46 protein-coding genes and 1 tRNA gene (1 of these 47 running past the window's edge) are annotated in these 57,671 nt (G+C 52.3%); 26 read left to right on the top strand and 21 right to left on the bottom strand.

Features of this window, described 5'->3' with window-relative positions:
- Window positions 1–808: the final stretch of a Hint domain-containing protein gene (locus tag IEX74_RS19690; RefSeq protein WP_188815751.1), read on the top strand. 887 nt of this gene lie to the left of the window's left edge; only the last 808 of its 1,695 coding nucleotides appear in the window; the start codon falls outside the window, past its left edge; it ends in the stop codon at window positions 806–808.
- A gap of 211 nt (window positions 809–1,019) precedes the next feature.
- On the opposite strand, the gene hppD is transcribed toward IEX74_RS19690, so the two are convergent.
- Window positions 1,020–2,156 (bottom strand): 4-hydroxyphenylpyruvate dioxygenase, encoded by a 1,137-nt coding sequence (gene hppD / locus IEX74_RS19685; protein WP_188815750.1) that lies wholly within the window; start codon window positions 2,154–2,156, stop codon window positions 1,020–1,022.
- A 171-nt stretch (window positions 2,157–2,327) separates the two neighbouring features.
- Here hppD and IEX74_RS19680 point away from each other — a divergent pair, with 171 nt between their 5' ends.
- Window positions 2,328–2,726, top strand: a complete 399-nt coding sequence (locus IEX74_RS19680) for a hypothetical protein (protein ID WP_188815749.1) — start codon at window positions 2,328–2,330, stop codon at window positions 2,724–2,726.
- Between the two features lie 264 nt (window positions 2,727–2,990).
- On the opposite strand, the gene IEX74_RS19675 is transcribed toward IEX74_RS19680, so the two are convergent.
- A complete protein-coding gene (locus tag IEX74_RS19675; protein WP_188815748.1) occupies window positions 2,991–4,901 on the bottom strand; it encodes an ABC-F family ATP-binding cassette domain-containing protein in 1,911 nt (636 codons plus the stop codon).
- A gap of 185 nt (window positions 4,902–5,086) precedes the next feature.
- Window positions 5,087–5,320 (bottom strand): hypothetical protein, encoded by a 234-nt coding sequence (locus IEX74_RS19670; protein ID WP_188815747.1) that lies wholly within the window; start codon window positions 5,318–5,320, stop codon window positions 5,087–5,089.
- Window positions 5,321–5,509: 189 nt separating this feature from the next.
- On the opposite strand from IEX74_RS19670, the gene murI reads away from it, so the two are divergent.
- The 3 genes from murI (at window position 5,510) to IEX74_RS19655 (ending at window position 12,276) form a co-directional block, all read left to right on the top strand.
- Window positions 5,510–6,343 (top strand): glutamate racemase, encoded by an 834-nt coding sequence (gene murI / locus IEX74_RS19665; protein WP_188815746.1) that lies wholly within the window; start codon window positions 5,510–5,512, stop codon window positions 6,341–6,343.
- Window positions 6,344–6,961: 618 nt separating this feature from the next.
- Window positions 6,962–10,069, top strand: coding sequence for a T9SS type A sorting domain-containing protein (locus IEX74_RS19660; protein ID WP_188815745.1), 3,108 nt, complete (start codon window positions 6,962–6,964; stop codon window positions 10,067–10,069).
- Window positions 10,070–10,185: 116 nt separating this feature from the next.
- A complete protein-coding gene (locus tag IEX74_RS19655) occupies window positions 10,186–12,276 on the top strand; it encodes a T9SS type A sorting domain-containing protein (RefSeq protein ID WP_188815744.1) in 2,091 nt (696 codons plus the stop codon).
- 74 nt (window positions 12,277–12,350) lie between these two features.
- Here the strand turns inward: IEX74_RS19655 and IEX74_RS19650 are convergent, their stop codons facing one another.
- From IEX74_RS19650 to IEX74_RS19640, 3 genes are all read right to left on the bottom strand, one after another.
- Window positions 12,351–12,677 carry a HesB/IscA family protein gene (locus IEX74_RS19650; protein WP_188815743.1) on the bottom strand — a complete coding sequence of 109 codons (327 nt, stop codon included), beginning with the start codon at window positions 12,675–12,677 and terminating at the stop codon, window positions 12,351–12,353.
- A 178-nt stretch (window positions 12,678–12,855) separates the two neighbouring features.
- The gene (gene iscU, locus IEX74_RS19645; RefSeq protein WP_188815742.1) at window positions 12,856–13,272 is read right to left on the bottom strand and encodes a Fe-S cluster assembly scaffold IscU; all 417 of its coding nucleotides are present in this window, start codon (window positions 13,270–13,272) and stop codon (window positions 12,856–12,858) included.
- Window positions 13,273–13,384: 112 nt separating this feature from the next.
- Window positions 13,385–14,599, bottom strand: a complete 1,215-nt coding sequence (locus IEX74_RS19640) for an IscS subfamily cysteine desulfurase (RefSeq protein ID WP_188815741.1) — start codon at window positions 14,597–14,599, stop codon at window positions 13,385–13,387.
- Window positions 14,600–14,733: 134 nt separating this feature from the next.
- Here IEX74_RS19640 and mce point away from each other — a divergent pair, with 134 nt between their 5' ends.
- The 3 genes from mce (at window position 14,734) to IEX74_RS19625 (ending at window position 17,362) form a co-directional block, all read left to right on the top strand.
- Window positions 14,734–15,144 (top strand): methylmalonyl-CoA epimerase, encoded by a 411-nt coding sequence (gene mce, locus IEX74_RS19635; RefSeq protein WP_188815740.1) that lies wholly within the window; start codon window positions 14,734–14,736, stop codon window positions 15,142–15,144.
- Between the two features lie 67 nt (window positions 15,145–15,211).
- Complete coding sequence (locus tag IEX74_RS19630; RefSeq protein ID WP_188815739.1) at window positions 15,212–15,787, top strand: L-threonylcarbamoyladenylate synthase; 576 nt, start codon at window positions 15,212–15,214, stop codon at window positions 15,785–15,787.
- 126 nt (window positions 15,788–15,913) lie between these two features.
- Window positions 15,914–17,362: a CCA tRNA nucleotidyltransferase gene (locus IEX74_RS19625; RefSeq protein WP_188815738.1), complete on the top strand. Its 1,449-nt coding sequence runs from the start codon at window positions 15,914–15,916 to the stop codon at window positions 17,360–17,362.
- A 54-nt stretch (window positions 17,363–17,416) separates the two neighbouring features.
- Here IEX74_RS19625 and IEX74_RS19620 read toward each other — a convergent pair whose 3' ends face one another.
- Both IEX74_RS19620 and IEX74_RS19615 read right to left on the bottom strand, forming a co-directional pair.
- Entirely contained in the window at window positions 17,417–20,050 is a 2,634-nt protein-coding gene (locus IEX74_RS19620) for a PspC domain-containing protein (RefSeq protein WP_188815737.1), read from the bottom strand.
- Between the two features lie 48 nt (window positions 20,051–20,098).
- On the bottom strand, window positions 20,099–20,458 hold the full coding sequence (locus IEX74_RS19615) for a PadR family transcriptional regulator (protein ID WP_188815736.1): 360 nt from the start codon (window positions 20,456–20,458) through the stop codon (window positions 20,099–20,101).
- Window positions 20,459–20,795: 337 nt separating this feature from the next.
- Here IEX74_RS19615 and IEX74_RS19610 point away from each other — a divergent pair, with 337 nt between their 5' ends.
- From IEX74_RS19610 to IEX74_RS19595, 4 genes are all read left to right on the top strand, one after another.
- On the top strand, window positions 20,796–21,899 hold the full coding sequence (locus IEX74_RS19610) for a putative type IX sorting system protein PorV2 (protein WP_188815735.1): 1,104 nt from the start codon (window positions 20,796–20,798) through the stop codon (window positions 21,897–21,899).
- A 90-nt stretch (window positions 21,900–21,989) separates the two neighbouring features.
- Window positions 21,990–27,098: a putative type IX secretion system sortase PorU2 gene (gene porU2, locus IEX74_RS19605; protein WP_188815734.1), complete on the top strand. Its 5,109-nt coding sequence runs from the start codon at window positions 21,990–21,992 to the stop codon at window positions 27,096–27,098.
- A gap of 144 nt (window positions 27,099–27,242) precedes the next feature.
- Window positions 27,243–27,812 carry a Crp/Fnr family transcriptional regulator gene (locus IEX74_RS19600; protein ID WP_188815733.1) on the top strand — a complete coding sequence of 190 codons (570 nt, stop codon included), beginning with the start codon at window positions 27,243–27,245 and terminating at the stop codon, window positions 27,810–27,812.
- Between the two features lie 121 nt (window positions 27,813–27,933).
- Window positions 27,934–28,683 (top strand): SDR family NAD(P)-dependent oxidoreductase, encoded by a 750-nt coding sequence (locus IEX74_RS19595; protein WP_188815732.1) that lies wholly within the window; start codon window positions 27,934–27,936, stop codon window positions 28,681–28,683.
- A 78-nt stretch (window positions 28,684–28,761) separates the two neighbouring features.
- Here IEX74_RS19595 and IEX74_RS19590 read toward each other — a convergent pair whose 3' ends face one another.
- The 3 genes from IEX74_RS19590 to IEX74_RS19580 form a co-directional block, all read right to left on the bottom strand.
- The gene (locus tag IEX74_RS19590) at window positions 28,762–29,247 is read right to left on the bottom strand and encodes a dihydrofolate reductase (RefSeq protein ID WP_188815731.1); all 486 of its coding nucleotides are present in this window, start codon (window positions 29,245–29,247) and stop codon (window positions 28,762–28,764) included.
- A gap of 61 nt (window positions 29,248–29,308) precedes the next feature.
- Window positions 29,309–30,256, bottom strand: coding sequence for a methionyl-tRNA formyltransferase (gene fmt / locus IEX74_RS19585; RefSeq protein ID WP_188815730.1), 948 nt, complete (start codon window positions 30,254–30,256; stop codon window positions 29,309–29,311).
- Between the two features lie 107 nt (window positions 30,257–30,363).
- On the bottom strand, window positions 30,364–31,587 hold the full coding sequence (locus tag IEX74_RS19580; RefSeq protein ID WP_188815729.1) for an exo-beta-N-acetylmuramidase NamZ family protein: 1,224 nt from the start codon (window positions 31,585–31,587) through the stop codon (window positions 30,364–30,366).
- 48 nt (window positions 31,588–31,635) lie between these two features.
- On the opposite strand from IEX74_RS19580, the gene IEX74_RS19575 reads away from it, so the two are divergent.
- On the top strand, window positions 31,636–32,850 hold the full coding sequence (locus IEX74_RS19575; RefSeq protein WP_188815728.1) for an ABC transporter permease: 1,215 nt from the start codon (window positions 31,636–31,638) through the stop codon (window positions 32,848–32,850).
- Between the two features lie 199 nt (window positions 32,851–33,049).
- On the opposite strand, the gene IEX74_RS19570 is transcribed toward IEX74_RS19575, so the two are convergent.
- Entirely contained in the window at window positions 33,050–33,736 is a 687-nt protein-coding gene (locus IEX74_RS19570) for a peptidoglycan DD-metalloendopeptidase family protein (RefSeq protein WP_188815727.1), read from the bottom strand.
- Between the two features lie 180 nt (window positions 33,737–33,916).
- On the opposite strand from IEX74_RS19570, the gene IEX74_RS19565 reads away from it, so the two are divergent.
- Window positions 33,917–35,083 carry a ferredoxin--NADP reductase gene (locus IEX74_RS19565; protein ID WP_188815726.1) on the top strand — a complete coding sequence of 389 codons (1,167 nt, stop codon included), beginning with the start codon at window positions 33,917–33,919 and terminating at the stop codon, window positions 35,081–35,083.
- Between the two features lie 148 nt (window positions 35,084–35,231).
- On the top strand, window positions 35,232–36,977 hold the full coding sequence (locus tag IEX74_RS19560) for a M3 family oligoendopeptidase (protein ID WP_188815725.1): 1,746 nt from the start codon (window positions 35,232–35,234) through the stop codon (window positions 36,975–36,977).
- A 115-nt stretch (window positions 36,978–37,092) separates the two neighbouring features.
- On the opposite strand, the gene IEX74_RS19555 is transcribed toward IEX74_RS19560, so the two are convergent.
- The gene (locus IEX74_RS19555; protein WP_188815724.1) at window positions 37,093–37,401 is read right to left on the bottom strand and encodes a hypothetical protein; all 309 of its coding nucleotides are present in this window, start codon (window positions 37,399–37,401) and stop codon (window positions 37,093–37,095) included.
- A 331-nt stretch (window positions 37,402–37,732) separates the two neighbouring features.
- A complete protein-coding gene (locus tag IEX74_RS19550; protein WP_188815723.1) occupies window positions 37,733–38,326 on the bottom strand; it encodes a hypothetical protein in 594 nt (197 codons plus the stop codon).
- Window positions 38,327–38,530: 204 nt separating this feature from the next.
- On the opposite strand from IEX74_RS19550, the gene thiL reads away from it, so the two are divergent.
- On the top strand, window positions 38,531–39,559 hold the full coding sequence (gene thiL, locus IEX74_RS19545; RefSeq protein ID WP_188815722.1) for a thiamine-phosphate kinase: 1,029 nt from the start codon (window positions 38,531–38,533) through the stop codon (window positions 39,557–39,559).
- Window positions 39,560–39,748: 189 nt separating this feature from the next.
- On the opposite strand, the gene IEX74_RS19540 is transcribed toward thiL, so the two are convergent.
- The 3 genes from IEX74_RS19540 to IEX74_RS19530 form a co-directional block, all read right to left on the bottom strand.
- Window positions 39,749–40,123 (bottom strand): hypothetical protein, encoded by a 375-nt coding sequence (locus IEX74_RS19540; RefSeq protein WP_188815721.1) that lies wholly within the window; start codon window positions 40,121–40,123, stop codon window positions 39,749–39,751.
- A 418-nt stretch (window positions 40,124–40,541) separates the two neighbouring features.
- The gene (gene rlmD / locus IEX74_RS19535; RefSeq protein ID WP_262892047.1) at window positions 40,542–41,951 is read right to left on the bottom strand and encodes a 23S rRNA (uracil(1939)-C(5))-methyltransferase RlmD; all 1,410 of its coding nucleotides are present in this window, start codon (window positions 41,949–41,951) and stop codon (window positions 40,542–40,544) included.
- A 151-nt stretch (window positions 41,952–42,102) separates the two neighbouring features.
- Window positions 42,103–45,078: a T9SS type B sorting domain-containing protein gene (locus IEX74_RS19530; RefSeq protein ID WP_188815720.1), complete on the bottom strand. Its 2,976-nt coding sequence runs from the start codon at window positions 45,076–45,078 to the stop codon at window positions 42,103–42,105.
- 380 nt (window positions 45,079–45,458) lie between these two features.
- On the opposite strand from IEX74_RS19530, the gene IEX74_RS23290 reads away from it, so the two are divergent.
- From IEX74_RS23290 to IEX74_RS19525, 3 genes are all read left to right on the top strand, one after another.
- Window positions 45,459–45,602, top strand: coding sequence for a hypothetical protein (locus IEX74_RS23290; RefSeq protein WP_229755387.1), 144 nt, complete (start codon window positions 45,459–45,461; stop codon window positions 45,600–45,602).
- A gap of 218 nt (window positions 45,603–45,820) precedes the next feature.
- A complete protein-coding gene (locus IEX74_RS23545; protein ID WP_373285590.1) occupies window positions 45,821–45,934 on the top strand; it encodes an aromatic-ring hydroxylase C-terminal domain-containing protein in 114 nt (37 codons plus the stop codon).
- A 200-nt stretch (window positions 45,935–46,134) separates the two neighbouring features.
- Complete coding sequence (locus IEX74_RS19525; RefSeq protein WP_188815719.1) at window positions 46,135–46,941, top strand: SDR family oxidoreductase; 807 nt, start codon at window positions 46,135–46,137, stop codon at window positions 46,939–46,941.
- Between the two features lie 180 nt (window positions 46,942–47,121).
- Here IEX74_RS19525 and IEX74_RS19520 read toward each other — a convergent pair whose 3' ends face one another.
- Window positions 47,122–47,733, bottom strand: a complete 612-nt coding sequence (locus tag IEX74_RS19520; protein ID WP_188815718.1) for a hypothetical protein — start codon at window positions 47,731–47,733, stop codon at window positions 47,122–47,124.
- Between the two features lie 181 nt (window positions 47,734–47,914).
- On the opposite strand from IEX74_RS19520, the gene IEX74_RS19515 reads away from it, so the two are divergent.
- Window positions 47,915–47,990: transfer RNA gene (locus IEX74_RS19515), tRNA-Lys, on the top strand.
- Window positions 47,991–49,130: 1,140 nt separating this feature from the next.
- Here IEX74_RS19515 and IEX74_RS19505 read toward each other — a convergent pair.
- The gene (locus IEX74_RS19505) at window positions 49,131–49,415 is read right to left on the bottom strand and encodes a hypothetical protein (RefSeq protein ID WP_188815716.1); all 285 of its coding nucleotides are present in this window, start codon (window positions 49,413–49,415) and stop codon (window positions 49,131–49,133) included.
- 366 nt (window positions 49,416–49,781) lie between these two features.
- Between IEX74_RS19505 and IEX74_RS19500 the strand changes: the two genes are divergently transcribed.
- Window positions 49,782–50,765 carry a replication initiation protein gene (locus IEX74_RS19500; protein WP_188815715.1) on the top strand — a complete coding sequence of 328 codons (984 nt, stop codon included), beginning with the start codon at window positions 49,782–49,784 and terminating at the stop codon, window positions 50,763–50,765.
- 1 nt (window position 50,766) lies between these two features.
- Here IEX74_RS19500 and IEX74_RS19495 read toward each other — a convergent pair whose 3' ends face one another.
- Together IEX74_RS19495 and IEX74_RS19490 are read right to left on the bottom strand one after the other, a co-directional pair.
- Window positions 50,767–53,403 carry a KAP family P-loop NTPase fold protein gene (locus IEX74_RS19495; RefSeq protein ID WP_188815714.1) on the bottom strand — a complete coding sequence of 879 codons (2,637 nt, stop codon included), beginning with the start codon at window positions 53,401–53,403 and terminating at the stop codon, window positions 50,767–50,769.
- Between the two features lie 42 nt (window positions 53,404–53,445).
- Window positions 53,446–53,700, bottom strand: coding sequence for a hypothetical protein (locus IEX74_RS19490; RefSeq protein ID WP_188815713.1), 255 nt, complete (start codon window positions 53,698–53,700; stop codon window positions 53,446–53,448).
- 79 nt (window positions 53,701–53,779) lie between these two features.
- On the opposite strand from IEX74_RS19490, the gene IEX74_RS19485 reads away from it, so the two are divergent.
- From IEX74_RS19485 to IEX74_RS19465, 5 genes are all read left to right on the top strand, one after another.
- A complete protein-coding gene (locus tag IEX74_RS19485; protein ID WP_188815712.1) occupies window positions 53,780–54,823 on the top strand; it encodes an AlbA family DNA-binding domain-containing protein in 1,044 nt (347 codons plus the stop codon).
- A 19-nt stretch (window positions 54,824–54,842) separates the two neighbouring features.
- On the top strand, window positions 54,843–55,145 hold the full coding sequence (locus IEX74_RS19480; RefSeq protein ID WP_188815711.1) for a hypothetical protein: 303 nt from the start codon (window positions 54,843–54,845) through the stop codon (window positions 55,143–55,145).
- A gap of 156 nt (window positions 55,146–55,301) precedes the next feature.
- A complete protein-coding gene (locus IEX74_RS19475; RefSeq protein ID WP_188815914.1) occupies window positions 55,302–55,778 on the top strand; it encodes an NUMOD4 domain-containing protein in 477 nt (158 codons plus the stop codon).
- Between the two features lie 188 nt (window positions 55,779–55,966).
- Window positions 55,967–56,158 carry a hypothetical protein gene (locus IEX74_RS19470; RefSeq protein WP_188815710.1) on the top strand — a complete coding sequence of 64 codons (192 nt, stop codon included), beginning with the start codon at window positions 55,967–55,969 and terminating at the stop codon, window positions 56,156–56,158.
- 58 nt (window positions 56,159–56,216) lie between these two features.
- The coding region (locus tag IEX74_RS19465) for a BT4734/BF3469 family protein (protein ID WP_188815709.1) at window positions 56,217–57,671 on the top strand (1,455 nt) is incomplete at its 3' end.

Here is a 57,671-nt window from a genome sequence, read left to right as displayed (position 1 = left end):
ACAGCAACGCAACTACGACCAATACCGCAGCTACCAAAAGCAGCGCCTCGACCTGATGGCCAAGTACATGCCGCAGCTAGCCGCCGCCTGGCAGGCCCGGAAAAAGGAGCTGATTGCGCGCAGCACGCCATTTCAGACGGAGCTAGCCAAGATTCACTATGGCGACGACATCAAGCGGCCGCAGGAAAAAGCGTTTGTTTCTTCTCTGGCTGGAGGTCAGCAGCTGATGTTGCAGGAGATAACGCAGTTGGCGGGCTACAGTCAGGCCATTTATGAGCTGAACAGCAAGTATTGCGAACTGACCGCTGATTATAACAAGCCGTTTAAATGCGAGCTGGCTACCTGCTTTCCGCCTTCCGCGCGCGTCAATCTGCCCGATGGCCGTCAGGTGCATATCAGCAGAATTCGTCCCGGTGATGAAGTGTTGGGCTACGATGCCGCTATGGGGCGTTTACGTCCGGTCCGCGTGCAACGCGTTGATATTCACAGCGACCATGACTATGCGCTCGTGCAGCTCACTATTGGTACGCCCGCCGTGTACGCCGACCTAGGTACGGCCGCTGCACTTGCCACCCCCGCGATAAAGTTGCTGATGACACCTAATCACCCCATCATTACTGCGGACCGGCAAGCACTCCGCGCCGACCAGCTGCAACCCTCCGACGAGGTGCTGCGCCTCAACGAAAATGAGGTAGAAACAACGCACCTGGCTGATCGGCAACCCGCCGGCACAGCATGGGAGGTGTACAACTTACGCACTGAAACTGGTAACTACTTTGTAAGTGGCGTGCTGGTCGGCAGCAAGTAAAAGCTAGGTACCTAGGTGCGAAAAGGCGTTGAACGTTGTTCCGACCGACGGGAGAAACCTCGTGTGCTTCGCTAGAACGTCATGTCGACCAGCGGGAGAAATCTCGCGTGCAATAGTAACTCTGATCATTAGGGTTTACTATTGCACGCGAGATTTCTCCCGCTGGTCGAAATGACGTTTTATTAGTTATGACGTTCCAATCTAACTACGCTTAGAGATTACCGCGTAGCGCCTGCTCGCGCTCAATCGATTCGAACAGGGCTTTGAAGTTGCCTTTGCCGAAGCTCTTGGCACCTTTGCGCTGAATGATTTCGTAGAAAACAGTGGGCCGATCTTCTACGGGCTTGGTGAAAATTTGCAGCAGATAGCCTTCTTCATCGCGGTCAACGAGCAAGTTTAGGGCTTTCAGCGAACCTAGGTCCTCGTCGATAGCGCCGACCCGGTCGAGCACGTCTTCGTAATAGGTAGCGGGCACGCTCAGGAACTCCACACCACGCCGGCGAAGCTCCGCGACGGTGGCCCGAATATCGTGGGTGATAACCGCAATGTGCTGAACACCAGCCTCGTGGTAGTAGTCGAGGTACTCTTCAATCTGCGACTTCTTCTTGCCCTCGGCTGGCTCATTAATGGGGAATTTGACGTAGCCGTTGCCGTTGGAAACGACCTTCGACATCAGGGCAGAGTACTCAGTGCTGATGTCGTCGTCGTCGAAGGTGATGAGCAGCTTAAAGCCCATTACATCCTCGTAAAACTTGACCCACTGGTTCATCTGGCCCCAGCCTACGTTGCCCACGCAGTGGTCGATGTAGTGCAGGCCAACGGGGTTGCCCTGCGGCACAGTGCTGGTGCGCGCCACAAAGCCCGGCATGAACGGACCCATGTAGTTGGTGCGCTCTACAAAAGTGTGAATGGTTTCGCCATAGGTGTAAATCCCGGCTAGGGTCACTTCACCGTGCTCATCGAAAATCGTGTAGGGCTCGAAAGCGGCGCGGGCGCCTCGTTTGGTGGTTTCCTCGAAGGACTTGCGGGCATCGTCAACCCACAGCGCCATCACCTTCACGCCGTCGCCGTGGCGGCGCACATGCTCCGAAATCTCCGAATCGGGGAGGAGGGAAGTGGTGAGCACCAGCCGGATTTTATTCTGCTGAAGCACGTAGCTGGCCCGGTCGCGCAGGCCGGTTTCGGGTCCGGCGTAAGCCACCAGCTCGAAGCCAAAGGCTGCTTGGTAGTAGTACGCCGATTGCTTGGCATTGCCGACGTAGAACTCAAGATAATCAGTGCCTTTCAGGGGCAGGAAGTCGGTGGCGGGCTGCGCCGCGGCTGGGGTGGGGGAGGATAGAGTTTCCATGGGTGGGGTGGAAGATTGGGTGGGAATGGTAGAGGAGTAAAAATAGCCTTTTGCCATCGATTAAGTAGCTCTGGCCGTAAGAGACTCCTACTCATGGCACAACTCCATGTCATGTAGTAGATTTGTAGAATAGTACGCACCTTTGCGAACAAACCTTATTGACCTGTGGCTATGAATAAAGAGGACCTCAACCGCGCCCTCGTAACGCTGATCGAAAAGAAGCAGGCGCTGCACAAGCTGCCTTACAACCACGACAGCTACGATGACATCGAGGAGGAGCTACACGACCTCGAAGACGATTTCAACGAAGAATACGGCCCGTATCTGGAAGAAGTGCTGGAGAAAGTACACGAGCAGCTTTGCCCGGATACCGACGTGCTGTTGCCCACCGCCTACCTGCCCAACGACCTAGGTGGCGACACCGACTACGTGCCCTCGCACAAGGAAGGCGTCTGGGTTGACTCCGACGAATTTCCGGGCAAGGAAGCCCGCCTCGTGCTCGTCCCCAATCCTACCCGCCTGATTCTGTCGGTAGGCAAGAAGGTGCGCAAGGAAGTGTGGAAAGCGTAAAGGAAATCTTGAGTGCTGAGTTTTGAATGTTGACTGGTGCAGACGACACACACTGCTTGGTGCGCTTATAGCTCAACAGGTAAAACCTGGCATTGCCCTGGCTTTACGCGTTATCCTGTCATTTAACTGGCAGTAGACGTAACGTGGATTTGCTTGTAGCTGACCAACATAGCAGGCAAAGATTACGCATAACTCAAAACCTAGGTACACAAAAAGAAGCCTCTGCTGGTATCAGCAGAGGCTTCTTTTTGTGCGGCTCGCGTCCTACATTAACTCAGCCAGTTCCAGCCACCGCTCGCCTTTGGCGTCCAGATCCGCGTCGGTGCGCTTAAGCTGCGCCGACCAATCAGCGAGCTGCTGGTGCGTGCCCTGGCCTGCATTCAACTGGTCGATTAGTTGTTGCTTCTGCGCTTCAAGGCGCTCGATGTCTGCCTCTAGCTGCTCATATTCTTTTTTCTCCGCAAAGCTAGCTTTGCGCTTGGGTGCTGCTGGTGCCACCTCCTTCACAACCGGAGCCGCCGAAGGCGCCACGCCAGCGGCGGCTTTGGCCGTGCGGGCGGCTTCCTGCGCGTACTCGGCGGCATTATGCTCCTTCTGCCACTCGCGGTAGTCGGTGTAGTTGCCGGGGAAGTTGCGCAGATTGCCGCCGGGCTCCAGCACAAATACGTGCTCTACCAGGGCATCCATGAAGTAACGGTCGTGCGACACGATGAGCAGACAGCCCGTGAAGTTGAGTAGGAATTCCTCCAGGATATTAAGCGTGATGATATCCAGATCGTTGGTCGGCTCGTCAAGAATGAGGAAGTTCGGGTTCTTGATCAGCACGCGCAGCAGTTGCAAGCGGCGCTTTTCGCCTCCGCTCAGCTTGCTCACGAGCGTGTACTGCTGGGCGGGCGGAAACTGGAAGTGCTGCAAAAACTGCGAAGCCGTAACAACGTCACCATTAGCCATTTCCACTACTTCGGCCACTTCCTTCACGATGTCAATCACGCGCTGCGTTTCGTCGAACTCCAGCTCGTTCTGCGTGTAGTAGCCGAACACGGTGTTCTGACCTTTGTCGATGGCGCCGCTATCCGGACCTAGCTTGCCCGTGAGCATGTTCAATAGCGTCGACTTGCCCGCACCGTTTGGCCCGATCAGACCGATACGGTCCTTTTTCTTGAATACGTAGCTGAAGTCCTGCAGCACCACCTTGTCGCCGAATTGCTTGTGCAGGTGCTCGACCTCAATGATTTTGCCGCCCTGCCGCGTCGTCTTCACCGACAGCTCCAGCTGCGGCCCACCGATTTTGGTTTTGGCTTTCTCCTGCGTTTCGTAGAAAGCATCAATACGCGCCTTCTGCTTGGTGCCGCGCGCCTGCGGCTGGCGACGCATCCACTCCAGTTCTTTGCGCAGCAAGTTGCGGGCCTTCTCTACCTCAGCTACTTCCATCTGCTCCCGCTCGGCTTTCTTCTCCACGAAGTAGGAGTAATTGCCCTGGTAACGATGCACCCGACCTTGGTCCAGTTCCACTATTTCGTTGGCGACTTTATCCAGGAAGTAGCGGTCGTGGGTCACCATTAATAAGGTGAGCGAAGGCGAAGCCAATCGGTTTTCCAGCCACTCAATGGTATCTAGGTCGAGGTGGTTGGTCGGCTCGTCAAGTATCAAGATTTCAGGCTCTTCAATGAGCACGCGAGCCAAAGCTACGCGCTTGCGCTGCCCTCCCGAAAGCATACTTACTTTCCGGTCGAGCAGCTCACCCAGGATGCCCAGCCGACCTAGGATTTGTTTCACCTGCGAGTCGTAGTCCCAGGCGTTTAGCGCGTCCATACGCTCCATTACGCGCTGCAAGTCGTCGGGCTTGTGGTTGGGGTCGTTCACCACGTGCTCATAGTCGCGGATGGCAGCCAGCGTATCATTCTGGCTGGCAAAAATGGTTTGCTCAACCGTCAGCGCTTCATCGAATACCGGTTGCTGACCCAGGAAGGCCACGCGGATGTCTTTGCGCACGCTCACCGAACCAGTGTCGGGTTGCTCCTGACCAGCCAAGATGCGCAGCAGGGTCGTTTTGCCGGCCCCGTTAATGCCTACCAGCGCCACACGCTGCCCTTGGCTCAAGCCAAAAGCTAGGTCACGGAACAGCCAACGGTCGGCGTAATTTTTTGAGATATTTTCAGCAGAAAGAAGATTCATAGGACAAAGGTAATTTCTGAACCACGGATTCCTCCGGATTTTTCGGCTGCCACGAATTCTGTGGGCGCTAAGGTTCAATTCACTACGAAAAGCCGCCTTAGTAAATTCCTAAAGGCCGTTATTTTCAGCCAAAAGAATCGTTCATAGAATCCATGTAATTCGAAAAAGCCGCCAGAATCTGTGGTTCAGATGACTCTTACCTGATCCACATGCACATCATCGCGCAGAATCTCAAGCCCGCGGTAAGCCAACGGTCGGCCCGTGTTGGTGGTTAAATCGCCGCCAGCGGAGTATAAATGGGCTACATCGAGCACAAGCTGTGTGTATTTACGTTCCCCTAGCTCTATGGCTATTGGGCGGCCCTGGCTGGAGTCGTAGGCGGCCAGAGCGTGGTCGATTTCTTCCAGAATTTTGCTCATCTGCGCAAAGAGGATGGATTGGCAGCTAATATATAAGTTGTTATTCGATAGTTGCTATTCGTGAGGCAACCAAGAGGAATATGGCTTGGTAAATGTGGTTTTGATGGCCAACCTAGCTTCGTGCTGTCACCACGATGCTGCTACGCGCTACCGGCAAATTAGCAGCTGATCATTGTACCTTCGCCCCGTATGGCACCCACTTCCTCTTCCGACCTGACTACCCGCCCCATTGGTGTATTCGACAGCGGCATCGGCGGCCTGACGGTCGCTCGGGCTGTCAACCGTGTGCTGCCCCACGAGCGGCTGATCTACTTTGGCGATACTGCTCACCTCCCGTACGGCGACAAGTCGCAGGCTGCTATTCAGGCGTATAGCATCAAGATCTGCGATTTGCTGCTACGCCAGCAGTGCAAGGTTATTCTGATTGCCTGCAACTCCGCTTCGGCTGCCGCCTACGAGTTGGTGCGTGAGTATGTCGGCAGTAAAGCGCGGGTACTTAATGTGATTGATCCTATTGTAGCACACATCGGGGAAGCGTACGCCGGGCGCTCAGTCGGCCTGATTGGTACCAAGCAGACCGTCAACTCCAACGTCTATAAAAAGAAGATTGACGACCTGGATGCCGGAGTAGAACTGCACGCCCTTGCCACTCCGCTGCTGGTCCCGATGATTGAAGAAGGTTTCTTTGAGAATAACATTAGTGATAATATTATCCGCACTTACCTAGCTAATCCTCATCTGGATGGGATTGAGGCGCTGGTTCTGGGCTGCACTCATTATCCTTTGATCCAGGAGGAAATCAAAGCGTATTATCAGGGCAGCGTAGCTGTGCTGGATGCCTCTGATGTCGTTGCTCAGCATGTAAAAGCATATCTGGAAGCGAATCAGCTGAAGGCTCCTGCGACTTCCTCTCTACCGGAGCATCTCTTCTACGTCTCTGATTTCACCCGCTCCTTTGAGGAAAGCACCCGCATTTTCTTCGGGCAGCAAGTGCGTCTCGAGCATTACCCTTTGTGGGAATAAGCCTTCCAGTTTGAGAGTAGATTCGCCTATACCATTCTGGTACGGGCTTAGCTAGGTGTGCTTGGTAGATAGGAACGTCTTCGCTTTGGTAAGATAGCCGGACTGCGCTACTCTTCGAAGGCCTATGCTTATGTGCAGTATATTCTATAATGGTAATCTGTATAAATAACTTGCTGAAAGGTATTTAATAATTCTAAGTTGCTGCTATGAGCCTATAAGATCTTGCTGGTAGGCGGCTTTATGCCTATTGATAAATAAAAGTAGGATGATAGTGAATGTGCCTGCTGAATATTGAGCGATATATTGATATTACCTAGATAGATACATAGCTAGCTTGAAATTGCATAGGATTGGGGGTAAGATGCTTGTGGGCTTTTATTATTGCCTATAAGGCTATTTCGTTTGGCACGAATTATGGTTAGTTCTATCGAATGAGTATACCTTTTGTAAACTGATTTATTGAAAAAGTTATAAATGTAGTTGAAAATATGCAGGTCCGCTTATTGATCTCCTCCGTATTGTTGTCTGCTACTCAATGATGATTCAACTTTTAAAGTGTTGGAGATTCAAATTGGTTTTTTCAAATAATTTATTGTCCCTAATCATCCCCACCATACCATGAAAAACTCTTACCTGAATAGTTTACTACACTACTTGCGACCTCCTCTGTGGGTTCTCTCAATGGTTGTACCATTGTTGTTTGTCTCCCTCGCAAGCAGTGCACAGACATTCACGGAGAATATGGGGGATACCCCCGGCACAGGAGGGTCCTCAACTACCCCCACCTACACGGCAGGAGGTATAGGTTCCCGTGAAAGTATTACCCATGCTAATGACCGGGGAGCTTTCAAGAATACTCAATTTATTTTTTCGGGCACTGCAGTTGGAGCAGGGAGTGCGCCGGCGGTGGGTACGAATCCACCATCATTACCATCTATCTTCTTTGGCCCCCAAGCTGGTGCTCCAACCGCCGCTGGCGAATATACTTTTCAGATAGATAATATTAATACCTCTTACCTGCAAGATCTGAGGCTATATTTCAAGTTGTACAGTGCTTCAACGTCGGGTTCATCTTTTATTGTTGAGTACAATGCAAATAAGGGCGCAGGTTGGATTGAAGCATATAATAGCACATCAGCTAATAGTACCTGGAGTCTTAAAGATGCTACACTTGCGGGTGGGGCAGGCACTTCCAATCTAAGTCTCCGTTTTCGAAAGCCAGCAAATAGTAGTGCCGCTCGCGAGTTTCGGATGGACGATGTGCAATTAACGGGTACGCCCGTCTTGCAAGTAACGCCTGCTAGCTTGAATTTTGGTCCACTACCAACCAGTCAGACAGTAACACAGTCTTTCGTTGTAAAGAGCAGTGAACTAACAAATCCTGTGAACATTACTTTGCCTGCCGATTCTCCTTTCACGATTAGCACCAGCACGACTGGCTTTTCGAATAATGTTACGTTGATACCAACCAGTGGCAATGTCAATACAACTGTATACGTTCAGTTTGCCCCTACGCAACTCGGCGACTTTTCAGAAATAATAACGTTAGATTCGGATGGTGCAAGTGGCACAACAGTCACTGTTAGTGGCACTGGAACTTCCTTTGCACCTACCCTTACTGTAACTCCTCCTAGCTTAGACTTTGGCAATGTTGCGGCCAACGGTTCTGGCAAAACGTTGCCCTTTCAGGTGAAAGGTAATAATCTAACGGGTACGATTACACTCACGGCTAGTACGGCCGTTCAGTTCCGTGACCCTGATGCTGGTGGTGGATTCGTTTCCACTATGTCGTTAACTCCTAGCTCCGCTAATGGAAGTTTGACTAAGACCATTGAAGTAAGAACTACCTCTGGCGCGCCTATAGGGGCCTTTACTGGGGAGATCAGTCTAGTAGATTCCAAGGATAATGTTTCAGCACAAGTAGCAATTAGCGCTATTAACAATGGTGCGGATGCTGAACTGACGCCATCGGGAGCAGCGCCGACCAAATTCTCTACGGTGCCCAATGTAGCCTCTGCTTACCAAACGTATACTGTTGCAGGTACTAACCTGCAAAGTGATATTACGATCACTGCTCCAAGCTTATTTCAAGTATCATTTAAAACAGACTTCTCAGATATTACAGCGGGAGCAACTGGCAATACAATCAAGATTGCAGGTCCACGTGATAGTGAAGGAAATGTGACGAGCTATAATGTTAGCGGGGTGCCAATATATTTCCGGTACTTGCCAACAGATGCCCGTGATGTAAATAACGTTAACATATTCATTACTAGTCAACCAGCTACTACCAAAACTATTCAGGTATCGGGGACTAGTATGCCCTCCGTAGAGTTAGCAAATGCCTTCACACCGGCTGCCAATGTAGTGTTAGGTTCTGGTGCAATGGCAGGTCAAACAATGGCCATCAGCGCTAAACGGGTTCTTAAGCCAATTACATTATCAATCGCAGCTGATGATAATCAGTTTAACCCTTCCAAAACACCTCAATACGAAGTTTCAGAAGACAATACTACTTGGGGCAGTACAGTAGTTATCAACCCGGATGCGAGTACTTACAGCGCGACAAAAACGATTTATGTACGCTATAATCCTACATACTTAGGTAAGTCGACTACTTCGCTGTTGTACCAAACTAATGATTCAAACATCAAGACTCCGCAGACATTCAGCAGCAATACGGATGGTACAAACAATGGTACTCTAACTGGTAATGCCATTGCAAACCAGCCTATTAATGATGTTGCTGCTAGCATTAATGTTCAACGGGACTTAGAAGCTGGAACAGCTGTGGTAAACTTTAACTTGCCAGCAGGTTATAACAGTCAGAGTAATACGCAAGGGTATGGTGAGAATCGATTAATAGTTGTTAGTCTCAATAGTACGCTGCCGGCGGGCTCGCAACCGGTGGATGGGACTTCTTACGACATCAATAGTGGCATTTACGGTGGAACAGCGAGCAGCCAGCAAGTGGCACCCGGCTATTATGTAGTATATGCTGGTTCAGCTTCTTCCGCTACTATTACAGGTTTAGATAAGAATAGAGCCTACTATTTCTACTCTTACGAATTTAATAACCTGTTCACATATGTGAATAGCAGCAATCAACAGGTTACAGTAGGAGTGCAGAATGCAGAGAACTATAAAACGCCTTCCGTTCCAGTCTCGGGAATTGTAGCGCCCGGCATATTTCTTCCCGTTGAGTTAATCTCGTTCGATGCAAAACTGCGGAAAGGGCATGTATATGCAAGCTGGGCTACGGCCTCCGAAGTTAATAACGAAGGTTTCCATGTAGAGCGCAGTCAGGATGGAAAGGCCTTCACGAGCGTTTCCTACCAAAAAGGCCAAGGTACTACGGCTAATAAAACTTCTTACGAAGCAATCGACAATCAGCCACTAGCAGGGTCCTCTTACTACCGTCTCAAGCAAGTAGACCTAGATGGTAAAGTTTCCTACTCACCGGTTGTAACTATTGTAAATACTGCCGCCCTAATTACTGTGTCTGTATATCCTAACCCAACACAGGATATAGCGACGATTAACCTAGGTCAGCTGCCGGTAGCTGGCACGCAGGTGCAACTGACTGACATGATGGGTCGCACTATCCGAACGCAGCAACTAAGCACTACGGGTGAGCTGAACATGCGCGACCTGAAGCCTGGTACGTACTTCATTACAATTCAACTCGGTGATCAGAAGGTCGTGAGCAAAGTTGTGAAGAACTAGCACGCTGTCTGCTTTGTATCAGGAAAAGCCCTCTCACCTGGAGAGGGCTTTTTCATGCCATAAGGCGGATTTTAATTGATAATATTCTAATTGATAGGTAAGGAAATTCTATGTTAATGGTGTCTTCTGGTTTGAAATGTTATCGTGCGTTCGAATTTGCTCGCTATGTATTGCTTGCCTTGTCATTGTTATTGTACTCCATACCTAGCGGAGCGCAAAGCATTGGCCCTCGCAAGTGGGATAAGGGAGCGAATACTGATAATTTCTTTGATCCTGCTAACTGGGATAATGACCAAGTGCCCGCCGACGGTGAGGATGTAGTGCTAGATCATCAATTTTTTCTGGGTGACTATAACGTAGTGTTTCCCGCAGGCTCAGCACCCAAAACGTTAAATTCGCTCACGATAAATCCTGGGTCAGGTGACAGCATCCGGGTAGAGGTGCCTAGTACCAATACTACAGCACTGGCCCTAACGCTAACAGGTGTTGGTGGGAAAGCGCTATCTATTTATGATAAAGGTGTGTTTACCAATGCTTCAGGTGCAAATGGCGGAACCATTGTTGAAATAGCAGGTACTGCAGGAACTCTGTTTATCTACAATGGTGGTACATACCGGCACTATAGCACTAGTACACATGCTAGTGTAGCAGAAAATATTTCAACTGCTGCTGGTACCGAAAACGGAAACTGGGTTTTTCGTAGGAGTAGCACAACATTGTCACTATCAAATCGCAGCTATCCTAATTTAATTCTTCGCTGTCCGTCTAATCAGGCGGCTACTAACTATGGTGGGTCTGGTTCAGGTGTTTTGACCATCCGTGGTAACCTTATTATTGCTTCAAAAGCAACGTTCGCGCCTACAATGACGGGAGAGGTCCGGATCGCCGGAAACGTTGTTATTCAAGGTGGTATGCGCTTCGCTCCTAGTGGAACCCCTGGTACGGGTACTCTGACGCTGAATGGCCAAACCGCTCAGACAATCAGCGGCCCACCCTTTGGGGCCACGGCGACGAGTGCTAGTTATCTTAGTCCAGGTGTTACCTTAAAAGTCAACAACACTGCCGGCGTAACATTGCTTGCGCCGATGATAGTAAATGGCACTCTGGAACTGGTAAACGGCTTGTTGAACACGGATGGGACCAACCTTGTAACACTGGCGAACAACGCCACGGGAGGATCTAGTACCAGTTTCGTGAACGGGCCAGTCGCCCGCGTGGCTACTATAGCTGGTGCTGTTGTTTTTCCGGTTGGCCGGATTGACGCATCGGGAGCAGCTTATCGGCCCTTGACGTTGAACATTGCTACACTAGCTGTGCCTACCACATTCACCGCCGTGCAACAGGAAGGCACTTTCGATGCTACTAATTTGAATGGTGACTTGAAGCGAGTGAGCCAGATTCGCTCGTTTCAAATAACGCCAGCACCTGTGCCAACTGCTGGCCAGTTCCTAGGTTCTATCACGCTGAGCTTCGGTACGGATGACGTAGTGACGAATCCGGAAGCCAACTCATTGGTAATCGCCAAGAATAGTGGCAGTGGCTGGGAGAGCATTGGGCACGCGGCAAGTACAGGTACGTTTAATAAAGGTGAGACCGTAGCCGGTACGCTCACCTCAACGCAGTTTACATCCTTCAGTCAATTTGCACTAGGCAATACAGAAGCGGCTGCTAATCAGAATCCATTACCAATTACCTTAACAAGCTTCACTGCTGTGCGCCGTGATGTCGGCACATTTCTGCGGTGGACTACCGCAACAGAGAAAGACAACAACCGCTTCGAGGTACAACGCAGCATAAATGGTAAGGACTTCAAAGTGATAGATATAGTACCGGGGCAGCGGAAAAGCAGTCAGATGACAGTATACACCAGCTTTGACGTAACAGCCCCTAATACGCTGGCTTACTATCGACTACGCCAAGTAGATGAAGATGGCACAGCCAGCTTTTCGCCAATAGTGGCGGTGCAGCCTGCACTTAGCGAAACCCTTATTTTCCCCAATCCAGCTAGCAGTTACCTCTCTTTTCAGACGCGAGCAACTAAGGTGCATTATCGAATATTCAACTCGATGAGCCAGGTAGTTTTGTCAGGTGAGGCAGCCGGTGGAAGAGAAGTTATAGATGTGCGAAGCTTGCGAGATGGAATCTACTATCTGGAACTCAGGATGGAAGCGGGTTGTACCATCCATCGGTTCGAAAAGCAGCCCTAGGCGGGTATATTGCTATCGTTAATTAACAAAAAAAGCCTCTTCTTGTGGGAAGAGGCTTTTTGTAAAAATAAAATCTATACCGAGAAACTCTCGCCGCAGCCACAGGTGCGCGAAGCGTTTGGGTTGTCAAAAAAGAAGCCCTTGCCGTTCAAGCCGTCGGAGAAGTCGAGCTGCGTACCTGCCAGATATAGGAAGCTCTTCATGTCCACTACCACCCGTACGCCTTTATCCTCAAACTCCTGATCCATTGGCTTTACTTCATTATCGAAGTCTAGCTTATAGGAGAGGCCCGAGCAGCCACCACCCGCTACGGAAGCACGTAAGCGGTACGTATCATCAAGGTGAGCCTCCTGCATGAGGTGCTCTACTTTCACTTTGGCTTTATCAGAAACGGTAATCATGGTTCGCTGGAATGAAGACGACCGTACTTGCCGTCTGGTCGTTGAACAAAGTTATTGAGATTCCTTCTAATTAACTTCGAAGAAGGCAAAATTGTTCAGATCAAGCATTAGAAAATCAGAATAAACGAAGAAGCCGCCCAAACCTAGGTTTGGGCGGCTTCTTCGTTTGTAGGCTAGCTTAGTGGTGGGCTTTGCTTTCTTCCAAAGCGGGCAGGCCGTTCTTTACGCGGTAGTCGCTAATAGCCGATTTGATAGCATCTTCAGCCAGCACCGAGCAGTGAATCTTAACGGGCGGGAGAGCTAGCTCTTCCACAATTTCCATGTTGTCGATGCTTAGCGCTTCGTCAATGGTTTTGCCTTTCAGCCATTCCGTTGCCAGCGACGACGAGGCGATGGCCGAGCCGCAGCCAAACGTCTTGAACTTAGCGTCGGTGATGGTATTAGTGGTTTCGTCTACCTCAATTTGCAGACGCATTACGTCGCCGCACTCAGGTGCACCTACCAGGCCAGTACCTACGTTTCTTTTGCTTTTATCCAGCGTACCTACGTTGCGCGGGTTGCTGTAGTGGTCGATTACTTTATCGGAGTAAGCCATCTTATGAAATGTTGAATTTTAAATGTTGCGTTTTGAATGTCGCTGAATGCTGAGTTGGTGAATGCTAGACTAGGCCGTCACTTAAAACTCAGCATTCAACACTCAAAATTTCCTAGTGTTCTGCCCACTCGATCTTGTCGAGGTCGATACCTTCTTTGAACATCTCCCACAAGGGCGACATTTCGCGGAGCTTGGTTACGGCTTCTTTTACGTGGTTGATGGCGTAATCGATTTGCTCGTCGGTAGTAAAGCGGCTGAGGCCGAAACGCAGCGAAGAGTGCGCCAGGTCGTCGCTCAGACCCAGGGCCTTCAGTACGTACGAAGGCTCCAGCGAAGCCGACGTACAAGCCGAGCCCGACGATACGGCCAAGTCTTTCACACCCATCATCAAACCTTCGCCTTCCACATATTTGAAGGAAATGTTGGTGACGTGCGGCAGGCGGTGCTCACGCGAGCCGTTCACGTAGCTTTCTTCCAGCTCCAGCAGCGAAGCCTCGAGCCGGTCGCGCATGGCGGACAGACGGGCCGTGTCGGCTACCATTTCCAGGCGGGCTAGCTCACAGGCTTTGCCCAAGCCTACAATACCCGGAACATTCAGAGTACCTGAGCGCATACCACGCTCATGGCCGCCGCCGTCCATCTGGGCCGTCACTTTTACCCGTGGGTTTTTGCGACGTACGTACAAAGCGCCAATACCTTTCGGGCCGTACATCTTGTGCGCCGTGAAAGCCATCAGGTCGATGCCATCAGCAATAACATCTACGGGGATTTTGCCTACAGCCTGCGTGCCATCCGTCATGAACAGTGCACCGTGCTTGTGGGCAATAGCTGCGATTTCACGAATCGGCTGAACAGTACCGGTTTCGTTGTTGCCGTACATGATGGTCACCAGAATGGTTTCGGGCGTCATGGCGGCTTCTAGTTCAGCCAGGTTGATGAGGCCTTCGCCATCAACGGGCAGGTACGTAACCCGGCCACCTAGCTTTTCAATGTGTTTGCAGGTATCAAGCACGGCTTTGTGCTCGGTGGTAGCCGTGATGATGTGATTGCCCTTCTGGGAATACATCTCGAATACCCCTTTAATACCTAGGTTGTCCGATTCGGTAGCGCCCGAGGTGAAGATAATTTCCTTGGGGTCGCAGTGGATGAGCTGAGCGATTTGCTCGCGGGCATAGTCTACTGCTTCTTCAGCAGCCCAGCCGAAGGGGTGGTTACGAGAAGCAGCGTTGCCGAAAACCTCGGTCAGGTACGGCATCATGGCCTCCAGAACCCGTGGGTCGAGAGGGGTAGTGGCGTTGTTGTCGAGGTAGATAGGTAGCTTGAGCATGGCTCGGAGTCAGTAAGTCGACGTAAGAATGATTCGAAAGTAGAACACAGAAACAACAGAACTGGTTTTACTTTGCCTCCGCAAAAGTAGATATATTACAAATAAGCTGCACTACCCTTTCCCTTACACCACACATGTTTGTCAACCTCGAGCACCTGGGCCTGGCCGTACAGGATCTGCAATCAGCTACGGAGCTTTACACCAAGTTGTTAGGCGTAGCGCCCTACAAGCACGAGCACGTGCCCAGTGAAGCCGTAGACACGGTGTTCTTTCGGGTTGGAGGCGCCAAAGTAGAACTACTGGCCGGCACCTCGCCCGACAGCGCCATCACGAAGTACCTCAGCAAAAAAGGCGAAGGAATTCATCATGTAGCTTTCGAAGTAGCTGATATTCGGGCCGAAATGCTGCGGCTGCGGGAGGAAGGGTTTGTCTTGCTGAACGACGAGCCGAAACTAGGTGCCGATAACAAGCTCGTGTGCTTTGTTCACCCAAAAAGTGCGGCGGGCGTGTTGGTGGAGTTGTGTCAGGAAATACTGAAGCCCTGATCTGCTCTGGCGCTGCAATGATTCGATTCTAAGTCGTGATTCTCCTTTAAGTAAGTAAAACCTAGGTATGAATTCTTTTTTCCGTCAGGAAGTTGACGCTGCCGTTGATGCCTTGCTGTTGCAGCAAGTGATTTTGTACCCGACAGATACGGTGTGGGGGCTGGGCTGCGATGCCGAAGTGCCGAAAGCGGTAGAGCAGCTTTATAAAATAAAAGGTCGGCCGGAGGGCAAACCTAGCATTGTACTGGTGGCAGATCTGAAGATGCTGGCGCGCTACGTGAGCGAAGTGCCTGAAGCCTTGGAAGCTGCGCTGGCAGCCCAGACCCGGCCGACAACCTACATCATACCGGCTGCTCACCACCTAGCGCCACAATTAATAGGCCCCGATGGCACCGTTGGCCTGCGCATTCCCCAGGATGAGTTTTGCCACAAAGTGGTCCGGCGGCTTGGGCATGGCCTGGTTTCGACGTCGGCCAACGTGAGTGGTGAGCCAACGCCCGCCACCTACGTCGCCGTTGATCCTCGGATCATTCGGCAGGCCGATTACGTGGTGAGCTGGCGGCAGAATGACGTCACGACCGTCGCGCCGTCGCGCGTGGTGCGCTTCACACCCGATGGGCAGCTGGAAGTTGTGCGTGATTGAAAACCTAGGTTATTCCGGACACAACAGCAGAAGTCGACTCAACTTATTGAGTCGGGTAAGTCAGATTCTTCGCTGCTCTCGGAATGACCTTCTACCTTTGCGGGAAGTTTCGCTTACGATTTGCTTATGAAGTCCCCGCAACTCCCTGATCTGGCTTTGTTTCACACCATTGCTGCCGCTGCCGGCGAGCTAGGTTATCCCGCGTACGTGATTGGCGGCTTTGTGCGTGACCTAGCTTTGGAAAGGCCGAGCAAGGATGTCGATGTGGTGTGCGTGGGCGATGGAATTGAGCTGGCGCAGGCCGTCGGGAAAAAGCTGCCGGGCCGGCCACGGGTCACAGTATTCAAGAACTTCGGGACGGCCATGCTGCCCACGTCTGACGTGGAAGTCGAGTTTGTGGGTGCCCGCAAGGAAAGCTACCGGGCCGATTCTCGCAAGCCTGAGGTAGAAGCTGGCACGTTGGAAGAAGACCTAGCCCGGCGCGACTTTACCATTAATGCCCTAGGTCTGAGCCTGAACCCGGAAGATTTTGGCGCCTTAGTCGACCGCTACGATGGCGTGGGCGACCTCAAGCGCAAAACCATTCGCACGCCGCTCGATCCAGATATTACTTTCTCCGACGACCCCTTGCGCATGATGCGGGCCGTGCGCTTTGCCACGCAGCTCGACTTCGATATCGAGCCCGACACCTACGACGCCATTGCCCGCAACAAGGACCGCATCAAGATTGTGTCGCAGGAGCGGATTACGGTGGAGCTGAACAAGATTATTGAGGCACCTAAACCTAGCTACGGCTTTAAGCTGCTATTTCAGAGTGGCTTGTTGCAGCTGATTTTCCCTAAGATGGCGCAACTCTACGGGGTGGAGCGCGTGGGGCAGCACGCCCACAAGGACAACTTTTACCACACCTTGCAGGTGCTCGACAACGTAGCGGCGGCGGGCGGCGACTTGTGGTTGCGTTGGGCGGCCATTCTGCACGATATTGCTAAGCCCGCCACCAAGCGCCTCGACCCGAAGGTAGGCTGGACGTTTCACGGGCACGAGGACAAAGGTGCTCGCTGGGTTCCCCAAATTTTTGCGGAGCTAAAGCTACCCCTGGGGGAGGAAATGCGCCAGGTGCAGAAGCTCGTGCGCCTGCATTTGCGCCCGATTGCCTTGGTGAAAGAAACCGTAACCGACTCGGCGGTGCGCCGCCTGCTCTTCGAAGCCGGCGACGATATCGACCGCCTCATGACCTTGTGCCGAGCGGATATAACCAGCAAAGACCACCAGCGGGTAGCGCGCTATCTGCGCAACTTCGGGGTGGTCGAGCAGAAGCTGAAGGACGTGGAGGAAAAAGACCATCTGCGCAACTTCAAGCCCGTCATTACCGGTGAAGTCATCATGCAAACCTTTGGGCTGAAGCCTTCTCGCGAAGTAGGTGAGCTGAAGGATGCGGTGCTGGAAGCCATTCTGGACGGTAAAATCCGGAACGAAATGGAGGAAGCCTTTGCCTTCCTGTTGCAGCTCGGAAAGGCAAAAGGGCTTCCTCCGGGAGACACCTCACCATTTGGCTCCCTGGTTTCAGTTGAGTAACTGAGTGGATGACGTTCAAAAAACCTTGCTCATCCACTCAGTCACTCAACGCAGTTACTCTTTCACGTGCGTGACCCGCGAAGAGCCTGACGTTTCATTCTTGACTTCTGTAGGGTTACCGGCGTAGTCGACATAGCTGGCGCCGCTCAGGTCGGTGCGTAGCTCATTGGCAACCCGCACCCTGGCCCGGCTCACGCCACTTAGCTCCAGGTTGGCTCGTTCCGATTGCAGACCTAGGGCCTGAATCTGACAGGCACCTGAGCCTTCGGCGTGTAGCTCGTTGGCGCGGCCCCGCAGATCAGTGCGGCAGGCGCCACTCAGGTCAAGGTCAAGGCGGGGTACGTCTACATCCAGCACCGCGGCGCACGCACCGGATTGTTCTACGGTCAGCGCCTCCCCGCTGAAGCCAGCTACGTCGGCCCGGCAGGCGCCGCTCAGATCAAGGCCACGAAGCGTGGGCACTTGCACCCGAATCAGGACGGGGTTGCGGTTGCGGTTGGAGAAGCTGAACCACGAGCCGGAGTTGCGGTTCCGGATTATCAGCCGGTCACCTTCCGTGTCCACGCGCAAGTCGCGCAGGTCACGTTCTTCACCGGCCGCTTCAATCTTGAATTCGCTGCCTTGGCGCACATAGACGCGGTAGGCTCCACTGGCTTCGATGCGTTCGAAGTCGCGCTGGTTGAAGGTGCGGCGGCCTGAGCCATAAGCACCTAGCTCAGTTGGGAAGCTAGCTCGGTCGACATCAACCTTTACATCCACGTCGCCATCTTTGCCGCCGTCGGTGTCGACGTGCACGCGCATATTTTCCCCATTACCTAGGTCTACGTGTACATCGTCGCCGTCATTGTCATCATTGTCGCGCTCATCGTGCATTTCAGCTTCTGTGCAGCTGATGCACTCCAGCTGATTGCCACGCAGGCGGAAACGGCGACTTTGCACCTCCTCCGGACGATGATTGTTGACAAATGATTCTTCGTCAAGCAAATAAGCAAAGCTGCTGGATAAGCGGTAGGTTTTGTCCTTTGGCAAATGCAGCACCAGCGAGATCTTCTGGTCGCGGAACGTGGCACCGGGTCGGAAGCGGACACTCTCATCGAACGTCAGTACGGAGTCGCGCTGTTGCACGCCATAAGTTACGCTGTTAGCGGCGGTTTCGATAGCAGCGGCTTCGCTGGCGCCGCGCGCCGTAATTTCCTGCTCCATCCGAATCACTTGCCCACTATCGGTACTAACCAGCGTAATGCGGGGGCGGTCGGTCATATGCTCAAAATCACGGGTTTGCAGCACCACCGTGGGGTAAGGGCTAGGCGTGAAGTTGCGGGTGGTCGAGTAGGAGCCTTCATCCTGAAAGTCGCGGCTGATGCGCACGGCTGCTATGCTCGTGCCCATAATGCTCAGCAGCCATAAGCCCAACAGGGATAAGCTAGCCGTGCGCTTCAGAATGGAGCGGCGCAAAAGCAATCCTAGGCCAAGCAGCAGCATAGATAAGGCCGGAATGGCACCCGTGAGATAGAAGGCAAACAGCGACCAGGTAGGTACGCTATTCATGAAGAAGTAAGGCGGGAACGGTCCCGTGTGTACAAAGCTCTGCGACTCTGGCACCAAGCCAACTCCTACACCTAAGGCAATAGTGAGCGACAGCAGCAACAAGAAGCCGATGACAACCAGCATTGCGCCCACAAACCACCGGATAGCAGTGCCAATAAAGGCAAACAGCGGACCTAGGTTACGGAACAGCTCTTCCAGAAACGTACCCACGGGCCGGCTGGAGCTGGCTCCGTCGCCATCCAGGGCGTTGTTGCGCAAGGAGTTATCGATGCTGGACAGGGTAACCGCGTCGCCGCGCATTCGCATCTTATCCGATACGGTTTTAGCCTCGGGCAGCAAAATCCAGAGGATGATGTAGAGCGGAATGGCAAAGCCGCCGGCGAAGATAAATACCACAAATAGAATGCGGAGGAGCACTACATCGGTCTTGAAGTAAGCGGCCAAACCGGCTGATACACCACCTACTTTACCATTGTCCGTGTCGCGGTACAATTTTTTGAACGTTGGATCTTCGTTGGCGGGCGGTGTGTCATAGCGCTTAGGAAGCGCAATCCAGAGCACCACGTAGCTGAGGAAGGCCAGGCCGGAAAGCTTGCCGCCAAGATCTTCTAAGCGAGTATCATCGAGCAGAATCGGCAAAATGATGAAAAGCGCTAAGAAACCTAGGCGGAACCACAGCGGATTAGTGGAGAAATAACGAGCTAGGCCCGCGGCTACACCCGCAATCTTGCGGTTGGCCATGTCGCGGTACAGGCGCTTAGGCTCATTGGCAGCCGTGGCGGTGGTTGCACCCGCAGCAGCGGTGCCGTTAGCCGTGTATTCAGAATAAGTAGCTGCCCCGCCCGCCAGCGCTTCCTCTTCCTCCTCGGCCTCATCCGCCGATTGGAAGTCGCTCACCCGTCCCATCTTGGCTACCATCTCCTGCACGTCCTCCAGCGTAATAATCTGCTTATTGGTGGATACCCGGGCCGCAAATAGCTCGGCAATGCGGCTCTCGATGTCAGCCACGATTTCTTCGTGGCCGCGGTAGCTGCTGAAGTGTGCTCTTACCTCGGTCAGATAGCGGCCGAGCACTTCGTAGCCGTCTTCTTCAATGTGGAAGATCAGGCCTTGGAGGTTGATACTGATGTTCTTTTTCATCTCAGTGCTGCAATTCAAGATTAACTCGAAAAAAACGGGACCGGGGTATTAGACCAGCGGTGGGGCAGAGCCATTGGCGTGCGGCCTCTGGCGAATAATGCGGATGGAGTCCGAAACCTCTTCCCACGTCAGGCGCAGCTCGTGCAGAAACTCCTGACCTAACGGGGTGAGGGTGTAATACTTACGGGGCGGGCCGCTCGTGGACTCCTTCCACGTATAATCGAGCAGGCCGGCGTTTTTGAGGCGGGTCAGCAGCGGGTAGAGGGTGCCCTCTACCACGATCATGCGGGCGGCGGTGAGCTCCTCCAGCATATCTGACGCATAGACCTCGCCGCGGGCAATGATTTCCAGGATGCAGAACTCCAGAATGCCCTTCCGCATCTGCACTTGGGTGTTCTCTACTTTCATGGCTGAGGCAGAAATCGGTGAAGAATGAGACAAATATAATAGAAGGTACTATGCAACGCAAGGTACTAAAGCAAAAAAAGTACTGTATGCTTTAAGATTTCTGCCTTATGTGTTAGTTTTTTTGGTTAATATACTGGCGTATAGAGTGTTGCTTTTAAGAAAAATACTGGCATACGGCACGCACTGGACAGCAAGCAGACCTAGGTAGCCGCAAAACCTGAAAAATCTAATGGTCTGATTTGTGCTGCTTTGGCTTACAATCAGGAATTCAGGACGCACTAGAATTGAGTATCTTGCGTTCGACTGCGGATTAACCGTTCGTCTCTTTACTTATTCTATGCTGCACTTCTCCAAAATCACCAAGCTGCTTCTCGGAACTGTTTTCACGCTAGGCTTGGCAGCCTCCGCGGCTGCCCAGAGCAAGGATGTTACCCCCAAATACAGCAATGACTTTCTTAATATCGGAGTAGGTGGCCGCGCGCTGGGGATGGGCGGCGTGCAGGTAGGCTTGGTTAACGATGCTACTGCCGGCTATTGGAACCCTGCGGGATTGGCTACGCTCAAGACCAAATACGACGCGGTGCTCATGCACTCTGAGCTGTTCTCGGGTATCGTGAAGAATGATTACGCGTCGTTTGCGATGCCTTTAGATGATAAGAGTGCCATCGGGGCGAGCATTATCCGGGTGGGTGTGGATAATATTGCCGACACACGGGCGCTGGTAAACGAGTACGGCCAGATTTCTTATGATAGAATCACGTACTTCTCGGTAGCCGATTATGCGTTGTTGCTCTCGTACGCGCGCAAGGTTGGCAATGTCGAAGGATTGTCGATTGGGGCCAACGGCAAAATCATTTACCGCAACATGGGCGACTTTGCCAACGCGTATGGCTTTGGCATCGATGCGGGCGTGCAGTACAACCACGGCGGTTGGCGCCTGGGTTTGATGGCGCGGGATATTACGACCACCTTCAACGCTTGGCAGATAAACGCCGACAGCTTCCAAGGGCCCGCTACCGTCGGCGATTCTGTTCCCAAAAACAGCAATGAAATCACCCTACCTAGGTTCATCCTGGGCGTGGGGCATGCCTTTAAGCTGCCAGGCCAGTTTACAGCTTTAGCCGCCGCCGACTTTGACATCACCACGGATGGCCGGCGCAACACGCTGGTTTCCACTGGCCTCATCAGTATTGATCCGCACGCGGGAGTGGAGGTGGCCTATAATAACCTGATCTTTCTGCGCGGTGGTGTAAACAATATCCAGAAGATACCCAGCGGCGTCTCAGGTAAAGATGAGTGGCGGCCGCAGCCGAACCTAGGTGTTGGGCTGGCGCTGAGCGGGCTGCGGCTGGATATGGCGCTCACGCGCTTAGCGGTAGATAAGCTAGGGGGCTCTTCCGTTAACTCCATCATCGTGTCGCTGGGCTACGGCTTTAAATAACAATAAGTTAAGGTACGACTTTTGAGAACGTCGCTGCCAGGGCGGGCCGCTGCCTGACCGATCCGTAACATTTCCTATCCTAATTGCCGGATGCTACAATGCTACCGCTTGCACCAGCTAGTGAGCTGGTGTTTTTTTCTGAGTCTGTTTCTATTACGTAGTGGATCGGCTGCCGCTCAATCGGGGCCTTATGGCAACGAGTGGATTGTGCCGGGCCAGCACTACTATAAAATCAAAGTAGCCCAGGACGGGCTCTACCGTCTTAACTACCAGTACTTAGCCCAGGCGGGTCTGACTAGTGCTGACCCACAACGGCTGCAACTGTGGCGCCGGGGCAAGGAAGTGGCTATCTACGTAGGTGGCAACCAAACCGCACTCGACCCGACAACCTTTATCGAGTTCTACGGTCAGCGCAACGACGGGCAACTCGACCGTGGCATGTACAAACAGCCCAGTGACCAGCCTCACAATCTCTACAGCCTCTATACCGATACAGCTGCTTACTTCCTGACGGTAGCGGCCACGGCCCAAGGCAAGCGCATGAGCGAATCGAACCTGGCGGGCACAGGCACTCCGCAGCCTTACCGCCTGCAGACGAGCCTGAAGATTCAGAAAGAAGATTACTCTGATGTTAGCCTAGACAGCTACATCTGGCAAAGTTGGGCCGAGCCGCAGGAAGCATTTTTATCAGGAGAGCTTGTTTATGGCAGAGTCGGCTATTCCTCGGCCGACTCAGTGCGTAGTGTATCGCCCCTAGGGCCACAACCACGCATAGAGGTTCTGGTAGCTGGTAGCTCAAGCGCTGAGCACGCGACCAAAATTTCAACGTTTTCGACTTCCGGAAGTACGATTGAGCTAGGTACTATCCAATACACTGGATATGCCAGAGCTAAGCGAATATATTCGCTACAACGAGATAATGTTGTAAATCAGAACGATCAGCGGGTAGTGCTGCGGTTTGATGCGGTAAATCCTACACCTTCCGGGGGCACTGCGGATCGGTATCGGATTGGCTACGTGCGCCTGACTTACCCGCAAACCAACCGTTGGTTTGCCAACCGGCGCAGCGTTGCCTTTGCCAATGATTCCACGCTAAGCGGTCAGCCGTATTTTGTACTGGATACTATCCCGGCCACTACTCGCGGCTACGATATAACGGACGTGTATAACATACAGCGGGTGGAAGGACAGGCCGTAAGCAGCACCAAGCGTGGCTTCGTATTTCCCACCGCCGTCGGGCGAACCCACCAACTTCTGGTAGCCGATATGGCGCGGCCCTTAATGCCGCCAACGCCCGCCCAGAAGGTGAGTTTTCGGGCATTTACTCCTAGCTCCTCTAACTTTCTGATCGTCAGTCATGCTGCCCTGATGAAGCCCGTGGGCAGTGTAGCCAACCCCGTGCGGGCCTATGCCGACTACCGAGGTTCGGTAGCTGGTGGGCGCTACGATACGCTGGTCGTAACATCCGAGCAACTTTATAATCAGTTTCATTACGGAGAGAAGTCGGCGCTGGCCATCCGCCAGTTTGCGCAATGGATGCTGACGGATAACCGCCCTAAGAGCCTGCTGCTGCTGGGTAAAGGTCTGATTACGGGCGAGTACCTTAATGGATATCACCGGCAAAACCCCAATATCTCGCCGTTCAAAGACTTGGTTCCGACCAGCACCCGCAGTGCCTCGGATGCCTTCTTTACCGCTGACTGGCAGAACAACAGCTATGTAGCGAAGATGGCGACCGGACGAATCTCGGCCCAGACATCCACCGAGGTGCTCAACTATCTAAACAAGCTCAGGGAGCATGAAGCGCTGGGAGTAGCCGGTTGGCGGAAGAACGTGCTGCACTTGGCTGGTGGGGAAGACCCAAGTCAGTTTGCGCAGTTTCAAGGCTATCTGAATGATTATAAGCAGCACATTGAAAAGCCGCTCTTTGCCGGGAAGGTGGTTAAAACGTATATGCGCTCCACGGTAGGCGGGTACAGTAGTTTTCCGGTCAACATTAACGTGGCTGCAGAGTTGAATACCGGGCTCTCGTTGATGACGTATTTCGGACATGGCTCCCTCAACCGCTTCGACCTGAACCTAGGTAACATCAACGACCCAACCAATAACTATAATAATAAAGGCAAGTACCCGATTATGTTCTTCTACGGCTGTGCCGCGGGGAATGCCTTTACTATCGGCGACTCTGATATCTCTTTCGGAACTCAGTGGACCCTGGCTGCCGACAGAGGGCTAGTTGGGTTTATGGCGGAATCCAGCTTTGGCTTCGATGCCAACCTGGATGCCTACGCCGATTTATTGCACAAGCTGCTGTTTAATGAGCCCGTCTGGTACGGCAAGCCGGTTGCGGCCGTGCAGAATGAAGTAGCACGCCGGCTCATGCCGATGTACCTAGGTAACAGCGCCGGCATCAACATGCTGATGAGCACCATCTGGCAGGGCGACCCGGCACTAAAGCTCTACGCGCCTGAGAAGCCCGACTTTGTAGTGGCCGACAGCTTGTTGCAGATCAAGCCGATTGGCACGGAGCCAGTGCAGGCGTCGTCTGAAAAGTTCAACTTGCTGGTGAAGGTGAAGAACCTAGGTAAGGTGACCTACGATTCGGTGCGCATCTCGGTGTCGCGCCAGATTACGGGGCAAACGCCGCGGCTGATTACGCCCAAGGCGTTCCGCCAGGCCTGGCGCGACACGATCTACACAATTGAAATTCCTAACACCGGGGTTGTGTTTGGTGATAATCGGTTTGTAGTCAACGTTGATTATAAAAACGAAGTAGTCGAGCTGGACGAAACGAACAACCAGGCCAGCATCAACTTCAGCTTCCTGCAAGGTGGCGTCACGGCGCTGAACCCGCCCGAGTTCGGTATTGTGGCGTCTAACAACGTGCACTTAGTGGGGCAAACCAACGACCTGCTGGGTGCGCAGCGGAAGTTTGAGATGGAGCTGGATACAATACCTAGCTTTAACAGTCCGCTGGTAAGCCGCACGCAGGTAGATGGTACGCTACTGGCCGAATGGCGCCCCGTGTTGCCCACGATTGCGAATCGCGACAGTATAGTCTGGTATTGGCGCCTGCGGTTTCAAACACCACAGGCCGGCGAAAATCCGGAGTGGTCAACCAGCTCTTTCCGCGTAATCAACGGCAGTTCCGGAGGGTGGTCGCAGAGCCACTACGGGCAGTTCCGGCGCGATGTACTCACCGATGGGTTGAGCGTCGACACGCCATCAGGGAAGTGGACTTTTCGGGAGATAACGCAGGGAATTACGTTACGCACCCAAGGTGGCAGCACGGGCGCCGTGTCTACCTTTCAGAACTCTTATGGCATTACGGTTCAGAATGCCGGTAGTCCTTATGTGAACAACTGCTTGGTTAACCTGCCTGATATGTTGGTAGCCGTATTTGATGGTCGCTCTTTCAAACGACTGCCAAAGCTTGGTACTAACTACTACATCTGCGGGCAGGACGACCAGTTCTTCTACCACTTTGCCAGCAGCGGCACCGACCATATGAATACTCTGTCGGGGCAGAATCGGCTGCTGGCATTGCTGAACGAGGTGCCCGACGGGGCTTACGTGGCTATGGTTTCCATGAACCGCCTGGGTTATGTCTCGTTCACCCCGGCTCTGAAGGCCAAGCTAGCCAGCCTAGGTTCGCGGCTCATCAACCAGCTGCAAGACGGCGACCCTTTCGCTTTTGTAGGACAAGTTGGCGCTGGTGCCAACCCCGTGCAGGAGCTGACCTATGACGCCAGCAGCACCGTGCCCCGCATCGAGCAGGTGATTACGCTGGATGCCACCCTGCGCACCCAAACCGGCAAAGCCACCATCACTTCCACCCGCATCGGGCCGGCGCAGCAATGGACGACCCTCTTCCACACCGTCCGGACGGAGGCTTCGGATAGCTACAAGCTCAGCATCGTGGGCATTGATGCCGCTGGTACTGAAACCGTGCTGAACCCCAACGTGACCGACCGGGCCTTGGCACTCAGCAATATAGCTGCCAAAGACTACCCGTATTTACAGCTGGTGCTAGAGCTGAGCGATACGCTCAAGCGGACTGCGCCGCAGCTGGAGCAGTGGCTGGTTGCCTATCAGGGCGTGCCGGAAGGCGTGGTGCGCCGCGACCAGGTGACGCCTGCCACCGCCTACGATGCAGCTACTTTGTTGCAGCAAGCCACCCAAACGGGCTATATCACGCTGCCCGTTACATTCCAGAATATATCAAATGTTGATTTTGGTACGCCGCTGAAAGCTAGGATAACGGTGCGCGACGGCAAGAACGTGGTGCGAACCGATGACATCACGGCGCCTGCTACCTTAAAGGCCGATGGTTCGGTGGTGTTCCCGATGAGGCTGAACGTGATTGGTCTGACGGGCACCATCACGGGCCAGGTTGACGTGAACCCGCGCCTTTTGCCCGAGCTGAACTACTTCAACAATCAGTTGACGCTGCCGCCTTTCACCTTAGTCGACAACAACCTGCCTCCGGTGCTGGATGTCGCTTTCGACGGTCAGCACATCCTGAACGGCGATATTGTGTCGGCAACACCTACTATTCTGGTGCAGCTCAAAGATGAAAACAAGCTCCAGCCCGTAACGAATGCCAGCAACTTCAACCTCTTCCTGACAAAGCCCGGCCAAGCCACGCCCGTGCAGGTCAATATGACTGGTTCCGACATCGTTTTCACTGCCGATCCGGAAAAGGGCATTTCGCGGGTAGAATACCAGCCCGGTAAATCGGCGGCGCTGACCGATGGTGTATATACGCTGGAAGCGCAGGCGCGCGACGCAAACAGCACGGCCGCCGGTACGGAAAACTACAAGATTTCATTTGAGGTTATTAGCCGCTCGGCGATTACCAATATCTTCCCGTACCCTAACCCGATTACCAGCAAGGCCAAGTTCGTGTTCACGCTCACCGGCTCGGAGCTGCCGCGCAACATGAAGATCCAGATCATGACGCTGACCGGCAAAGTGGTCCGCGAAATCCTGATGAACGAGCTAGGTCCGCTGCACATCGGCAACAACATCACGGAGTACGCCTGGAACGGCACCGACGAGTTTGGCGACCAGCTCGCTAATGGCACCTACCTCTACCGCGTCGTGATGGACGACCCCGATACCAAATTCAGCCGCCGCGGCACCGCCGCCGATAAAGCCTTCAAAAAGGACTGGGGCAAACTGGTGCTGCTGCGTTAGGAGGTGAGTAGCCAACGCCTTTTGTCAGGCGTAGGGTGGCGAAGACTAGTAAAATGTGGGTGTTGAGCAGCAAATAGGAAGCTTGTCTATCTACTGCGCAGGACCCACATTTTATTAGAGTACTCACTCCTGTATCTTCGGGCAATGAAGGAGTTTCTGGAGTACATTTCGCAGCTAGGCAGCCTGAATGAGCAGCAAATTAGCTTGCTTTCGCAGAAAGCAACCAGCGTTTCCCTGCGCAAAGGCGACTACTTTTTAGAGGCTGGTACCATTGGCCAGCGGGTCGGATTCGTGGTAGAGGGCGTGTTTCGGGTTTGCCATTACACAGATCAAGGCGAAGAAGTTACCCACTATTTCATCGAAGAGCGGCGCATGATAATGGATGTACGCGGGCTTGTAGAAAACAACGCCTCGCCTTACCATGTACAGGCCGTCACGGACTGCCAGCTCCTGGTGTTTTCCGCTCAGGATTGGCGGAACCTGTCTGCTACGATTGCGGGCTGGGATGCCATTGTGCATAAGATTATCGCGAAAACACTGAGCCAGAAGCTGGAAAGGATTGTGCCGATGCTGGCCCAGGATGCCATGACGCGCTACACCTCTTTCATGGAGAAATATCCGCAACTGGTTAACCGGGTGCCACTTGCCTATCTGGCTTCCTACCTAGGTATCACGCAATCCTCTTTGAGCCGCGTGCGAAAAAATATCCGATAGAGCGTTTTTGTCATTTGGCAAAAAAACTTCTTGCCAGAAGTCAGACTTTTGGGATGCAGCTACTTGCAACCTCACCAAGCGGCACAAACCAATCAGACCGCTATAACCCAAGGAGTTTTGTATGAACACTAAACTTGTCGCCCTTGTCACGGGGGCAAATCAGGGCATCGGCCTGGAAATAGCGAAGGCACTCGCAGCGCACGACTATACCGTGCTCGTCGGGTCGCGCAACCTCGAGCGGGGCGAGGCCGCCGCCAAGAGTGTCGGCGCAAACGCGCACGCGGTTCAGCTCGACGTAACGGTTCAGGCTTCTATCGACGCTGCCGCCGAGCGGATTCGCAGCGAGTTCGGCCGGCTCGATCTGCTGGTGAACAACGCGGCCATTTCCAACACGCGTGAGCCGGGTACGCCGTTCGAGGAAATCCTGCAATCGAGTCGCCCGAGCAATGCCTCCTTGGACGAAGTGCGCGCCGTGTACGAGACGAACGTGTTTGGGGTCATTGCCGTCACCCAGGCGATGCTGCCGCTGCTGCGCGAAGCGCCGGCCGCGCGCATTGTCAACGTGTCAAGCGGCGTCGGCTCCCTGACGTTGAACGCGGACCCTAGCTTTCCGTATCGGGCCGGCTTCAGCGTTGGTTACTCCGCCTCGAAAACGGCCCTGAACGCCGTTACGCTGGCTTTCGCCATTGAACTGGAATCGACCAACATCAAGGTCAGGGCCGTGAGCCCAGGCTTCACGGCAACGGCGCTCAATAATTTTGCCGGCACCGAAACGGTCAAGCAAGGCTCTCAGGCGCCTATCCGAGCTGCCCTCGACCAAGATGGCCCAACCGGCACATTCACCGGCCCGGACGGGCCGTTGCCGTGGTAGGCTAACCTAGGTTTCAGCAAGTACAAAAAGAAGAGGCTGCCACTTTGGGCAGCCTCTTCTTTTTTCTGAATAACCGCCTTACCGCCGCTGCAAGGTTACGAAGCTGTAAGCGTAGGCATGTTTCTCGTCGGGCTCGTGTCGTTCGCGGGTGGTTTCGCGCCACTCGCTATGGTTGATTTCGGGAAAGACGGCATCCCCTTCAAAGGAGTGATGCACTTCGGTTAGGTAGATCGTATCGGCGGCACTCAGCGCTTGCCGGTAGATTTCGGCGCCGCCAATGACAAACACCTGCTCGTCGGTTTGCTGAGCTAGCTCTAAGGCGGTGGGCACGGAGTAGGCCGCTATACAGCCTTCTGCTTGCCAACCTAGATGCCGCGTAACGACAATATTGGTACGCTTCGGCAGCGGCCGTCCAATCGATTCGAACGTGCGCCGCCCCATGATGATCGGGTGACCTAGGGTCAATTCTTTGAAATGGCGTAAATCGGCGGGCAAGTGCCAGATGAGCTGGTTGTCGCGGCCAATCACGCCGTTTTCCGCCACGGCTACTACGAAAGCAATCATTTTGAGAATGAACAATGAGCAGTGAGGAATGAGCAATCAACTGACGGAAGTGGTGAATTGCTCATTGTTCACTGCTCATTGTTAATTGACTTACGTTGAAACCGCGCAGAAACTCTGCCACGGACATACGTTTCTTGCCTTCCAGCTGAACATCAAGCAGATCCAGCTGACCAGCGGCGGTTTGTACGCGTAGGTAGGTTCGCCCATCCGACGACCAACTGCCGACGGCACCAGGAGCCTCACTGTCAGGTAGTGTCGCCGCTTTGAACACCTTGAGCGTCCGGCCGTCCGGTAGCTGCGTGAAAGCAGTCGGGATGGGCGAGAGGCCGCGCACCAGGTTGACGAGGGCCGCGGCCGGTTGGTTGAGGTCCAGGCGGCCGGTTTCCTTCTGAATCTTGGGAGCGACGCGCAAGTCGCCGGCATTGGATTGCGGCAGGCTGGGAGCGGTGCCGGCGGCAATGGCTTGCACCGTGCGCAAAGCTAGGTCGGCGCCAGTTGCTTTCAGCTTTTCATACAGCGAGCCGAAATCATCATCAGGCGTAATCGGTACCACATCCTGGAAAATCAGGTTGCCGGTATCAATTTCGTGCTGAAGAAAAAAAGACGTGACGCCGGTTTGCGTTTCGCCGTGAATCAGTGCCCAGTTAATCGGCGCGGCGCCGCGGTATTGCGGCAGTAGCGACGCATGAATGTTGATGGAACCTAGCTTTGGCATGTTCCACACCGCTTCCGGTAGCATCCGGAAGGCTACGACCACTTGCAAGTCAGCCGCGTAGCTTTTGAGTTGAGTCTGAAACTCCGGTGATTTCAGATTGGTGGGTTGCAGCACCGGCAGGTCGTGCGCCTGGGCAGCTTGCTTCACCGCCGAGGCGGCCAGCTGCCGGCCGCGGCCGGCAGGCTTGTCGGGTGCCGTCACGACGGCCACTACCTGGCAGCCCGGCCAGCTGAGCAAAGATTCTAAGGTAGGCACCGCAAACTCGGGCGTGCCCATGAAGATGATTCGAAGCATAAGTAAGTTTCTCGCAGAGGTTCGCGCAGGTAAACGCAGAGGTCCGCGGAGCATACGATAGAACACTGCGAACCTCTGCGTCTACCTCCGCGAACCTCTGCGAGAAATCAAAAATCAGTGTACAGCAAGTACTTCTTGCGCATGGCCTTGTACTGCCCCAGCGCCGGCTCCCACGACTTGCGGATTTCGGCCTCCGATTTGCCGGCTATGATCTGCTCGCGCAGGGTACGGGTGCCGCTGAGCTGCTCAAAGTACTTGGTGAAAAACTTGTCCTTGACGTTGCTTTGCTGGTAGAAGTCCAGCAGATACTTCAGCGTGAAAACTAGGTCGTTACCAGTTGATTTCAGATCGAGGCCATAGCACAGCTTACCGTTTTGGGGTGGTGTGGGCGAGCCGGGGTTGGGCCTAGGTGTGAAGCTGAACGGGCGCGTGCTAGGTTGCGTGGGCGCGCCTATCACCTCAAACGGCGTACTGGTACCCCGACCTACGCTCACATCAGTACCTTCGAACAGGCAGATAGTGGGGTAGAGGTCCACGGAATGCGGAGTGGGCAGGTTGGGCGAAGGCGGCACGGGCAACGAATAGCGCGTGGCATGAGTGTAGCCTGCCACGGGAACCACCGTCAGGCGGCATTGCCGGCCGCCGGCCAGCCACTTTTCGCCGTTGATCATCTTGGCCAGCTCGCCAACTGTGAGCCCATGCACCACCGGAATCGGGTGCATCCCCACGAACGATTTGTTCGCCGGCTCCAGCACAGGGCCATCCACGTACCAGCCATTGGGGTTGGGCCGGTCCAGGATGATGACTTCCTTGCCCTGCTCGGCGGCGGCTTCCATCACGTAGTGCATCGTGCTGATGTAGGTGTAGAAGCGCGTGCCAACATCCTGAATATCAAAAACAAGTACGTCCAGGTCGGCCAGCATTTCGGGAGTGGGCTTCTTGGTGGCGCCGTACAAAGAGCGCACGGGCAAGCCGCTGCGGGCATCTTTGTCACTTTTGATGAGCGCGCCGTCGGCTGCTTCGCCCCGGAAGCCATGTTCCGGCCCGAAAATAGCTTTCACCATCACGCCCTGCGCGAGCAGCGTATCCACCAGGAAGGAACGGCCGACCCGCGAGGTTTGGTTCACGACCAACCCCACACGCTTGCCTTTCAACCTAGGTAGGTAGCTGGCAAACTGCTCGGCGCCGGTGCGCAGGCTAGCCTTGGGCGCAGCGGTTACGGCCGCGGCAGCGCCAGCCGATTGCCTGGGGTGCGTGGCCGTAGATACGCAGCTGGTATCGGTGAGAAGCAAGGAGAGGCTAAATAGGCCAGTTAGAAGAGGTAAAGACATCCGAAAAGTGAACTGGAAAACTGACTACAGACGTGTAGCTTTACGGCAGTGAATATTGCGCGCTACATATCCCACAAGATTGATGGGGCCGACTCAGGTTCTTTTACCTCGTCGGTCACAAAAATAGCCATAATCAGTGTTGCCCTCGGCGTGGCAGTCATGATTGTGTCGTTTGCCATCCTGGAAGGCTTTCGAAATGAGATTCAAAGCAAGATTTTCTCTTTCGGGGCACACCTGCAAATCAGCAAGTACGACACCAACAACTCGCTGGAGGTGGAGCCCATCGGCGAGCCGCGCCTGGTGGATGAGCTGCGACGGTTTCCGCAGGTAAAATCCATCCAGCCGTTTGCCCGCAAAACGGCCATCATCAAAACCCGCGACGAGGTGTTGGGCGTGGTGCTGAAAGGCGTTGACGAGAAAACCTCGCTCTCGCCGATGCGCCAGAACTTGGTGGCCGGCAAATTCCTGACTTTCCCCGACTCTTCGGCCAGCACCGACGTGCTGCTCAGTCGCAAAATTGCGGACAAGCTGCGCCTAAAAGTGGGCGACGAGGCGCTGTTCTACTTTATCCAAAACCCACCTAGAGTTCGCAAGTTTCAGGTGCGCGGCATCTACCAAACCGGCCTCGACGAGTTCGACGACGTGTTTGTGATGGGCGACATTCGGCAGATTCGGGAGCTGAATGCTTGGCCCGACTCGCTGGTAGGTGGAGTAGAGGTGGTGCTGCGCGACTTCAAGCAGCTCGATCAAGTGTCGGAAGGCATGTACGAGAACCTGCGCTACGACCTCAAGCTCGATAAGATTACGGACCAGTATGCGCAGCTTTTTGATTGGTTGCAGCTGCTGAACCGCAACGTCGTTATCTTTCTGCTGCTCATCATCTTCGTGGCGACGTTCAACATGGTGGCCACCATCTTCATCATGATTCTGGAGCGCACCAACATGATTGGCGTGCTCAAAGCCATCGGCGCCACCGACAACCAGATTCGGAGCATGTTTTTCTTCCGCGGGCTGAGTCTGACGCTGCGCGGCATGCTCTACGGCAACCTGGTGGGGCTAGGTTTCTGCGCTATCCAGTACTTCTTCCACCTCATTCCGCTCGACCCCGAGAACTACTACATGGACCGCGTGCCGATCCATTGGGACCCATTCATTATCGTGGTGCTGAACGTGGCGACCTTCTGCACTTCGCTGCTCGCCGTGCTGATTCCAACGTATCTGATTTCACGGATTCGGCCGGTTACAGCCATCAAATTTGATTAACACCTCGTTGTCATCCTGAGCGCAGCAACGCGGAGCGAAGGACCTCCCTCTGAGAAGCGACCAACTTGCTACAAGCGAAAAGCCCTTGATCAACCACCTAGGTTGATCAAGGGCTTTTCGCTTGTAGCAAGTTGGTCGGGTAGAAGAGGGAGGTCACGCCGCTTGATGCGCGGAATCTTCGTCAGGATGACAGGGCGGGCTACAGCCAGCGGCTTTTCAGAATCAGATTCGGGTCGGGGCACAACTCCGCCCACTTCTGCCGTTCCTCTGGCAAGGCCACACCGGGAAAATCGCCGCGGCGGCCTTCCATATCGGCTATCACCTGAAAATGCAGGTGCGGCGGCCAGTCGCCATTCTCAGGATAGGGACCGACGGTGGCAAAGGCTTCGCCCTTTTCCAGCGTTTGGCCTTCGCGCAGCAGCGGCAGCTCGCGCCGACCTAGGTGCCCGTAGAGCGTGTAAAATGTGGTGCCTTCCAACTCGTGTTGCAGAATAACGGTGGGGCCGTAGTCGCCGAAATTGGCGTTATCGGCTAGGCTGTGCACGGTGGCGGCCAGCGGAGCCAGCACCGGCGTACCAGCCGGCAGCCACACATCCACCCCTAAGTGCAGGGAGCGGGCGGGCACGGCCGGGTCGCCAAACAGGTCGGGGCTGCGCCGGTAGATGACGCGGTTTTCGAGGTAGCCGCCCACCCCAACGCGGGCACTTTGAGCGGCGAGCATTGCTTGCACAACCTGCTCAAAAGCAGCGCTGTCGCGCAGGTCGGCAGCAAGCAGGGTGGGGTTGGTGGCCGTAAAGTCGAGGCGGCATACGTCAGCGCCGTTCAGGTCGACGGGCAGAACCGCACCGAATTCCGCCTGATGGCGCAGGAGCAAAGCAGAGAGCATAAAATGAAGATTCTGGGGTGGGAGCTAGGCCGCAACCTAGGTTGTAGCTATAATAACCAAAGTGCCAAAACAAGGCTGCAAGCTAACCCGTCCGCGACAAAACCACGTACTTTGTTGTTGCGCCGAACCTGCGGCACCCTAACTCGGTTATCCTACTCAACCTAGCTTTTTATTGCGTACATGAGCAGTCCTTATCTCACGCTCAACGTCGTCGAGCTTACTCCCGAAACCAGCGACGCCGTAACCATTCACCTCGAACGGCCCGACCGCCAGCCCATTCCCAGCGAGCCTGGCCAGTTCCTGACCCTGATTCTACCCTGCGGCCCCGGTGGCAAAAAGGAGCGCCGCGCCTACTCCCTGAGCAGCACGCCCCACGAAGCCCCGCGCCTGTCCGTCACGGTGAAGCGAGTACACGGCGGCTTGGTTAGCAACTATCTGCTTGATACTGTGAAAGTAGGCCAGCAGATCGAAGTGATGGCGCCGCTCGGCAACTTCACCGTGAAACCTAGCCCTAAAGCCGCCCGTTCGCTGGTGCTGGTGGGCGCGGGCAGCGGCGTCACGCCGCTGATGAGCATCCTGAAAGCCGTGGTCCGGGAAGAGCCCAACAGCCATGTGCTGCTGGTGTACGGCAACCGCAACGAGGAATCGGTCATCTTCCGCGACCAGCTCCAAAAGCTTCAGGAGCAATATCCTAGCCGGCTGCAAGTGGAGCATGTGTACAGCCAGCCCACCGGCAAAACCGAGGCAAAGAGTACTTCCTTTTTCAGCCGCTTCACGTCTTCCAAGCCCGCGGCACCTAGCCCGCACCAGCACACCGGCCGCCTGAACCGCACCATGCTGCTGCGCATTCTGGAGCAGAAGCACCAGTTCCCGGCCGAGCAAGCCGAGTACTACCTCTGCGGCCCCGAAGGCATGATGAACGAAGCCCGCGCTGCCCTCGACCTGCTGGGCGTGCCAGCCAACCGTATCCGTCGGGAGAGCTTTGTGGCGGCCGCCGAAACAATGGAAGCAGCCGCGGCCCAACCCAACGGACACGGTGACGTATCAGCAGCTGACGACGATGGGAAAATCGTGACCCGTACGGTTACGATTCAGTACGAAGGCACTGAATACGAAGTGGAAGTGGCGCCGTCCCAAACGATTTTGGAAGCGGCGCTCGACCTGGACATTGATCTGCCGTATTCCTGCCAGGCGGGTTTGTGCACGGCTTGCCGCGGCAAGTGCCTTTCGGGAAAAGTGCATCTGGATGAGCGAGAAGGGCTTTCTGATGCGGAGTTGAAGCAAGGTTATGTGCTCACCTGTGTTGGGCACCCGCTGACCGACGATGTAGTGATTGAGCTTGATTAAACCAATAAATTGGTTTTGCGCAGAGGGGTCCTACCGCCGTTTCCGGGCCCGCTAAACACGGATGTCCGCGGCTATTAAGCCTGCAGGAAATTCCGGTTGAGCTACCAAAAAGTCCTAACAAGAAAAAACGTTAGTGTATCTTGTACCCATGATAAATGCCGCCCCTGAACCCCAGCTTGCCTCGGCTACCGAAACACAGCGCCCCCCGCGCCAGTACCTCCCCGAGGACTTTACCGTCACTGATTGGACTGCACTCGAACCTTATTTTTTAGAACTCCGCGACCGGGAAATCAACTCTTCGGAGGAGCTGGAACGGTGGCTTCTTGACCGTAGCGAGCTGGAAAGCGTATTGAGCGAAGACTTGGCCTGGCGCTACATCCGCATGACGTGCGACACCCAAGACACGGACCGCGCCGAAGCTTTTCAATATTTTGTAAGTGAAATAGAGCCTAACGTCGCTCCCTACGACCACGCCCTCAACGAAAAGATGATGGGCTCGGACTACCTAGGTGGCCTCGACCCGGCCCGCTACCAGGTGTTCATTCGCTCGGTGCGCCAAGCCCTGGAAATATACCGTGCCGAGAACATTCCGCTTAAAACCGATATCAGCACCAAGCAGCAGCAGTACGCCGCCACGGTAGGGGCCATGACGGTGAAGCTCGACGGCGAAGAAATTACGCTGCCCCGTGCTGCCGACCGCCTTAAGAATCCGGATCGGACGGTACGAGAAGAAGCTTGGTACGCTATTCAGGCGCGCCGCCAGCAGGATGCCCAACCTTTGGATCAGCTTTTCACGGAGTTGATTCAGCTGCGTCATCAAACGGCATTGAACGCGGACTTTGCCAACTTCCGCGACTACATGTTCGCTGCGCTCGGCCGGTTCGACTACACGCCCGAGGACTGCTTTGCCTTTCACCGGGCCATCCGTGAAACCGTGGTGCCGCTGATCGATGAGCTTGACCTGGAGCGCCGCCAAGACCTAGCTTTGCCTGAGCTGCGCCCTTGGGACCTCGACGTGGACGTGTCGGGCAAGGCGCCGCTCCGGCCGTTTGACACGGGCGAAGAGCTGCTGGAAAAGACCGTTACAGTGTTTCAGCGCCTCGACCCCTACCTAGGTGACTGCCTGCGCACGATGCGGCACATGGGCCACCTCGACCTGGAGTCGCGGAAGGGCAAAGCGCCCGGTGGCTACAACTACCCGTTGGATGAAACCGGCGTACCGTTCATCTTCATGAATGCTACCTCGTCGTTGCGCGATGTGGTGACCATGCTGCACGAAGGAGGCCACGCCGTGCATAGCTTCCTGACGCGCTCCTTGCCGCTTTCCGCCGACAAGCACCCGCCGTCAGAGGTGGCAGAGCTAGCTTCGATGAGCATGGAGCTGATGAGCATGGACCACTGGGACCTGTTCTTCAACGATGAAGATGAGCTGCGCCGGGCTAAGAAAACGCACCTCGAAAGCGTGCTCGAGACCTTTCCCTGGGTTGCTACCATCGACAAGTTTCAGCACTGGATCTACGAAAACCCGAACCATAGCATTGAGCAGCGACACAACTGCTGGGTGCAGATTTTCGACGAGTTCAACCAGCGCACGGTGAGCTGGAAAGGCCTGGAGCGCTTCAAGCCCTACTTGTGGCAGAAGCAGCTGCACCTCTACGAAGTGCCTTTCTACTACATTGAGTATGCCATGGCGCAGCTCGGCGCTATTGCCGTCTGGCGCAACTTCCGCCAAAACCCGCAGGAAGGGCTGGCGGCCTACAAGCGGGCGCTGGCCCTCGGCTACACCGCTCCGATTGGTGAGATCTACGCTGCCGCCGGCATTCGTTTCGACTTTAGCACCAGCTACTTGCGTACTTTGGCCGACTTCGTGCGCGAAGAAATGGCGAAGCTGTAAGCCGAAGCTAGCAGCTAACGTTCTGAAAAAGAAAAGCGGCCCGGAGCAATCTGGGCCGCTTTTCTTTTTTGCTAAAAAGAGCTGGTTTAATACAGTTGAAGTTTCGGAGGCAAGCTCAATACTGCCCCGATGTTGGCTGTACCTCCGTGATACAAAGGATATGCACCGGGCGCCCGACCTGGCAAGTTGTGGCCCGGTTTACTTCTATAAACCGAATCAGCACCTGCTGGCCTTCATAGGGCGTGAAGCCTTCCCACACCTGCGCATCCGGCGACAAGCGTGTGCCGTTGGGCAGTTCCAGCACGAAGCCGCAGCCGTCGAGAGCGGTGAGGTCGCGCACGGTGGCGCGCACATTGCACTCAGGACCTACAGTGAGCAGGCGAGCGTCGCGGCAGGCGGGTAGCAGTGCTATAAAAAATCCCAAAGCAAGCGCCGTAAGAATTCTTGACGGACGAAGGAATAGCGTTGGGGAGGGTATCGTAAGAGACAAGGGGAGCAGCAGTAAGGGCGACCGGCAATCCAGAGACGTACAAAAATGTAGGAATTAAACCGGTTTGTAGTTGATTTTATCTTTCCTAACAGGAATTGTTCTTTAAGCTATAACCAATATATAGAAATCAAGTGGATGATTGCCAGGTTTTTAGAGCCTTGTTAAGGCTGTTTGGCTCACGCTGCTTGTCCTTGGCAGAAACCTAGGAAACATAAGAGTGTCGAGAGCAGCCAAGCGCCGCTATAGACTGACTGGCTTCTGATGCCTAGGGTTGCAGCTCAAAGAGAGGCAGCGGCTGTAGCTTCGCGTATTTGCCACCCAGCTTTGAAAGCTGCTCTTGGTGTAGCTTCAGGTAGTTGTTGAACTGCTTGGCCGCTTGATCGTAGCGCAGCCGGTAGCCTACTACTTCATTATCAGATGTTTGTATTCCTTCGGTCAGGTTGCGTACCATCTCGCTGGACTGACCGGCGGCGGGCTGCGCAATGGGGTAGAGCACATGTAGCAGCGAATCCTGGGCGGCATCGTAGGCGTCAATCTGGGCGGAGTTGGCCATTGTCTCTTGGTTGTAGCGCAGGCGCTTCAGGCGGTCGTTGGCGCGGGTGAGCAGCTGAAGCTGGCTGTGGTCGGTGCCGGGCTGGTTGGCTAATTCGCGCAACACCTGCCGCGTTGCGCTGATTTTGGCATCATCGCTGGCGACCATCTGGGTCCAGCGCGCATCTACGGAGTCGCGCAATACGTCGAGCTGGGCTTTAGCGGCGGCCGGTGAAGCCAGGTCGGCCGATTTGGGCGAGCGGTCCGTTTTGCAGGCATCAAGGCTAGCCAACAAAACGAGTAAGGCTAGAGGGAAGATCTTTTTCATGGGAACAATAACGTACAAACAGATTAAAATATTCAAGTAGCATGAAGCTCCTTCTTCGCGTATCGTTGAACGACCAGACCTAGATTAGTCGAACGATTTCGTTCAACGATACGCGAAGCGCAGGCTTCGCGCTACATCCTGAAGTCAACTCGCGCTACAACGTTATGGCCCTTACCTTTGTCCCACGCAAATCAGTATTCTTTCATGAGCGACGTAACTCCTTTAAATACCCTGGGTGAATTCGGCCTGATCCGCCGCCTGCAAAACACCGTGACCTTGCGGCAGGCCAGCACTAGCCTCGGCATCGGCGACGATGCTGCCATCATCACGCCCGCCCCAACCAGTGATGTGGTCGTGAGCACCGATCTGCTGGTGGAAGGCGTGCATTTCGACCTGACGTTTGCCCCGTTGAAGCACGTCGGCTACAAGGCGGTGGCCGTCAATGTATCAGATATTGCTGCCATGAATGCCACGCCGACCCAGATTGTGGTAGGCCTGGCTATTGGCGCACGCTACTCGGTAGAAGCCATCGAGGAGCTGTACGAAGGCATGCGCCTGGCCTGCGAAGCCTACAACGTGGACCTGGTGGGTGGCGACACCACTGCCAGCCGAGGCGGCCTCACCATCAGCGTGACGGCTATGGGGCAGGTGCCCGGCGGCCAGGCCGTACGCCGCAGCGGAGCCCAGCCCAACGACCTCATCTGCGTGACCGGCGACCTAGGTGGCGCCTTCATGGGCTTGCAAGTGCTGGAGCGTGAGAAGCAGGCCTTCCTCGCCGACCCCGACATGCAGCCCGAACTAGGCAGCTACAGCTACGTGGTGCAGCGCCAGCTTCGCCCCGAGGCCCGCATGGATATCGTGCACGAGCTGAAGGACCTAGGTATCACGCCTACCAGCATGATCGACATTTCCGACGGCCTGGCTTCCGAGCTGCTGCACATCTGCGCTGCTTCCGGCACGGGCGCCCGTATCTTCTCCGAAAACCTGCCCATCGCCAATCCCACGCTGGAAGCCGCCGGCGAGTTCAACCTCGACCCCATCATGTGTATGCTCAACGGCGGCGAGGACTACGAGCTGCTCTTCACCGTGCCGCTCTCCGCCTACGACAAGCTCAAAAACCACCCGGATATTACCATCATTGGCAACATCATGGTGAAGAGCGAAGGCGTGAACCTCGTGACGAAAGCCGGCCAGGCTGTGCCGCTGCAAGCGCAAGGCTGGCAGCATTTCTAAGCTAGGTTTTCTCTCATCTGTCATCCTGAGCTTGCGAAGGACCTCCCTCTGATAAGCGAAAAGCTCTATTTTAACCGAAAAGCCCTTGATCAACCTAGGTGGTTCATCAAGGGCTTTTCGCTTGTAGAAAGGTTTTCGCTTATCAGAGGGAGGTCCTTCGCAAGCTCAGGATGACAGATGGAGAGAGTGCTAATCCTCTGGATAAGGAATGTACACGAAATTGGTAAACTCCTCATCCAGCACGAAGAGGCAGCAGTACTCATTCGGGTCTTTGTAAGTCTGCTCGAAGGCTTCCACGTTTTCGGGCGCAATGATGCGCTGCTGCACGAAAAGCTCCAGGTAGGAGGCGAAGACGTGCCACTCCAGATCTAGCTCATCGGCATTCACCAGCAAGCCACCCAGCGGCACTTCTTGGCGGGCAAACACGAAAATAGGGTACTTGGAAATGTCGCGCTTGCGAATCTGCGACGACGCTTCCATGAGCGTATCAGAAACCGTAGCGAAATCCTTGGTGATGGTACCTAGGTATTTGCCGTTCAGTTCGGGGTCGTTGGCGTAATCCATAAGGTTGTTCTAAACTACTGGTGCTTTTTTCTTTTTACGAAAAACCAATACCGTAAGCAAATAGCTAGTCAAAAAAGCTAGGTGAAGTAAAAGCGCCCTGCGTGGAGAACTTGGCAAAAGATAAAAGGACCATAAGCAAGCCAAGCCTGTCAGTGTCAGACTGATATAAGACTCTTTGATTGTTTTGGCAGCAACAATATTCTGAGCAATAATTATCACAAAGAAGCTCAGTAATATAATCGTCAGTGAAATACCAATAGAAACAGATCCGAGAGGAACGCCATCAAGCCTATAAAACATTCGCACAGACAACGAACATAGGAACCAGCATGTGAATAGTTGAAATAGCGTTCTTAGGACTGTCTTCATGCTAAGTAGTAACTACTTCGCTAGGGTAAACTTTTTGACTCTCGTTTAATTACCGCAACTCCAGCAACACCACATTCTCCACATGGTGCGTATGCGGGAACATATCCACCGGTTGCACGCGCGTCACTTTATACGCTTCGTCCAGCAACTCTAGGTCGCGGGCTTGGGTGGCGGGGTTGCAGCTCACGTACACGATGCGCGGGGCGCGCATTTCGAGCAGGCGTTGCACTACATCGGGGTGCATGCCGGCGCGGGGTGGATCGGTGATGACGACATCGGGGCGGCCGTGCTCGGCGATGAACTCGGCCGACAGCACGTCCTTCATGTCGCCGGCGTGAAATTCGGTGTTCGTGATGTTGTTGATTCCGGAATTGATGCGGGCATCGGCGACGGCTTGCTCCACGTACTCCACGCCCACTACGTGCCTAGCTTGGCGAGCCACGAAGTTGGCGATGGTGCCGGCGCCGGTGTAGAGGTCGTACACCAGCTCATTGCCGGTCAGGCCGGCAAAGTCGCGGGCGATTTTGTAGAGACCGTAGGCACCTTCCGAGTTGGTCTGGTAGAACGACTTCGGCCCGACGCGGAAGCGCAGCCCCTCCATTTCCTCGTGGATGTACGGCTCGCCTTTGTAGCACACCACCTCCAGGTCGTGGAAGGTTTCGTTGCCCTTGTCGTTGAGCACGTAGTTCAGCGAGGTGATCTGCGGAAACTTCTCGTAGACATAATCGAGCAGCGGCTCAATGGCCTGGTGCTGGCGGTAGCATTGCAAAATCACCATCAGGTCGCCGGTGTTGGCGGTGCGGATGATGAGGTTGCGCAGCAAACCCGTTTGCTTCACCAGGTTGCCGAAGCGCAGCATATGCTCGCGGGCGTACTCGCGGATAGCGAGGCGAATACCATTGCTAGGTTCCGGCTGCAACCAGCAGTGTTCAATATCAATAATCTTATCGAAGCGCGAAGGCGTGTGGAAACCTAGCACGCGCCGGTCGTACTCCTGCGTCTCATCCTGAATCTGCTCGGCGGTCAGCCAACCCATGAAGCTGAACGTGTATTCGAGCTTGTTGCGGTAGTACTGCAAGGCCGGCGAATGCTGAATCGGCAGCACCGTCGGAATCTCCACTTTGCCAATGCGCTGCAAGGTGTCTTCCACCTGTTGCTGCTTGTATTTCAACTGCGTATCGTAGCCGATGTGCTGCCACTTGCAGCCGCCGCACACACCGAAGTGCTGGCAAAAAGGCTCCACGCGCAGATCGGAATACTTATGAAAGTGCGTCGGAACGGCTTCCAGGAAGCTCTTCTTGGATTTGGTAATACGCAGGTCGACCACGTCGCCGGGCGCAACGCCCGTGACAAAGATGACCATATTGTTGTGGCGCACGAGGCATTTGCCTTCGGCCACCATGTCGGTTATTTCGACTTCGCGGAGTGCCTCCGCCGGGATTTTTGCTGCTTTGCTCACGAGGACAAAGGTAAAACGATTTGCCTCACCCTAGGTCTGCTTCCAGCCAACCTTGGCTAAACGACCTCTGCGAACCTCTGCGTGTACACTGCGGCCTCTGCGGGCAATGATGCCTGCGTCATAAAGGAGTAACGTCAGTAAAAGCTAGGTTTTACTTCACAATCTCAAACCAGCCTTTCTTCTTCGTGCCATCGGCCAGCTTGAAAACGTAGTAGTACACGCCTGCCGTAGCGCCTTCGCCGCCCCAGGTGTTGCGGTAGTTGGCGGTCGTATAAATCTCTTTACCCCAGCGGTTAAAGATGCTGAACGTGTGGCCGGGGTAGAGCTGCACGTTGTCGATGTACACCACGTCGTTGCGCCCGTCGCCGTTGGGCGTGATGATGTTGTAGAACGCCAGCGGGTTTGCAAAATTCACGCACACTTCATTGGAAAACGACTCCAGATCGGAAGGCAGCGCCTGCGCCCGCACGCGGAAGCACTGGTTGAAACCTAGGCTGCCCGTGGTAAGCTCAACCGTGTACTGCGCGGCGCCGGTGGTCGGCACGATTTGCACCAGCTCCTCGGGGCCGCCATCGACGCGGCGGAAGATGGCGTACTGCGCGATGTTCAGACCTAGGTAGCGGTTCCAGCGCAACGTCACGCGGCCTTCGTCGCGGCCGCCCTGGCTCTGGGTGGCCACGGCTTCCAGGCGCACGGTGGTGTGTTCGGTGCTGCTGAGCACGGTGCCGCAGGCGTTGGTGAGCTGCAACTGATACTGGTAGGCGCGCGCATCGGTATCGAGGCTGGCATCGGTGAAGGTGGCGGCGTTGTTAGCGACGTTGCCTACAGTCGTGTAGGCGCCCATGCTGCCCGCCTCGCGCCGTAGCACGGTGATGCGGCTGCCGGGCGGGGGAGTGCCAACGGTGTTCAGCGTCAAGCTGATCCGGGCGTCGCTCTGGGCATCTACGGAAGCCAGGCGGAGGCTCACGCGCCCGTCGTCGAGGCTGACAGCCAGCGTATTTGGAGCGCCGCTGCAATTGGTGGTGGAGGTTTCTATCACGCTCACGGAGCGAGCCTCCGCATCGGCTGCGAAGTCGACCACGATGCTGCTGGTGCCCTGCCCGCTCACGAGCGTGCCGCCGATTATGGCCCATTGAAAAGTAGAGCCTGCGAGTCCCGTTGCGGAGTAGCGTATGCCGGTAAGTTGTTCCGGACATACGCTCCGCGGCCCGGTGATGCTGGCGGTCGGCGCCGAGTTTACCCTGACTTGCACCGTGCTGGTGGCCGCGCACCCTTCCGCCGTGGTAGCTGTCAGCGTATAAGTCAGCGTGATGGGGCTGGCAGTTGTGTTAACAGCCGTGAAAATTGGTTGGGCGCTGGTGGCGCTGCTCAGGTTGGTGGCCGGACTCCACTGGTAGCTCAGACCTGGTTGAGCCGGCGTACCTAGCCTTACCTGCGCGGTGGGGCATACCGTGGCGTCGGGGCCAGCGTCGACCAGCACCGGTGGCCGGATTTCTACCATGCGCGAAGCCGAGTCGGAAAGACAGGCTGGCTCCACGATTTTCTGAACGGTCAGGCGGCCGGTGCCAACGGTGTTCCAGCGGACCTGCACCGTCGCGCCCGTAGTAGCGCCCTGAATAGCTCCGCCGTATACTTTCCATTGGTAGGCGCTGGCGGCAGTGCCTCCCGCGGTGTAGGCGTACGTCGAACCTAGGTCGCAAACCACCGCACTGCCCGTAATATTGATAGGCGGCGTGGCTTTAATAACGGTAATCTGAAATACTTCCGCTACGCTTTTAGCGCCGCAAGCGGCGTCGGTGGTCGTTACGACGACATCGTAGGGTGTCGGGCGGGCATCGCCGCAACGAGTGTTAAATACAAATTCTCCCCCCACGTTGCCACCAGTGCCCCTTATAGTTACCGAACCCGCGATACTGGTAGGCGGCAACAAGCCCGGCAGCCCGGCAAATTCGGCATTATGGCCATCGAAGCCATCGAGCAGCACGCTGGTGGCGCGCATCGTGAGCGGGTCGCCGTCGGCATCGGAGGCAGCCACGTTGAAGCTCAGCGACTGGCCTTCTTCTACGGTGAAGGAGCGCGTGTTGAGCGTAGCCGCCGTAAACTGCGGTTTCTGGTTGGTGGGGCAGCGCTGCACCACCAGCTGCACCTCGCGGCGCGTGGAGCCCAGCAGCACTTCGGCCCCGTTGATGGAGCGGTACTCCTGCACTTCTACTGCCACAACGTAGCGTCCACTCTGGGCTGCACTATAGCGACTCAGGCCGGTGCGGGCATTCAGCTCAATGTAGTTGCCCGCGCCTGTTCCGAAGGGGGCCGCGGCACTGTAGCCATCGGCGTAGGTCACGGCGGCAGGTGGGGGCGTGAAGGTGGCCGGCGCATTCATGGGGCCGTTGTAGGGCGTGCTGAAGGCATAAACCAGCCGGTCGCCGTCAGGGTCCACGGCGTTGTTCAGCACAAGGCTGGTATCGCCCTGACAAATCACCACGACGGCCGTATCCGAAAAGCTAGGGGAGGAGTTGAACAGCCGCGGCGGCGTTATCTCCACGTAAAGGGTTTGGTTTTGCTGCGTAGGGTTGCGCAGATTGGTGACGTCCATGCTGCGCGTGCCGTCGCTGTACACGGCATAGTAGCCCAGCGCAGATTCGGGCAGGTCTACCACGGCCTCGTAGCGGCACAGGCGCACCCTAGGCGGCGTGCCACCCGGCGCGGTGCACGCGCTGAGCTGGGTGGGAGTGATGATCGGATTGGCCACGCGCGGCAGCCGGAAAGTTCCGTTCGGCTGCGGCTCGTTCAGCGTCACGACCGGCCCGCAGCTAATCTGGAGGGAAATAAAAGTCTGGGTGCCCTGCCTACTGTCGATTAGGTTGCCAGTTGCCTTGTTGTAGATGCTGACAAAAACATTGCTTCGACCATCGGGGTAGTTCGACACATTCGTGCCGGGCGTACACTCCGAGTTGTTGTAAATCAGGGCCGTAATGCGGTACTGGTGCAGCGCGCTATTAGTCGGGCTTACACCTAAGTATTGGTAGCTCAACTCGCCCCCGACCAGGTGGGAGGCTACAGTCGGCACCACACGCACCACCAACAAGACCAACCAAGCCAGCAAACTACGGAGTAAAGGTTTTGGCATATAAAACGTTGATGAGAAGCGAGAGGAGAAGATATAGACGCAGTTCGTGCGTAGCTAAGAAAATAGAAAATCAGCTGCGTACAGCGTATGTCGCACCCCGAAGTCATGCGCGGGTACGTCAATTGCCAGGTAGCTAGCTTTGTCGTTGTAGTAATGCTGCCGCTGCTCGCCAGCTCGAACGACCCGTTAAACAACCAAAGCGCGCTGCCCAGAAGCTGCCACCAATGTGCCGAAAGATCAGTTAAATGTACTGACTTAATTGTACAATTGAAGCTGTGTATAATCCAGTAACACGGCTACGTCACCGAAAAAAGCTGCCACTTGGCGCCTTAAAAGCCGCTGCTTTCTCCAACCTCACTCCAACCGGCATGTACCTTTAATTGCAGCCCGGTTACCTGATCCTACAGGATTTTGACGGTGGGGCATTTTATAGCACGCAGAAGCTCATCACGCGTGAGCACATCATCATCCGCGACCTAATGAATACGCACGACGGAGCCACCTATTTTGCCGGGAGGGTATGAGGTGTTAATACACAGTACCATCTTGGTGGCGACCATCCTTTAATATGACACAGCGTTCCTGACTTTGAGCTGGAAGGCGGGACGACGATTGGCGGACTCATGCACGATGGCCAAGGCATACTGCTTGACTTTGAGGGAGATTCTGCCCTGCAAGCGTTGACGGGTGACTACGACAACCAAATAAAGTATGTGTCGGAGGGGCAAAAGAACAACTCGGCTTGCACGCGGTGCTGATCCGCCCGGATGGAATTGTCGCCTGGGCTTCTGACAGCGACCTAGGTTGTGGCGAAATCCAAAAGGCTGCCGCTCGCTGGTTTGTATTTCAGGAATAAGGCAATAAAAAGCGGCAGTTTTTACCGACAAGCCGCGCCTGATTTGACTGTTGCAATCTGTACCGGTGCGGGCAAACCCTGAAAGGCTAGTCCCGCCACGATCTACGCCCAAACTTCTACCGTCAATTTCGAACCTATTTGCTGCCCGAACCCCGTTTAGACTGCCTAGCTTTGGGGAGTAGTACAAAGAATTAACCCGTATGAAAGGAAAAGTAGTTTTAATAACCGGCGGTACTTCCGGCATCGGGCGTGCCAGTGCGGTGGCATTTGGGCAGGCCGGCGCCAAGGTGGTTGTCACCGGGCGCGATGCGGCACGTCTGGGCGAGACAGCCCGGCAACTCACCGACCTAGGTATTCAGCACCATACCGTGCGCGCCGACGTGGGCACCATTGCCGACTCAGAGCAAGCTGTGAATGAGACAATTGCCGCGTTCGGGCGCTTAGATATATTGATTAATAACGCGGGCATTTCCATGCGCGCCCTGTTTCAGGATGCCGAACTCGACGTAATCCAGCGCCTGATGCAGACTAACTTCTTCGGCACCGTGTACACCACCAAGTTTGCGCTGCCCCACATTCAAGCCAGCAAAGGCTCTATTGTGGGCATCTCCAGTATTGCCGGCTACCGCGGGCTGCCGGGGCGTACGGGCTACTCCGCTTCCAAATTCGCCATGAACGGCTTCCTGGAAGCCCTCCGGACGGAGTTGTTGCCGCAGGGGGTACATGTGCTGGTGGCCTGTCCCGGCTTCACCGCCTCCAACATTCGCCAGACGGCCCTGGCCGCCGACGGCTCCGCGCAGGGCGAATCGCCGCGCGACGAAGCTCAGATGATGAGCAGCGAAGAGGTGGCGCAGCACCTGGTCAGTGCCGTGCGCCAACGCCGCCGCGACCTGGTGCTTACCAGCCAGGGTAAGCTCACGGTCTTTCTGAACAAGCTGCTGCCAGGCCTCACGGATAAGTTGGTGCTCAATCACTTCCGTAAAGAAGAAACGGATTTCAAGGTATAAGTCTCCACCAGTAAAGCACAGTGCCCGGCAGCCGATAAGTTACAAACCTAGCTTATCGGCTGCCGGGCACTGTGCTTTACCGATGAAGCTATTGATTAAGCTCCAACCGGGCGCCGGCTACTGCCACTATAGTGCCCCGTCGGAGCTAGGTCCGCCTACTTCGCAACTTGCGCTAACTACTCACTTGATTAGCAGCAAGTCAGCACGGCGGATGTACGCCGTATGGCCCCGCCACAGCACGCGGTACCAGATATCCTGCTGGCCACGTACCACAAACCGGTCGCCAGCCGCCGCCGTCGTGAGCCAGGAAGAGCCCGCACCCGGCCCAGCCATTAGGGCGGCGTGCGGATTGGCCACTATCCCCGCCTGCACCGGACCCAGCACGTTCAGGAACGCAGCGACCAAACCTAGGTAAGCCGCGTAGCCGAGCCACCAGCCCCGCGCCACGGAGCGCCGTCGTGCTAGCAGGAGGGTTCCGCCGGCCACCGCCACAATGAGCAGCAGTTGCAGGACACGGTAGTAGTACCGGCGAAAGGTGATGATCAGACTTTGGCGCCACGAATCGGGGTAGCCGGTGGCGCGTTGGTTTTGGGCTAGCTCCACTATTTTGTGCCAAGTAGCATGGCGCGGCTGACGAGTCTGGGCCAGGTTCAGGTAGTAGAGCGCCGCCGTATAATGCCCTAGACCTTCCTGCACGTAAGCCATGCGCAACAGAAGCTGAGGTGATGCTTGGCGCTCCTGCCGCAGGATTCGGCGATACAACGGGTACGCCTGCTCCTGTTTGCCTGCCAAAAACAAAGAATCTGCTTTGTAAAGCGTTTTACTAACTTTTTGAGCCAGAATGGTTTGCCAAAAAAGTGTGAAAAACAGTAAAAAAAACCTCGTTTTTTTCTTCAAGATGTTTGGTGGTTAAATGATGACCCCCTACTTTTGTGCCCACAATAAAGGAACACAATTCCACAACAAAATAAACGATTCTGTAGCTCAGCTGGTAGAGCAATACACTTTTAATGTATGGGTCCTGGGTTCGAATCCCAGCGGAATCACCATAAGCCTCTCAGGAATGAGAGGCTTTTTTGTGCTTAAATAGTTCGTTTTCAGCACGTTATAAGGGTTTTTGAGTTCGGGTCTGGAAAAGTTACTCCTACAAATACCCCAGAATTCACTCCTACAAACCAGAAAATGTAGGAGTAACTTTGACTTTTGTAGGAGTAGATTTGAGGCCTATAGGAGTGAGCTTTAATGATTGGAAAGCTACTTGGAACCCTAGTAAACCATGTACCTTCAGGTTAAACGTTCGCCCGAGCGCCAAGGTGATTCCCTTTTGAGGTCCCTAAAGTGGCGTGGTAAGGCTCTAAAACGAAAAACCAGCGCTAAGGCTGGTTCTCGATGGTAGGCTAAATATCTAGTCCAGAAGGTTCACCACAATTCCAGCAGCACTAGTAAAGTAAGCCACGTACTCGTAGCTCTTATCACATAAGAATTTCACGTGCTCTACACTGTTGTTATACAGTTGCTCCAAAGCGTCCGCTAAGTCTATAGCGTCGTGATTCAGGTACTGAACTGCCTGAGGTGTGTTGGTGGTCAAACTTTTCAATTGCGCTGCAAACATTTCCGTGCTCATCATTTCTGTGTTAGTGGTAGAAGTTCGGTATGTTGCAAATGTAAGAATATTATCTTACGGCTGTCAAGTGAAATGTTTTGTCACCTTGTTAAACCGGTAGCCTTCTGCTTTTGCTTCTCTTTTCCTGTTTTTTCGTATTTGCTCACTTCTAAGTACGTCTGCAATAATTGAAAGCTGAATTGCTATTTCATGTAACATCTTATTATTTTCTTGTAGTTGTTTCGCTAGTTCTTCCATGTTGTTGCCTTGTATAGTAGTAAATACTCTATAAACGAAAAAAGCAGGAGTTACCCTGCTTTCATTTGTTATCTATGGTCAGGGCTGGTAAGCCTCGTCAATGGGTATTTGGTTGATTAGTGTGTTGTAACAAATATACTGTCATTGCTAACTCAGGAAAAACAAAAAAGGCCTACCATATGGTAGACCTCCTTGCAATACAGAACAGAACAGATAAAAATGAGTAACCTCAGAAGTAGCAGAGTAATAACTTCTGACCAAACATACACGCAAGTTATTTACCAGGAAAACAAAAAGCTCAACTAGTAGCTGAGCTTGCTTGGTAATACTACAATGGTACAGCTACTAGATTATAGGACATATTGTTTGTTGTGTCACCATCCTGGTGAATAACGTCAAATTTTCCCTCTATTAGCTCTTCACCTGAGTGCCATGCAGCCGCTACTAAATAATCCACTGGAAGGTCTAGATTCGCGTAAATAAACCCATCTGCACCTTTACGTAGTTCAGCTAATTGTTTCGTGTCCTGAAATCGAACATTACCAAAATTCGAGACCTCGAATCCAGGGTGAAATTTAGCTGGTAACCATTCTTCGAAAGGGTGAATATCCATAGTGTATTGCTTTACGCCGCTGATAAAGTAAAGATACGCCTTTCCTAATTATTTTCCCTTTTTAATTCAATTTAATAAAATCGAAATCCTTATTCGATTTTATTCCATGTATTCCTTTTATTCCCTATTCGAGGTAGGCTAACTCGTTGATTTTCAAATTGTCCGAAGAGTGTTCTTGTGCTATGGTACTGCCTCAGCTGGATTATAGTACTGGATTACTAGGTCTATGGTACATTCAGTTGCGATTCTTGTACTGATATACCAGGTATATGGTACTGTATCTGAGGTAAATTTTCTGATATATGTTGTTTGGTACTGCATTATTCTTAACTTTGCAGTACCATAAAGCATATAAGCAGTACAGAAATGAAAACTACAGCGACACTCAGCAACACTATTGTCCGAGAAAATCAGTCAGTTATGACGGTTACGGAGGCTAGATTATTCGCGGCGTGTCTTCGCACTGTGCGTCGAGCTGATAATGTACTTCAGGAGATACGCGTGAGGATGGTAGGGGATGTCATTACCAGCTACTCCGGCAAAGCGTATGCGCTGGTGCGCGAATCCATTGAGAACCTATTATCCAGAAAATATCAATGCCTTGGTGATACAAGCTTATTTGATACCCTAGGGATTGAAGAACAGACTGGGGATATCGTTGGTACATGGAACCCAGCAGCTGAATCGCACTTGATAGGATTTGAGGCTAACGGCGTCGGTTTTACACAAGTAGATTTTACTCGGGTTCGTTTCCGCAATCCTCATACTTACCGGCTTTTCTGGCTATTGAAGTCGTATCAATCACTCAACACGATTAAAGCATGGAAGGTCGAAGAACTCCGGATGGCTATCCTGAACGACTTGACCACTTACCCCAATTTGGCGGATTTTCGCCGTGCCTTGCTCGATAAGGTGTGTGCTGAGCTTGGTTATAGCTACGAAACCAAAAAGCGCGGGAAACGTGTCCTAGGTGTCATTTTCAAGGCGCTGCCGATACAGCCTGTGGAAGCCTCTGGTGAGGCGCTGGCTGATAAGAACCCTAAGCCCTCGCACCAAGTTCCTAAGACTAAGAGTGAGCCCGTAGAGGCTGTAAACCGTAACATTCTAGCGGATTGGAGTGGTGCTGAGGCTATACATGTAGCTCAGGGTTGTAAAGTCATGGAAAATCGTGGCGTAACGCTCCCTCAGCTTGTTAAAATCCTGTCTTGGTGCGGCGGGAAACGTTCAAGATTTGACAGTGTGATAAAAGCCCAACATCAAGCATGGGCTGAGCACCAAGGACAGCCTAAAGACAACTTAGCGGCTGCAATCGTAGGCCGAATCAAGAAGGAATGTCCAGGTATTTTTTAATTTAAGAGTTACTAGTGTCGTATGAGACTCTTTGAATAGGTATGTCTTTAAAATCGAATTCTACTGGGGTATATTGATTCTTTTTGAAGACCTCATAAAACCTAATGAATTCTGGTAAGTAATTCCAATTGGCAAATGTGCTCTTTTTTATAACGTTAACAAGAGTTTCGTAATTACCATAGTAATCCTTTGCATAAGGCCCAATTAAGAATTTATCACCATCTGTGCTCCAGCGGTATAAAATAGAGTGAATGAAGTCATCAAGTGCTCTCTCTACTGCAAAAAACAGGTAGATAGATTTTGCGTGAGATGATGGTCTTTCATATTTTCCATCTTTGTATGTTGCACAGTTAAGAAATAATGTTTGAGCAGTTTTGAATCTTGCATCAGATTGATTGCAGTATTTTTGTAAGTAATTAGTTGCAATATTGTTTATTTCTTCTGGGGATAGAGTAAAGGTGTGTTGGTATTCTTTGCTTATCTTTTTTATTATTGATGATTCAAAAATAAACGGCGATGAGGCATTGATGAATAATTCTCTAACAAATTCAATAAATTCATGCCTTTCTAATGGTATATTTTTCTCTTCATCCATATTAGAGCTGTGTGTTTCATAAATATTTATTAAATAAATAGTTTTTTCAGGATTAAAGCCTATCATTTCATCGCCATACTTGTTAAAGAAGCTTTTTTTAGGCTTTCTGCTGGCAAAATAAAAAATAGCTGTTGTTACTTTCTTGTAATCTCCTGGGTTGTCGAAAGCTGTAATATATTCAAAGCGCTCGGATAATTCATCTGTAAGCCCACTCTCTATCCATTTGTCAATATGATTATTGAAGATATCTTGGCTAGAGCTTCTTGCGCGAATGAAGCTTATTTCTGATAAGTTATTGTGTAGAAGCGCGTAGGAGAAATAAAGATTGAACTTACTCGGGTAAACTATAGATTGTTTTGTTCTTTCTATTCTATTAGAATCACTGAAAATAGCTGCAATAAGTTCTATTATCTTTGATACAGAATGTTTTTCAATCGCTAATATTTCAAGATTATCTTCAAGGTGTTCACTAAGTAAGTATTCATTATTATCATTGTTTTCTTTCTTTTTTAAAGTGTATTTCTGGTCTTCATTATTATAATATGGTCTCTGTAAAAATAATTCTCTTTGTTTGTATAGTAATTGATAAACTTCCGGATAATTGAGTCTTAGTATTTCTATTCTAGTGAAATCATGCACGTCTACCTCGCTTATTATTTGATTATTAGCCTCTCCAATAAGTTTGCTTAGATTTAAAGATATGCTATTCGATAATCTTGTTACATCTCGTAAGCTCGTTAGCCAAGATTTTATTAAAACAGGCTCTGTGTTAATCTCTGCTCCAAAAAATGCTTCTTTAAAGACCTTTTCAGATTCAGGAAATGCTATGATGAGTTGCGCTGTTAACTTGTTTATCAATATATCTTTGTTGTAGAATGGAAGGGTTACTTCTATTTGAAATATCTTATTGATGAATTGATTTGTATTATGTGTGTTATGTTTCTCAAGGGCTTTTGATACATAAGTCCTGTCGTACGCAACTATAAAAAATGTATTATAGAAGTTGGCGGTATTCCTTATAAGTCTCAAGACTTCCATAATCTCTTCCGAATCTAGCCTATCTAGGTCATCTATCGTAATAATAATTTTTTTGTTTATCTCTCTGAGTGTGTTATTGATATTTTTATGAATGCTATTAATAGATTCGTTATTAGCTACAGTAGAAGTTGCTTTCTTTATAAGGCTTGTTACTTTGTTTTCGTGAATATTAACTAGTTTGTTGGAGTATTTTGTTAGTAAGTATGGTATTGATTGGTGATGCTCTGCCAATGCTTCCTGCATTGTGTCGAAGAAATCTTTAATGAGGTCTTTGGGCGTATTGCTATTCCAAGGAGAGACTTCAATGTGTATTGTGTCTTTTTTGTTAATGTCACAAATAATTAGATTTATAAATGATGTTTTCCCAGTTCCCCAGGGTCCATTGATGCCAATAGCAAATGCTGTATCAAATCTGTTGTTATTGATTGATGCTGCTAATGTAGAGGCATAACCGTTATAGCTTAATTCATCAGCATGTTCGTCTGTACCTGTGATTGGTTCATCGTTGGTTATAATAGGGAATAATATTTTTCCTGAATTTTCAACCGATTTCTTCTCTAGGTTTCTGGCCTGCGTATTTTTTAATAAGTAGACGGATATTGCAGCAACACAGTAGATAAACAATAGTATAACAGGGATATCTAAGTACTTGAGCTTATCGTATAGCTTGAATCCTGTGAAAACCCAGGTGTTTGTGAAAACTCTTAAGTATACATGGAAGCTTGTTATTAGTAATGTTATTAGGCTAAGCGATAGAAGCAGGTATCCATTGAGCTTCTTTCTTAGCACTATAGATGCAATAGCAATGAATGATAGCGCTATTAAAGTTACAAGAACGTCATGAGGGGCATTACCTGCTACCTTTGACAGGTAAGGTTTTGCTACGTTGTCATAAAGAGTAGCTTCTAAACCTTTTACAATAGAGCTAAGAAATAATAGTGCAAACAGAAGAGCTATTATTGGCAATAGTATCTTGGTTCTGTATAGAAACTTGATAGTATTCATGAATTATTATCGCGGTTAGTTGAGGATTTCTTCGTTTCTACTTTATAAATCTGTGAGCTTGATGTAACAAGCATAATCTTCCAAGCACTCCGTACTAGTGAGGGTCCTGGTATACTCCTGCATCTTGTTCTCCAAGTGGTCATAGAACAGCTCCACGAAGTAGCCTCCTGACATGTGATACAGGCCAACTGTGTCTTCTTCCTCGTAGCGAGTAGCTAGGTAGATTCCTCCATCCCAGACCAGAACTACTTGCTCCTGGAAGCTAAGAGTGCGAAAAGTGTAATGAGAGGCAATCATATGTGCTAAAAATACTAAGAATATTGCTAACTTTATTAGAGTTCTATTATTGACTAAGCTAAACCGTTACACTTCTTATATGGAGTACTCTCAAATCTACTTTGGTAAGCCCCTAGGGCAACTAACCTATCCTGATTTAGAAGCATTTTTCTCGGTAGAACGAGAAGAATCAGACCAACTGGAGTTCAAGTCATGTAATCCCAATGGTAAGCTGGATGATAAGATAGAGGGGGTGACCCAAGGTATCTGTGCTTTTCTCAACTCCAGTGGTGGGCTACTTATCTGGGGAGCACCCGAAGGAAAGAAGGTAGATGGTAAGAAAGAGAAGGTGTTTGTTGGGGACTTGACCAGGGTCCCTCTTACCGTCGAAAAGGATTGGCTGATTAGTAAGATTTCTGATAAGATAATACCCTTGCCGATTGGTATCCGTGCTCAGTTAATCAGAAAGGATGATTATCAAGTGTGTGTATTTGAAATCGATGAGAGTCCTTATGCTCCTCACCAAACAGATAATATCTACTATATGAGGATTGATGGGCAAAAGAAGCCAGCTCCTCACCACTACATAGAAGCTTTATTTAAGAAGGTTACATATCCTCGGTTAGAGGCATACATTATTCCAGAAGATATGGATACTATTGAGAAGGGTTGCTACTTAGAACTAGAGTTCTTCTTCTTTAATTTTTCGCCTTTTATTAATGAAGAAGGATTCTATTATAAAATACAAATACTTGGTGGTGTATTTGCCGATTACAATCCTCATCAAGTTGTTCATCCTAAGTATACTTTACAGGGCTCCCAGTATACTTACAGGAACGAAGGGAAAATTCTGTACAACGGAGAACCTATTAGTATTGATAAAAAAATCAATTTTACCAGTAGTCAAAGGCATGTTTTGAAGGATAAAAATACAGGTGAAATCTTGGTCTTCTTTGGTGGTAAGACGTCTCCTATCAAAGTGAGTCGTTACAAAATAGATTTGTCAGGAGACCTAGATAATGTAAGAGAAAGGGTTTCAATAGTCTACGAGAATAAATTGATTTCTGAAATACAGACTGAGATTAATGATTCCGAAAACGACATGTTGGAAAAATTTGGTATATTGAGAAAAAAAGTACACTAATAACCAAGGTAGAAAGAAAATGACTATTAAATTAGAAGATGGTTCATACGTGTCTATGGACAATATCGAGGACATCAGGTATACTCATTATGAAGATGAGGAAAATTTATTGGTAATAGAAAATGGCAATGAGGTCTACAGAAAGTTTTCACCATATCGTATCATGCTGGTAGTTCTGCAAAACGGTAAAAAGTATGTGGTTACTAGCATCTATAGTCCAGAACGGAAAGAAGTTGTTACTGTCGTAAAAGATTTCAACGGTGAAATTACGGGTGCGAGGATGCAAATAGATGAGTTTGAAAAGCTTTTCGCTAACAACTAAAATCTACTTAGCAAGGGCCGTAAGATGAAATTTAACCTCTATGCTCCTGTATAGAGGTTTTTTGTTGCCTGCGCTAGTCCAGGTTGAACGCTCTCCGCATGGGTATACAATCCTTCTGGCGTCTGTCATCTATGCTTGCAGGGCGTATTTACACGCATGGAAGAAGTTGAAATCTGGAAGTCAATTCCTGACTGGGAGCATTACGAGGTCAGCTCGTTGGGCCGCGTGCGCAAAGGTGACTTTATGCCTCGACTGCGAAACACACCATATGGCGTATCTGTGTTCTTAAACAACTGGAGTGTTATGAGAAGTGCATATGTACATAACCTCGCTGCTGAGGCATTTTGGGGTAAAAAGAAGGCCTACCACGCTGACGGCAACAAGGAAAATAATAGGCTGGATAACTTAGTAGATAAGCGTCCTGCTAGTTATGTGAAGCCTATACGGGTGAAGCCTGCGCCGCCAGAACGTGTGAGTAAAGGTGTTCTGGAGCTGATTAAAAAGCCTGGGGTCAGCTGGGATGAAATCGCTGTGGCATTAGGCTTCCAGATGACCAGCAAGGCACAAGTACTAGCACATATCAAGAATAGTATCCTGAACGCGTCGGATGCTGAGAAGTATGGTAGCCAGTAGGCACATTGTAAGACGAAATTCAACCTCTACACCATGACGTAGAGGTTTTTTAATGCCTATTATGTAAAATTTAGTCTCTGATTATTAATGAGTTATAATTATGCTATGTGTTTTTTACTTTCTTAGTATACATAAAAGACAAGATGTTTGTCTGCCACCACTATTTAATGGTGTACACAAAGACAAACATGAAACAAGAAGTAGAAAAGCAAAAAGTAGAAAAGGACCTGAGAACTGAACGGATTACGTTCAGGCTGGTACCAGCTTGGAAGACGCTGGTAGAATCAGAAGCCAAACGTCGAGAAATAACAGTGACTGAGCTACTCGAAGAAGCTTTAGTTAAGCACCTAAGTCCTAGTGCTGGTAGAAATAGAGTATAAGGTAATTACCTACACTTAGCAGATAACAAATAATAGAATACAGAACATGTTTAACTAAATGTTAACCACACAACAATTTGACGAACTAAAAAACACCATTAATGACGCTCTACAGCCACAATTCAACTATTACGAGTCGCTGAGAGGAAACCAACCTAATGAGCAGCTATTAACGCTCAGCAGAGTTGCAGAAATAATAAAGAGTGGTACGTTCATCCAACAGGATGATATCACCAACCAAATACAGCAATACAGAGCTACTGGCAACAAAGAGGAAAAAGAGAAGCTGCCTGTCGTGGCCTTCGCTGGTCAGTTTCAAGGTGTAAGAAGTGATGCTAGCCTGAAGGTAGACACATATACAGGTTACCTCTGCTTGGATTACGACCATCTTGAAGATGTCCAGGTTACCAAGCAGAGACTGCTGGAAAGCAAGTTTGGACGCTACGTCAAGCTAGCCTTTGTCTCGCCCACGGGCGACGGTCTGAAGGTAGTTTTTGAAGTTGATTGTAAGTCAGACGAGCATAAGGCTTGCTGGAAGAAATTGGCTGAACTAGTCGGGAAAGAGCTTCCTGAACTTGGTACTGCGCTGGATACCCAGACCGCAAATGTGTCTAGAGGCTGCTTTCTAAGTGCAGATACTAATGTGTACTACAATCCAGATGCTGATGTGTACCGTCGTACTAGTGTAGATATCTGGCTAGGGCTGGGTTCACATACTCCTAGTTCAGATTGGAAGGCAGAATACATTAAGCAAGAAAAGGAGAGGTTACCTAGTGTTCGTGTTCACCAAACGGATGGAAATGACCAAGACCAGGATGATGATGACAACGGTTTACTAGTAGTAAAGACCATCCTGGAAGCTTGCCAGCAACAGAGTAGGAGCATTACCAGCAGCTACAATGATTGGTTTGCTGTCGCAAATGTGGTGAAAGGAGTGGTAGGTGATAACCAGTATGCTCTGTCCATCTTCGACCAATTCAGTAGACTAGATGGTAGTGGTTATAATCCAGATGGCGTCCGGAAGCTCTTTAGAAACATCCAGCAGGATAGAATACAACATGGTGTTGGTACGCTGGTACTCCTGGCTCGTGAAGCTGGAGTAGATTTAAAGCTACCTAGCCTTGTAGGTACTAAGAAGACCAGGAGCCAAGCAGCAAAGCCAACTGATAGTAAGAAGGTGACGCAAGCTGATATTCGAGATACTGTAAGTCAGCTGTACGATATCTATTATGACAAAGCAGCAGGTAACTACTACTACGCTCAGGCAGGTGAGAAGAATCCTTTTAACTGGCAGTTGTTTACTGCCAAGTCCACTTTTTTGAATGAGTTGCTAGGAGAGTTGGAAGAGTACAACGTCGTAATTCAGAAACGCAAGCTGGAAGAGACGTTGTTCAACCAGAATACGTATCTGAGGTGGTCGAGTAAAAACAGACAGTGGCAAGTCTTATCTTCCACTGCCCATGCCCGACAAAATCATTCCAAGCGGCTCGCCGCTGACCCGCAAAAAATACAC

Source organism: Hymenobacter cavernae (genome assembly GCF_014641455.1).
GTDB classification, from domain to species: Bacteria; Bacteroidota; Bacteroidia; order Cytophagales; family Hymenobacteraceae; genus Hymenobacter; species Hymenobacter cavernae.
Note: the sequence above shows the minus strand (reverse complement) of the source record. Positions and strands in the feature narration are given on the sequence as shown.

Coding starts and splice junctions, on each gene's coding strand:
- hppD (WP_188815750.1), bottom strand. CDS start 2,156: ATGGAAACTCTATCCTCCCCCACCCCAGCCGCGGCGCAGCCCGCCACC.
- IEX74_RS19680 (WP_188815749.1), top strand. CDS start 2,328: ATGAATAAAGAGGACCTCAACCGCGCCCTCGTAACGCTGATCGAAAAG.
- IEX74_RS19675 (WP_188815748.1), bottom strand. CDS start 4,901: ATGAATCTTCTTTCTGCTGAAAATATCTCAAAAAATTACGCCGACCGT.
- IEX74_RS19670 (WP_188815747.1), bottom strand. CDS start 5,320: ATGAGCAAAATTCTGGAAGAAATCGACCACGCTCTGGCCGCCTACGAC.
- murI (WP_188815746.1), top strand. CDS start 5,510: ATGGCACCCACTTCCTCTTCCGACCTGACTACCCGCCCCATTGGTGTA.
- IEX74_RS19660 (WP_188815745.1), top strand. CDS start 6,962: ATGAAAAACTCTTACCTGAATAGTTTACTACACTACTTGCGACCTCCT.
- IEX74_RS19655 (WP_188815744.1), top strand. CDS start 10,186: ATGGTGTCTTCTGGTTTGAAATGTTATCGTGCGTTCGAATTTGCTCGC.
- IEX74_RS19650 (WP_188815743.1), bottom strand. CDS start 12,677: ATGATTACCGTTTCTGATAAAGCCAAAGTGAAAGTAGAGCACCTCATG.
- iscU (WP_188815742.1), bottom strand. CDS start 13,272: ATGGCTTACTCCGATAAAGTAATCGACCACTACAGCAACCCGCGCAAC.
- IEX74_RS19640 (WP_188815741.1), bottom strand. CDS start 14,599: ATGCTCAAGCTACCTATCTACCTCGACAACAACGCCACTACCCCTCTC.
- mce (WP_188815740.1), top strand. CDS start 14,734: ATGTTTGTCAACCTCGAGCACCTGGGCCTGGCCGTACAGGATCTGCAA.
- IEX74_RS19630 (WP_188815739.1), top strand. CDS start 15,212: ATGAATTCTTTTTTCCGTCAGGAAGTTGACGCTGCCGTTGATGCCTTG.
- IEX74_RS19625 (WP_188815738.1), top strand. CDS start 15,914: ATGAAGTCCCCGCAACTCCCTGATCTGGCTTTGTTTCACACCATTGCT.
- IEX74_RS19620 (WP_188815737.1), bottom strand. CDS start 20,050: ATGAAAAAGAACATCAGTATCAACCTCCAAGGCCTGATCTTCCACATT.
- IEX74_RS19615 (WP_188815736.1), bottom strand. CDS start 20,458: ATGAAAGTAGAGAACACCCAAGTGCAGATGCGGAAGGGCATTCTGGAG.
- IEX74_RS19610 (WP_188815735.1), top strand. CDS start 20,796: ATGCTGCACTTCTCCAAAATCACCAAGCTGCTTCTCGGAACTGTTTTC.
- porU2 (WP_188815734.1), top strand. CDS start 21,990: ATGCTACAATGCTACCGCTTGCACCAGCTAGTGAGCTGGTGTTTTTTT.
- IEX74_RS19600 (WP_188815733.1), top strand. CDS start 27,243: ATGAAGGAGTTTCTGGAGTACATTTCGCAGCTAGGCAGCCTGAATGAG.
- IEX74_RS19595 (WP_188815732.1), top strand. CDS start 27,934: ATGAACACTAAACTTGTCGCCCTTGTCACGGGGGCAAATCAGGGCATC.
- IEX74_RS19590 (WP_188815731.1), bottom strand. CDS start 29,247: ATGATTGCTTTCGTAGTAGCCGTGGCGGAAAACGGCGTGATTGGCCGC.
- fmt (WP_188815730.1), bottom strand. CDS start 30,256: ATGCTTCGAATCATCTTCATGGGCACGCCCGAGTTTGCGGTGCCTACC.
- IEX74_RS19580 (WP_188815729.1), bottom strand. CDS start 31,587: ATGTCTTTACCTCTTCTAACTGGCCTATTTAGCCTCTCCTTGCTTCTC.
- IEX74_RS19570 (WP_188815727.1), bottom strand. CDS start 33,736: ATGCTCTCTGCTTTGCTCCTGCGCCATCAGGCGGAATTCGGTGCGGTT.
- IEX74_RS19565 (WP_188815726.1), top strand. CDS start 33,917: ATGAGCAGTCCTTATCTCACGCTCAACGTCGTCGAGCTTACTCCCGAA.
- IEX74_RS19560 (WP_188815725.1), top strand. CDS start 35,232: ATGATAAATGCCGCCCCTGAACCCCAGCTTGCCTCGGCTACCGAAACA.
- IEX74_RS19550 (WP_188815723.1), bottom strand. CDS start 38,326: ATGAAAAAGATCTTCCCTCTAGCCTTACTCGTTTTGTTGGCTAGCCTT.
- thiL (WP_188815722.1), top strand. CDS start 38,531: ATGAGCGACGTAACTCCTTTAAATACCCTGGGTGAATTCGGCCTGATC.
- IEX74_RS19540 (WP_188815721.1), bottom strand. CDS start 40,123: ATGGATTACGCCAACGACCCCGAACTGAACGGCAAATACCTAGGTACC.
- IEX74_RS19530 (WP_188815720.1), bottom strand. CDS start 45,078: ATGCCAAAACCTTTACTCCGTAGTTTGCTGGCTTGGTTGGTCTTGTTG.
- IEX74_RS19525 (WP_188815719.1), top strand. CDS start 46,135: ATGAAAGGAAAAGTAGTTTTAATAACCGGCGGTACTTCCGGCATCGGG.
- IEX74_RS19505 (WP_188815716.1), bottom strand. CDS start 49,415: ATGGATATTCACCCTTTCGAAGAATGGTTACCAGCTAAATTTCACCCT.
- IEX74_RS19500 (WP_188815715.1), top strand. CDS start 49,782: ATGAAAACTACAGCGACACTCAGCAACACTATTGTCCGAGAAAATCAG.
- IEX74_RS19495 (WP_188815714.1), bottom strand. CDS start 53,403: ATGAATACTATCAAGTTTCTATACAGAACCAAGATACTATTGCCAATA.
- IEX74_RS19490 (WP_188815713.1), bottom strand. CDS start 53,700: ATGATTGCCTCTCATTACACTTTTCGCACTCTTAGCTTCCAGGAGCAA.
- IEX74_RS19485 (WP_188815712.1), top strand. CDS start 53,780: ATGGAGTACTCTCAAATCTACTTTGGTAAGCCCCTAGGGCAACTAACC.
- IEX74_RS19480 (WP_188815711.1), top strand. CDS start 54,843: ATGACTATTAAATTAGAAGATGGTTCATACGTGTCTATGGACAATATC.
- IEX74_RS19475 (WP_188815914.1), top strand. CDS start 55,302: ATGGAAGAAGTTGAAATCTGGAAGTCAATTCCTGACTGGGAGCATTAC.
- IEX74_RS19470 (WP_188815710.1), top strand. CDS start 55,967: ATGAAACAAGAAGTAGAAAAGCAAAAAGTAGAAAAGGACCTGAGAACT.